This window comes from Methylocaldum szegediense, from assembly GCF_949769195.1.
Classification (GTDB): Bacteria; Pseudomonadota; Gammaproteobacteria; order Methylococcales; family Methylococcaceae; genus Methylocaldum; species Methylocaldum szegediense.
On record NZ_OX458333.1, the window covers coordinates 4543385 to 4599533 of the forward strand.

The following is a 56149-nucleotide window of genomic DNA, read 5'->3' on the forward strand; positions in this document are numbered from 1 at the left end:
GAACACCAACTGCTACTGCTTGACGAGACTGCGCGGATAAACGCCCCGCTCGCCGCGCGCTGGGCGGCGCTGCTGCACAAGGTGGGGAAAGCGGTATCGCCGCGCGAATTCTGGCCCGCCCATTACCGTCACGAGGCGCGCGGCGAACCATTGGTGGCAGCGATTTGCGAACGCTTCAAGGTTCCTGCCGAGTGTCGTGATCTGGCGCTTCTGGTGCTGCGCGAATGCGACCGAGTCCATCGCGCCGTCGACATGCGGGCGGCTGCGATCGCCACCATGTTGGAACGGGTGGAAGCTCTGCGTTACCCCGGACGCTTCGAGCAGTTGTTGGCGGTTTGTACGTGCGACTATCGCGCCTATCCGGGGCGGGCCGGCGCGCAGTATCCCAAGGCCGAGTTGCTGCGGCGGGCGTTCAAAGCCTTCGCCGCTGAGAGGACGCCTGAATCCGAACCGGCCGAGACGTTCGAGAGGCGCGTGCAAGCCGTGGCCGCTGCTTTGTGCAGCGAGCGCTGGGCCAATGCATAGCGCGAATTTCATTACCCAACTTTCTACGAGGAGCAGTCCGATGAAATGGAGCGATACCTTCGACATTGCCATCGCACTGGCCGAAAACCACCCTGACGTCGATCCAAGGTACGTGCGGTTTACCGATTTGCTTGACTGGATCCTGAAACTGGAGGGCTTTGAGGACAGCGCCGAGAACTGCAACGAGAAAGTGCTGGAAGCCGTGCAGATGGCGTGGATAGACGAGGTGAGTTAGCGCGTTTTTCCTCGACTTTAACTTCGAAACGGGAGCCGTCGTCGGCGGCAAGTGGGTTTGAGCAGGGGTGCTTGCTCAGGCAGTAGTCGTTTGCAAGATGCCATCTTTCCCTGGTGCGAACCCTGCGCGTCGAAATGTGTGCCCGCAACATTCGGTTTTGGGCCAGCTAAGACAAACTCACGGGGACCGGAATGAGACGGACAACGTTTGCTGAAAGGGTAGCGTTCAGGAAAGGATGTTGTTACTGGACAGCCAAAGGCTGGCCCGAACGACAAGCGCCATGGAAGGCGTTTGCGTAGGCCGTTCACCGGCAGGCCGAGATTTGCCGCATTCTTTTTCGAGCGTATACCAGCAATGAAAACGCGCTAATCCTCGGCGGATTCGGTGTTGATCACGGCGCCGTTTTCATCGAACTTCATGGCCTTTCGATCACCGTCGGCATCGATGATTTCCACCGACCTCAGGGCGCCGTTGGCATGATAGGTATAGCGGTGTTCCATCTCCACTTCGCCGTAGACCATTTTCTGCAGGCCGATCAGCCGGTCCTGCTCGTCGAAATAGCCGCGGAAATAGGTATTGCGGTTTTCCAACTGCGCCGGTTCCAGTTCGGTCATCAGTTTGAGCGGCAGTTTCACGCCGGTGTAGGTGAGAAAATAACGGCAACGGCCGTGCATGGCATCGGTCATGGTGTGTTCGCTTGGAGATGGAAGGTTAATAAAGGTCGGATGAAAACATGATCATCCGATAGTGATGCTCAAAGGTTTCAGCCCCGCGATGCTTGCATCGAGAACATCGCCTTTGACCACCGGAGCGGGACCGGCTGGTGTGCCGGTAAAGATCAGGTCGCCGGGACGGATTTCCACCAGGTTGGACAGATAGCTCATGGTCTCGGGTATCTTCCAGATCATCTCGGAGACGTCGGCACTTTGCCGCACCCTCCCGTTGACCTTAAGCTCGATCTTGCCCCGATCGATCACGCCGGTATGGGATACGGGCGTAATGGCGGAACAAGGGGCCGAGTGATCGAATCCTTTAGCCATGTCCCAAGGCAGCCCTTTCTCGCGCGCATTCTTTTGCACATCACGCAAGGTCATGTCGAGACCCACGGCATAGCCGAAGATGTGATCGTTGGCGTTCTCGACGGGAATTTGCTTGCCTCCGAGCCCGATAGCGACGACCAATTCCACTTCCGGCTGCAGGTCCTGGGTTCCGGGCGGGTAGGGCAGGACCGAGTTGTTGGGTAGGATGGCGTCGACGGGCTTCATAAAGAAGAACGGCGGCTCGCGCTCCGGGTCGGCGCCCATTTCTCGGGCGTGGTCCGGATAATTGCGTCCGACACAGAAAACGCGCCGCACCGGAAACAGATCGCAGGATATGACGGGAAGAGTAACGATCGGAGCGGGGGCGAAAGCGTAACTCATGTTCAAGCACCTCTACGACGGACAAATAAGCCGACAATACCGTTGATCCGACAAGTCGGCAAACCCGGCGAATGCGGTTTCTTCGGGTCTCGGACGGGTCGGATCGGGTTGCAAAATAACCATATAAATTGTGTTAGAATTCGACTCCGAAGTGCCTCGCGTGCACTTACATAAGCCCTTATTTTCATTCACCAAAAACAGAAATTGAGGAGGTAACATGGTGCGTGAATTCTCGTATCGAGGAGAAACCTTCAGGGCTACGATACACGGCCGCCCCGGCATCGAAGAGCTTTTCCTCATCCACATGGTCGACGATGAAGAAGGCCCGGAGATTTCTCTGGACCGGTTCGAAGATCCCAACAACGATCCCACCCAGAGTTTGGAAGACAAGCTCTCTGAGCTGGCGGATCAGCTCATGCAGGAGCATGGGGTGACGCCGATGGACCCGGATGCGGGATTCGCCTGGGCGAAGCCCAAGACCGGCGTGAAAGTGCACAGCGGGGTTCAACACCACGCCATGGAAGCTTAGGCCGGCCGACAAATCAGCGCGCGGCGGCACGGATTGTTACCGTGTTGCTGCGCGCAGCAAGTTCAGGCAATCCAGATTGGCAGCCATGTCTAGGGCGGTGAAATCGTCCACGTTCCTGATGTTGGGATCGGCACCGGCCGCCAGCAAGCGAGCGACCACCGCCGTTTTGCCGGTAGATGCGGCGTACATGAGGCAGGTGGCGCCGTTTTCGTTTTGATGGTCTATCGCAATGCCGTGCTCGATCAGTCGGTCGATGATGTCGAGGCTCTCGCTATAACAGGCCAGCCAAAGGGCGTTATTGCCGTCGCTGTTGAGCGGCTCTAGCGAGGCGCCGGCTTCAAGCAGCGCATCCACGATCGCTTTGTCTCCTAGCCGGCAGGCGTGCATCAGGGGCGTCATCCGATTGTCACGGGTCGCTTCGATGTCGTCGGGCGGAAATCCGTGTTCGCTCAGCCACTCGCGAAGGGCAGGGCTGAGGTTTCGGGGAACCGGTTCTGTTACGGCGGCGCGCCAGCCCTCGTAGCCGTCGATGAGGCCGTAGACGGTCTTGAATCCGAAGTCGCGGAACATTTGCGCATAGATCTGGCTGGCATTGCCGTGGTAGCAATAGATCAATACCGGCTGCGACTTAGGCGTCCGCAAGAGCACGTGTTCCAGGTTGGCCCCGGATAGATGGCGGGCCCCGCCGATGCGTCCCGCCGCGAATGAATCCGCGTCTCGCACATCGAAGATCAACAGGTCCGGTTGTTGCAGCAAGGCTTGTGTTTCGGAGACGGTTACCCGTCGCCAGGCGGTTTCCTCACTCATAAGAACTCCTTGAATGGGGGTTGATATACCCTTATGGGCGGTCGGCGTAAGGCGGCAAGGTGAGTATCCGCGTATCGATCAAGGGGAAACCCACCGTGAAGTGATACAAGGACTGAAAGGTCCGGCCGGAAAGTCCGAGAAGCTCGTGAAAGACGTCGTCGAAATAGCAACCGATGCCGGTTCCACGGACGCCGATGGCTTCCGCCTCGAGATAGAGCACCTGACCCAAGAGCCCCGCTTCCCAAAACAATTGCCGATAACGCCATGGCGCTTTTTCGACAATCGGCTCGAATTCCGCCAACATTCCCAAGGCGAAGGCACAGTCGGCAGCGATCGCCTGATGGCAATGAATAACTCTCGACAGTCTGCCGCAATCGCCTTCTGCCAGGCGGTAAAAGGGCAGATGGTCCGGGCAGCCGGTCGGCTTGATCCAAGTGAAGTCTGAGCGGAAGGCGGCTCTTAATTCGGATTCGATCGCCGATCGGCGGGGCAGGGCGTAGAGTCCGGGTTCCAGCCCTTCGACGCGGTGTACGAACAACACTGGGTGGATGCGCGGAATGAGCTCCCACACGTCCCAGGGCGGAGCCCGCCGCAGCAGCAGAGCGTCCAGCAGATGGTAAAAGCCTGCAGTGCTCAGGACTTCACGCCGGTCGAAATGTTGCGCGCTGCGTCTTTGCCGGATGAGCGCAGCAGCCGGCTCCGGACAATCGGCCTGCCGTGGCGGGTAGGTTTCGATCACGCCGGGTTCAGGCGTCGTGGCGGGCGGTTGGGTTGCTTCCGCGACTTCATCAATCACCGGCCAGCGGTAAATCGGGTGAGGATCGAGCACGTTGGCCCTGCCGTGCCATTCTGCTGCCGGCGGAAGCGGAACTGTCGCTCCTGATTCCATGGACGCTGGATCGACGATCACTTCTAGCAGCAGCTCCGCGTCCTCCCGTTCGGCTCCTGAAAAGTCCTCGTCCCGATCGAGTCCGAGACCGGCGGCCAGTTCGGCAAAGCCGATACCGCTCACCCAGCGGAGGCGCCAGCCGAGAGCTGCCGCCGCATAGCGCAAGGCACCGATGGCATGGCCGGTATCTAGCTGGCAGTAGCGGAAGGCCCGTTCGCCGTATTTCCATGCTTCCCGCCAGTGAATGGAGCTCAAGGCGATAAACAGTCGCGGGGTCTCGCCGGGTTCGGCGAACCGGCAGCGCTGTTCCAGGATATGGTCCCGGCTGACGTAGTGATAAACACCGTCGGGACTGTCTGGAACCGCACGGCAGATGACATAGCCTTCGGTCGGATGCAGATTGCCGCTCGACGGATTGCAGCGCAGGGCCCAACGGTCCGGGCCGTACTGCTTCCAGGCGGAGAGTCCTAAGGACAATTCCAGCAAAATAGCGATCGGCTCGAGCGAGAGTGGTTGCGGCGGCACGGTTTCCGGAGCGGCCAGCGCGCCGAAGGGCGTCGCCAGTCGGCCCGCAGCCAAAGGCAGCCGGATCGTCGGCGCTCCTTCGAAACGTCGGAAAGGATCGGGTTGGCTGTCCCAATCGAGCGTCTCGGGCCCGGCCGCATAGCGGTTCAGGTGGTGCTTGGTCCGTTCGTGATAGTCCAGTACTCGCGCCAGAGCGTCCGATACGGTGTTCATGCTTGGGCTTCCCGTAGCTTCATGTGTCGGCAAGCGATAGCCGACCGACGCGGCATTCCTAAGGGGTGGCTTGGCAGTTCGGGAACGCTAGTATGTTCATCAGGCCGAATGCTTCCCCGGCGCCGGGCAATGCTCGGTACGCCGGCACTGTTCGAGATTCGCGGTTTCGCCGGTGCCCGCAGCCAAGCCGATCCAGTCGTGGACGCGCTGCATGTCGAAACCCGCTTCCCGGCGATCGCCTACTTGCATCAAGGGGCGCCTTATCAGCAGGGGATCTTCCAGCATGAGAGCTAGCGCCTCCTGTTCACCGAGCGCTTCCGGTACCACTTCGCCGGATTTCACTCTGGGCGCCGCCCGGTTGAACCATTCGGGCACCGGCTTATCGCCAAAAAACGCGCGCAGTTCTTCCGCGGTCCAACGCGTCTCCAGAAGATTGCGTACGATGAGCTCGTGGCCGGCTTCCATCAATAAGCGTTTCTGCCGGGTGTTGTTGGCGCAGCCCGGTTTTTCGTAAAAGAGAATGGTTGCCATAGATTTGGTCCGCTTTACTAGGACAGGTCTGTCGAACGACTTACTCAGAATTTCCTAGCGATGGCGCCATATCTTTGCGGCTGAGATCAGCAATATTCCAGCCAACAAAGGCAGTAACACGGTACTGGTAACGACCCCTAGCAACTGGCCGCCCAAGAAAGCACCCGCCAGCGATCCAAGCGCCATAAACAGTACAAAGCTGCGGTTTTCTCCAAGTACCGCAAAACTCTCGTCACGGCGGTAGCGTGCAAAACCAGCCAGCATGGTGGGCAAACTCACCGCGAGGGCCAAACTGCCCGCTAGCTTGATGTCGGCGCCGAAGAGAAAAACCAATGTAGGAATGAGCAGTTCACCGCCGGCTACTCCTAGTAACGAGGCAACGACGCCGATACCAAAGCCCGCGCCGGCACCCGAAAACACCTGAATTGGGCCGGAAAAAAGCGGCTCGCCCTGCGTGTTTGCCCCATGACCGAATAGGAGTGCCAAGGCAATCGCTACGAGCAGGATGGCCATGATCCGGTATAGCGTTTTGGACTTGAGCCGCGTCGCCCAATCCGCCCCAAGCCAGGCCCCTAAAAGGCTTCCCGCCAAGAGATTCGCGATGACATCCCAATGTTGGGCGATACTGCTAAAAGGCACGGTCGAGGTACGGAAAGGCAAGGCGGAAGCGACAACGATGAGGCTCATCGCCTTATTGAGAATGACCGCTTCCAAGGCAGCGAAGCGGAACGTGCCGATCAACACCGGCAAACGGAATTCCGCTCCACCGAGTCCGATCAGTCCCCCCAGTGTTCCGATGACGGTACCGCTACCGAATGCCGCCAGTCTCTGTTGTTTTACCAATGCCCCATCAGAAATCGATCTCATTGGCTCCTCATCGTTTTGGCCCGTTATGCTCTGTGATCCTAAAAACTGCAGTTGACTACTGAAATGACCGCAATCTCCGTCAGCCGCGGTATTCCCTCACCCCAACCCCTCTCCCAGAGGGCGAGGGGCTTAACTCCCTTCTCCTTTTGGCAGAAGGGTTGGGGATGAGGGCCGGGTGCTTTTTGGTGCGTTATGATCTGTTCTATTGATCCTGAAAGCCGCAGTTGACTACCGACATCACTGCAATCCCCATCAGCCGCTTCATTCCCTCACTCCAACCCTCTATCCCAGAGCGAGGCTAAGCTCCCTTCTCCCTCTGAGAGAAGCGCTGGGGATGAGGTTCTGGCGGTTTTCACGTTGTATCCAACTGCCGGATTTAGGCTGATCTATACCGTAAACGATTTGCTGAGGAAACCGGTTTTGCCCGACAAAATGAGATGGGTCGAATCGAATGGGAAGTCGCCAACAAATCGGCTGTTCTCCGGCGGTTTGTGCTTGAAGATCAGCGCCGCAGCACAGCGCTCCAGGGTTTCGGCGTCCATGGGGGCGAAGCTGAAGCAGAGTTCTTCGCCGGTGTCGATGTGGGACTCCCAGCCGGCCTGTTTGGCGTGATCCTCGAGGCAGTCGCGAACGTTTTCCGAGGCGCCGATGTAAACCAGCTTTTGTAGGGAACAAGTCTGTTTCTTGCCGTTGTAAATGCAGGTGTACACGCAATAGATTCCGGATTTCGCCGGTATCCCGCGCTTTTTCTTCTCTCTCCAATAGCCCTCGAATTCGATCGAAAACGTTTCCATTGATGTCCGTCCTCCGGAAATCAGGTACCAGTCGGGGGCACCCAGCCCACTGGCTGCCCATGCTTGCTTGCGATGCCGAGAAGCGCGTCGGTTTGCCGCTCGATATGCCTTACCACCTCGGCGTCCAGGCTTTTCAGCCAGCGCGTGGGGATGGCGGAGACGCCGTAAGCCGCTCCGGCCAGCATGCCGGCGAGCGCGCCGGTGGTGTCGGCGTCATCGCCCTGATTGACCACGCCCACGACGCAGTCGGCAAAGGAATCGGTAGTCAGGAAAAAATGCAGTACGGTTTGCACGGTGTCGACGATGTAGCCGCTGGCGCGTCCGGGGTAGGGGTCGAAGGAGAACTCCGGATGGGCTTCGACCAGTGCCGCCGCGAGCGGAAGGCAGTCCTCCAGCGAGCCCCCGCAAACCAGGCGCTGCACCATGCGGCCCAAGGTCAGCGTGGCTGCGTCAGAAAGCGGATGGTGGTGGGTGAAATGGCACTGCTCCAGCGTCCATTGCGTGAAGGCTTCCGCATTTCCGAGTGTGGCCAGTGCCACCGGGAGGTTGCGCATGCAGGCACCGTTGCCGGCGTCGCCGGGGTTAGGCGGGCCGGCAAGGCTTCCGTCCAGCAAGTAGCGCCGAATACCGCGGCGGCAGGTATTGCCCACGTCGATCGGTTTTCCTTTCAGCCAAGCCGCGAAAGCGTCCGCTACGGCCTTGAGGTTCCAGCCGCCGCTTTCGATGATCGCCCGGCCCAGCACCAGGGACATCTCGGTATCGTCTGTCACCTGGCCAGCCTTGAGCTTGAGCCAGCCGCCGCCGATGATCTTGTCGTGAACGCCGTACTGATGGCGGATCTCCCGAGGTGTCATGAACTCTACGGTGGCACCCAGCGCGTCGCCGACGGCGAGTCCCAGATAAGCGCCCAGGGCGCGGTTATGGAGTTCTTGCGTGTCCATCAGTAATAGGAGGCTTTGACGCGATACTCGCCGCCGATAACCAGATATTCCCATTCGCCTTTGAGCGGGTGACGCGGCAACAGGTTGTTGAAGAAGAGAATTTTCACTACGGGCACCTGTACCTCCAGGATGAAGTCACCGAACTCGCAGGCGGTCTCACGGTTCGATGTGAACGACACCAGGTTGTTGAGCCGCACGGTGAGCCAGCGACCGTCGCGGGGGCCGATCTGTCGCTGTTCGTCGAAACGATTTTCGCCCCGGTAGAGGGTGACGTGGCGTCTGCCCGGCAAGCCGAACCGGGCGATGGCCCACTGGCAGAATTCGTACAAGAGGTCGAGCTGGAGATTGATGCTGTTGTTGTGGAACCGACTCGACATTTTTTCTTCGATGTAGGTGATCCAGGCCGGAGAATTGAAGCGTGTCAGCGGTTCCTTGTGGAAGGTCGGAAACAAGCCGAAGCGGCTTTCCACCCAGCCCTTGAGAACCGCGCCCTGGGGATTGTTTGAATCGAATCCCCAGCCGCTCAGCAGCTTGAGATAGCTGGAGCGGAAACGACGCGGGCCGGCGTCTTGTTGCCCGGCGCGGGGTTCCCCGTTCAGGCCGAATAGCACGTACATGTACTCCTGAAAAATCTCCGCCGCCGTATGCACGTCCTCGGCTTTTTTCAGTGCATCGAACAAACCGTAGTTCGCTTCCCGCACGCCGCTGATATGCAGCGGCAGCGGGTGCTCGTTGAATGCCGCGCTGGCCAAGAGCCCGGTCGGAATGCCCACCAGATTGGTGCTGTGGCCGATACGGGCGATGTCTTGGGCCATGCGGTAGCGAGATTCCGTTCAGACCGGCCGATTCTCGGGAATTTTGATCGGCCCCATGATCTTCAAGCCCTCTTCGAAACTGATTTCCGGAAACTTCTCGTTGAACTCGGCCGCGGCGTCCGCGACGATCTGCAGTTTGCCCGCGGTATCGAGCTTTTTCAAATCGCCGCGATCGATGTTGAACAAGTCGCGGAGTTCGTTGTACACGGTCGCTTCGTCCAGCGGTAATACCCAGAAGGTGGTGCCGCCGTAGGCAATCTGATAGCGCAGGGAAATATCCAGGTTGCCGGCGAAGAAGAAGTATTTGCCGGTAGGCGAGAGCTTATCCCCCATGACCTCGCACAATAGCTTCAGATGCTCTAGGGACAGCACGACACCCGCGAGGAACGAGATGGTCGGTTCGCCTGCCTTGGCGACGATCATCACCTGATCGAAGCGAATTTCCGGCGGGCGGGCTTCGTCGCTGAGCTGTTGGGCGAACTTCAGAGCGATTTCGCCTCGGAACCCGAAATAGCCCGGCTTGGTCTCGCCCATGAAAACCGGGGATATTAGGCGCTTTTCAGCGTCGAGGCTGGCGAGGGCGGTTTCGTTGATCGTGGTCATGACACTCCTTCAGGTAGGTTGCGGAGAAAATCGGCGGTCTTGAAAAGGGAAGCGGCGAGCCGTGCCCGCAGCTCGGCATCGGATACTTGTTCTTCCAACGCCCGGTTCATGCAGGCCATCCAGGCGTCCCGAGCGGCTGCGTCGATGGGAAAGGGCAGATGTTTCTGCCGAAGCCGCGGTGGCCCGTAGCGCTCCGCGTACAGCGGTGGACCGCCCAGCCAGCCGGATAGAAACTGGAACAGTTTTTCTTTCGACGGGCCGAGATCTTCAGGATGCATCGCGCGGATGGCGCGCGCCTCCGGAAGCTCGTCCATCAGCTGATAGAAACGCTCAACCAGGCGGCGCACGGCGGGTTCGCCGCCGAGCTGGCGGTAATGAGGATTGGCGAGTGTTGCCGGCAGCGCCACCGCGGTGGCGCGTGGTATGGCGGTTTTCTGTTTCACACGACTTGAACCGGGATGCTCAGTTTTACCGGACGCCCGAGCTGCACATCGACCTTCTGGCGGGTCTTTTCTATGGTCAGAGGTTTCGCCAGGATGGAATTGACGCCGTTCTTGAGACAATCCTTGGCCAAAGGGTCGGCCGCTGAATCCGCGACCAGAATGATCTTGAGGTCGGCTATTCGCGAGTGGATCTCCGTTAGCACGTCCATCCCTTTTTCCTTGACGATGCCGATGCCTAGCAGCAGAACGTCCGGTTTCCAGTCCTTCGCCTTGGCGTAAGCCGCTTCCAGGCTGGACAATTCGTGCGTCTCGATTTCGTCGTGAAGCATGAACTGCAGGGCCGCGCTGGTGATTTCGTCATTGTCGACGATGAACACCCGCCGGTTGTCGACGGCCCTTTCTGTATCTACACCGATCTGCATAGGCGACTCCTCGATGTGTAAAACGATTGCGCGAATGCCCGGCATGCGCTCGGGCGGCCACGCGAGTGACGCCTAGGCTGTAGCAATCTTCGTTCCATTCCACCAGCCTCTGAACGGAGACGCCGAAGTCGCTGATTTCGCGTTGCTCGAACGGCTGATATTCGGTTTCGAGCCGTGCGGACGGTTTGTATCGTTCCTTACAAACCGTATGGTTTTGTCCGGTTAATAACATCCGTTCAAGGATCGAAAAGCGACATCGATTCCGGATTTTGGGCAACTTTTCTTCGTAGAAACAGGCCTTTACGCACATCCTCTGGCGTGTGGCACAGAGGTTGCTCGATGGCTGTCGACCAGTACGCGTCCATTCACCGAAAGAAACGGTGACAAAGAAGAAAAAAAAGAAATGTTCGCCGCGTTTGAGCCAGACATTTTTTCTTTCGGCGGAATTGCTGGCCACAGGGGTTTAATCGATCAACACGTATTGACTGGAGATTGACCATGTCAGATTTAAGACAAATCGCTTTTTATGGAAAAGGCGGCATCGGCAAGTCCACCACTTCGCAGAATACCTTGGCCGCCTTGGCGGAAATGGGTCAGCGCATCCTGATCGTCGGCTGCGATCCGAAAGCTGACTCCACCCGTTTGATCCTGCACGCCAAAGCGCAGGACACCATTCTGAGCCTTGCTGCTGCGGCCGGCAGCGTTGAGGATCTGGAAATCGAAGACGTGATGAAGGTCGGCTACCGCGGCATCAAATGTGTGGAGTCGGGCGGTCCGGAGCCGGGCGTCGGCTGCGCCGGCCGCGGCGTCATCACCTCCATCAACTTCCTGGAGGAAGAAGGCGCTTACGATGACATCGACTATGTCTCTTATGACGTACTGGGTGACGTCGTGTGCGGCGGCTTCGCCATGCCCATCCGTGAAAACAAGGCCCAGGAAATCTACATCGTTATGTCCGGCGAGATGATGGCCATGTACGCGGCCAACAACATCTCCAAGGGCATTCTGAAATACGCGAACTCCGGCGGTGTGCGTCTGGGCGGCCTCATCTGCAACGAGCGCAAGACCGACAAGGAGCTGGAACTGGCGGAGTCTTTGGCGAAGAAGCTCAGCACACAACTCATCTACTTCGTGCCGCGCGACAACGTCGTACAGCATGCCGAGCTGCGCCGCATGACGGTGATCGAATACGCCCCGGATAGCCAGCAGGCAGACCACTATCGGGCGCTGGCGCGGAAGATCCATGAGAACGCGGGCAAGGGCGTCATTCCGACCCCGATCACCATGGATGAACTCGAAGATCTGCTGATGGAACACGGCATTATGAAGCAGGTCGACGAGTCTCTGGTCGGCAAGACCGCGGCCGAACTCGCGGCGTAAGAGTCGAATGGGGAGCGGGAGCGTACGGCGCGACTGCGTAGGATGCGGCGAGCGTTGCGAACCGCATCGATCCCGGAACGTTGTCTACCCTGAGCCTCGTCGAAGGACGGTTCCGTCGTCACCTCATCCTACGTAGTGCGCCGCACGCCCACGCCCTTTCAGCGTCATCCATCCAACAACTGAATCTGGAGAGCAAGATGAGCCTCACAGTTGAGCAAACCAAACAGCGAAACAAGGAACTCATCCAGGAGGTCCTGTCGGTTTATCCGGACAAGACCGCCAAACGACGCGCCAAGCACCTCGGTGTCTATGAAGAAGGCAAGCCCGACTGCGGGGTGAAATCCAACGTCAAGTCGATCCCCGGGGTCATGACCATCCGCGGCTGCGCTTATGCCGGTTCCAAAGGCGTGGTTTGGGGTCCCATCAAGGACATGATCCACATCAGCCATGGTCCGGTCGGCTGCGGTCAGTACTCCTGGGCTGCGCGCCGTAACTACTACATCGGCACGACCGGTATCGATACCTTTGTCACCATGCAGTTCACCTCGGACTTCCAGGAAAAGGATATTGTCTTCGGCGGCGACAAGAAGCTGGAAAAGATCATCGACGAGATCCAGGAGCTGTTCCCGCTGAACCACGGCATCACCGTTCAGTCGGAGTGCCCGATCGGTCTCATCGGCGACGACATCGAAGCGGTTTCCAAGAAAAAATCCAAGGAATATGGCGGCAAGACCATCGTTCCGGTGCGTTGCGAAGGCTTCCGCGGCGTTTCACAGTCCTTGGGCCACCACATCGCCAACGACTCGATCCGCGACTGGGTGTTCGATAAAGCCGCCGACAAGCATAAGGACTTCAAGACGACGCCGTATGACGTCGCCATCATCGGCGACTACAACATCGGCGGCGACGCCTGGTCCTCCCGCATTCTGCTCGAGGAAATGGGGCTCCGTGTCATCGCACAGTGGTCCGGTGACGGTACTTTGGCCGAATTGGAGAACACCCCCAAGGCCAAGCTGAACGTGCTGCACTGCTACCGCTCGATGAACTACATCTCGCGGCACATGGAAGAGAAGTACGGGATTCCGTGGGTGGAATACAACTTCTTCGGCCCCACTAAGATCGAGGAGTCGTTACGCAAAATCGCCAGTTTCTTCGACGACAAAATCAAGGAAGGCGCCGAGCGCGTGATCGCGAAGTACCGTCCGCTGATGGATGCCGTCATTGCCAAGTACCGCCCGCGTCTCGAAGGCAAGAAAGTCATGCTGTTCGTAGGCGGCCTGCGTCCGCGTCACGTGATCGGCGCTTATGAGGATCTGGGCATGGAGGTTGTCGGTACGGGCTACGAGTTCGGACACAACGACGACTATCAGCGTACTACTCACTATGTCAAGGACGGGACTCTGATCTACGACGACGTGACCGGTTACGAGTTCGAGAAGTTCGTCGAAGCCATACAGCCGGACCTGGTCGGCTCAGGCATCAAGGAAAAGTACGTCTTCCAGAAGATGGGCGTGCCGTTCCGTCAGATGCACTCCTGGGATTATTCGGGTCCGTATCACGGCTATGACGGTTTCGCGATCTTCGCCCGCGACATGGACATGGCGATCAACAATCCGGTCTGGGGCATGGCTAAGACGCCCTGGAAACGGAACGGGGTGCACGCCTAGTCCGGATAAAGGCGCATTGGGTGCGCCGCGTGCACCACTCTGATCGATCCGGTGCGCACCGCGCACCCTATAACCGCTATTGTGGAGTTAAACCATGAGCCAGAATGCAGAGAAGGTTCTCGACCATTTCAACCTGTTCCGCCAACCGGAGTACGTGGAGCTGTTCGAGAACAAGAAAAAAGAATTCGAATTCGCCGAACCGGCTGACAAGGTCGAGGAGGTGAGGGAGTGGACCAAGACCTGGGAATACCGGGAGAAAAACTTCGCCCGCGAGGCTTTGACGGTCAACCCCGCTAAGGCGTGTCAGCCGCTGGGTGCGGTGTTCGCCGCGGTCGGTTTCGAGGGCACCATTCCCTTCGTGCACGGTTCGCAAGGCTGCGTCGCCTATTATCGCAGTCACTTCAGCCGCCACTTCAAGGAACCCTCGTCTTGCGTATCCTCGTCCATGACCGAGGACGCCGCGGTGTTCGGGGGACTCTCCAACATGGTCGACGGCTTGGCCAACACGTACAACATGTACAAACCGAAGATGATCGCGGTCTCGACCACCTGCATGGCGGAAGTGATCGGCGACGACCTCAACGCCTTTATCAAGACCGCGAAGGATAAGGGCAGCATTCCCCAGGATTTCGACGTACCTTTCGCCCATACGCCAGCCTTCGTCGGCAGCCACATCACCGGCTATGACAACGTGCTCAAGGGTATCCTGACGCACTTCTGGGATGGTAAGGCGGGAACGACCGAACCTCTGACGCGCGTCCCTAACGAGAAGATCAACTTCATCGGCGGCTTCGATGGCTACACCGTCGGCAATCTGCGGGAAATCAAACGCATCTTCGATCTGATGGGCGTGGAGTACACCATCCTCGCGGATAACAGCGACGTTTGGGACACGCCGACCGACGGCACCTTCCGCATGTACGATGGCGGCACCACCCTGGAAGATACCGCCAATGCCCTGCACGCCAAGGCCACCATCTCGATGCAGGAATTCTGCACGGAGAAAACCTTGCCGTTTATCGCGGAGCACGGCCAGGAAACTTACGCGTTCAACCATCCCATCGGCGTGAAGGCGACCGACGAGTTTCTGATGACCATCTCGCGCATCACCGGCAAACCGATTCCGGAAGCCTTGGAGAAGGAACGCGGACGCCTGGTCGATGCCATCGCCGATTCCACGGCCCACATTCACGGCCAGAAGTTCGCCATCTACGGCGATCCCGACCTGTGTTTGGGGCTAACCGGCTTCCTGTTGGAACTCGGTGCGGAACCGGTTCACGTGCTCTCCACCAACGGCAACAAGGCGTGGGCGGACAAGGTGCAGGCGCTGTTCGATTCCTCGCCCTTCGGTAAGGGCTGCCATGTGTATCCGGGTAGAGATCTATGGCACATGCGCTCGTTGCTCTTCACCGAACCAGTCGATTTCCTGATCGGCAATACCTACGGCAAATACCTGGAGCGCGATACCGGAACGCCTCTAATCCGTATCGGCTTCCCGATTTTCGACCGGCATCACCATCACCGCTATCCGGTGTGGGGTTACCAAGGTGGTCTGAACGTTCTCGTCTGGATTCTGGACAAGATCTTCGACGAGATGGACAAGAACACCATCGTCCCGGCGAAGACGGACTACAGCTACGACATCATCCGCTAAGGCCGGAAGGCGTGTTCGGTTGGATAGGCCGCACACGCCATCACTTAAGCGGTGACTCGATGGACCGGTTTCGATTGTAGGGCGGGTCAGCGTAGTTCAGCCTGACCGTCGTGAAAGCAGCGTGTAACCCGCCCTATCAGCGCTTTGAGAGCGGAGTAAGCCATGAGCAGCTTGTCAAGCAAGATTCAAGACGTTTTCAACGAGCCCGGTTGCGGAAAGAACCAGGCCAAGTCGGAAAAGGAACGCAAGAAGGGCTGCACCAAGCAGTTGCAGCCGGGCGGGGCTGCCGGAGGCTGCGCTTTCGACGGCGCCAAGATCGCGCTCCAGCCCATCACCGACGTGGCCCATCTGGTACACGGCCCCATCGCCTGTGAGGGCAACTCCTGGGATAACCGGGGTTCCAAATCCTCCGGCTCCAATCTCTGGCGTACCGGTTTCACGACGGACATCAACGAAACCGATGTGGTGTTTGGCGGCGAGAAGCGCTTGTTCAAGTCGATTAAGGAAATTATCGAGAAATACGATCCGCCCGCGGTTTTCGTCTATCAGACCTGCGTTCCGGCCATGATCGGCGACGACATCGAAGCCGTGTGCAAGGCGGCCTCGAAAAAATTCGGGAAACCCGTGGTGCCCGTCAATTCGCCGGGCTTCGTGGGTCCCAAGAACCTCGGCAACAAGCTGGCCGGGGAAGCGCTCCTCGATTACGTCATCGGCACTGAGGAGCCCGAATACACCACGCCTTACGACATCAACATCATCGGCGAATACAACCTTTCCGGCGAACTGTGGCAGGTCAAGCCACTGCTCGACGAGCTAGGTATCCGCATCCTGGCCTGTATCTCCGGGGATGCGAAATACCGCGACATCGCCTGCGCGCATAGGGCGAGGGCCGCCATGATGGTGTGCTCGAAATCCATGATCAACATCGCCCGCAAGATGGAGGAGCGCTACGGCATTCCTTTCTTCGAGGGCTCGTTCTACGGCATCGGAGACACCAGCGATGCGTTGCGTCAGATTTCGCGCCTCTTGATCGAGCGCGGCGCGCCCGCTGAACTTATGGAGCGTACCGAAGCCCTGATTGCCCGCGAAGAAGCGCGCGCCTGGGCCGCGATCGAGCCCTACAAGAAACGACTGACCGGCAAGAAGGTGTTGCTCATCACCGGCGGCGTGAAGTCCTGGTCGGTCGTGGCCGCGCTGCAGGAAAGCGGCATGGAAGTGGTCGGCACCAGCGTGAAGAAATCGACCAAGGAGGACAAGGAGCGGATCAAGCAACTCATGGGCGAAGACGCCCACATGATCGAGGATATGACGCCGCGCGAGATGTACAAGATGCTCAAGGAAGCCAAGGCCGACATCATGCTGTCCGGCGGCCGCTCCCAGTTCGTGGCCCTCAAAGCCAAGGTGCCGTGGCTCGACATCAATCAGGAACGCCACCATGCCTATATGGGTTATGTCGGTATGGTCGAACTGGTCAAGGAAATCGACAAGGCGCTGTACAACCCGGTCTGGGAACAAGTACGTAAGCGCGCGCCCTGGGAAGAATCCACCTGGGAAGACGTAGCCGATTCAGCCATTGCCGCCGAGGCGGCCGCGTTGGCTGCCAATCCGGAACTCGCCCGCGAAAAACGCCGTTCCACATTGGTTTGCAACTGCAAATCCGTCCTACGGGGAGCTATCGAGGACGCCATCGTCGAATACGGTCTGACTACGGCAGACGCGGTTTCGGAAAAGACGCTGGCGGGCACGGGTTGCGGAAGCTGCAAGGGCAAGCTGGAGAAGATACTCGAAACCATGGACCACTGGCACCCGGACGCCGGGAATGCCGCGGCGCAGGCGCAGCAGGCCGCATGAGGGAACGCTATGGCCACCGTGATCACGCCTAAGAAATCCTGCACGGTCAATCCCCTGAAGATGAGCCAGCCGATCGGCAGCGCGCTCGCCTTCATGGGAATCAAGAACTGCATGCCGCTATTCCACGGCTCGCAAGGCTGTACCTCGTTCGGATTGGTGCTGTTCGTACGGCATTTCAAAGAGGCTATTCCCTTGCAAACCACGGCCATGAGCGAAGTGGCGACCGTGCTTGGGGGATTCGAAAACGTGGAGCAGGCGATCATCACCATCGCCAACCGGCAAAAACCCTCCATTATCGGCATTTCGTCCACCGGCGTGACCGAGACCAAGGGCGACGACGTGGACGCTTTCATCAAGCTTATCCGCGAGAAACATCCCGAGCTGGATCACATCACGCTGGTTTACGTCTCGACGCCCGATTTCAAAGATGCGTTCCAAGACGGTTGGGCTAAAACCGTGACTAAGCTGGTCGAACAACTCGTCGAACCGGTTCCGGCCGGCGCCGCACGCCTGCCCAATCGGGTGAATCTTTTGCCGGGCGCCCACGTGACGCCTGGCGACATCGACGAGCTGCGCGACGTGTTCGAAGCTTTCGGCCTGGAAGTCCTGGTCCTGCCGGATCTTTCGGGCTCGCTGGACGGGCACATCCCTGAAGATTTCACGCCGACCACCCTGGGCGGCATTTCTTTGGAAGAAATCGCCAGCCTCGGCCGATCGGTCCACACCATCGCGGTCGGCGAACAGATGCGCGCGGCGGCAGAGGCTTTGGAAGCCAAGACCGGCGTTCCCTACACCTTGTTCGACCGCCTCACCGGTTTGGAGCCGAACGATCGCCTGATCAGCCTGTGCGCCCGAATCAGCAAGCGGCCGGTGCCGACCAAGATTCGCCGTCAGCGCGGTCAGTTGGTCGACGCCATGCTCGATGCCCATTTCTATTTCGGCGGCAAGAAAATCGCCATAGGCGCGGAGCCCGATCTCTTGTGGACCTTGAGCGAATGGGCCAGGGAACTCGGCGCCGAAACCGCTGCTGCGGTGACGACCACCGCATCGCCGCTCCTCGAGCGTATCGCGACCGAGGAAATCCTGATCGGAGACTTGGAAGACCTGGAAGCTCGGGCGGGCGGTTGCGATCTTCTGATGACGCACTCTCATGGGAGGCAGATGGCGGAAAGGCTGAAGATTCCTTTCTACCGCATCGGCATCCCCATGTTCGACCGGCTCGGCGCCGCGCATCAGACCATCGTCGGCTATCGCGGGACCCGCAACCTCACTTTCGAGATTGCCAATATGTTCATCGCCAACGGCCACGAGCCCACGCCCGAAACCTGGTATCGACCCGAGGAGCCTGCGGAAAAACCTACTGCGCACCCCGATGACGGCGTCGCGCGGTGCTCGGCCTCCTCATGTACCTCCACGTACACTCCGGGGCCTGTGCTCCGGGCTCCTTGTCCTCAGGGTGCTCGCGACGGTTTTTCCGCAACCTCTCAGGAGACCGAACATGCTGGCGCGGCGGCGGTTGCGGCTCATTGAGCGGAATTCTTTATCAAACGAAGCCTTTTATCGCGGAGGAAGCATGAAGGTCGCATTCGCTACCCAGGACCTGCAGAGGGTCGACGCCCACTTCGGTTGGGCTAAGAACATCGCCATCTACGAACTGTCGGCGGAAGGCCATCGCTTTCTAGAAGCGATACAGTTCGAGGGCGATCTGCAGGAAGACGGCAACGAGGACAAGCTGGCCCCGAAGCTCGAAGCTATCAAGGACTGCGCCATTCTTTACGTGGCGGCCATCGGTGGGTCCGGCGCAGCGCGTGTGGTCGCACAGGGCATACACCCCATGAAAGTCCCACAGCCGGAGCCGATCACCGATTTATTGGACAAATTGCAGGAAGTCCTTAAAGGCACTCCGCCGCCCTGGCTGCGTAAGGTGTTGGCGAAGGAAGCCAAGGGCAAGGACCGTGAATTCGATTTCGAAGAAGACGAGGTGGAACATGGCTGAAGCATTGGCGGTGAAAACCGAGGGCACGACATCGCCCATGGAATCGACGTTCATCAAGGAACTGGTCAAACAGTGGCGCGCTCAGGATTCCTACGGCACCTGGGACGGCAAGAGCGACGAAGCGTTGCTTGAGCCCTACATTCTTACCAAGGAAAAGCGGCAAGCGATTCCCATCGTCGGCGATCCTGATCCGGAGACTCTGTGGCGGCTCGAACTGTTCTACAACGCCGTCGGCCTTTCGATCGAGCGTGCTACCGGGGTCATGGTCACGCCCATGATGAAGATGCACCATGAAGGCTTCGGCCGCATGGTTCTGATTGCGGGTCGGCTGATCGTGGTGAACAAGCAGTTGCGGGATGTCCATCGTTTCGGATTTCCGTCCATGGAAAAACTCGCCGAGGAAGGCGAGAAACTGGTGGCCGCAGGCGTGGACATGATCAACAAATACCCCGAAGTCGCCCGTTACAGTTGACGGCATTGTAGCGTGGGTTAGGTCCTACCTGGCGTAACCCACCGGAAATCGCGAGAAGGTAGTGTGCATTCAACGGCGAGGACCCAAACGAACCGGTGTAAACCAGCGAGGCACTCATGACTGACGCAGAAGATACCAAAGCCAAACTGAAAAAACTGAACGCCCAGGCGACGGCGCTGAAGATGGATCTCCACGACCTGGCCGAGGATTTGCCCACCGGTTGGGAGCGAATCCTAGAAGTCGCGGAAAAAACCTATCAAGCCTATCGCGAACTGGACGAATTCCGAAAAACCTGCGGTAGCTAGGAGCCTAGGATGAGCGAATTCACTGTAACCCTCCCTGGAGGAAAGGTTTGGACCCCCAAATTCGTCCAGTTCATCGACCAGGAAAAGTGCATCGGCTGTGGCCGCTGCTACAAGGTGTGCGGACGCGAGGTGCTGGAGATGGTCGGGGTCAACGAGGGCGGAGAGATCGTGAGTCTCGACGACGATGATGCCGAATACGACAAGAAGGTCATGTCCATCGCCAACGTGGCCAACTGCGTGGGTTGCGAGGCTTGCGCCAAGATCTGCCCCAAGCAGTGTTATACGCATCAAGCGGCGGCCGCCTGATGTCGGTTCCTATGCGCCAGTCCGTCCCGAGCGTTTCGATGCCCGTTAACTCGGCAGCTTGTTACGATCCGCTGTTGGCCTATGCCCGGGATCCGCACGACTTGGTCACGCGCGCGTTCGTTTCGGCGATCGAGATGGCGCGGAGTTCGTCCCGGCTCTCCGGAAGAACGGCGTTCGGTCTGGACGCGAATGAGTTCGAAGCGCTGCTGAACAGGTACTTTCCCGGTGCCGCGAGTGTTTATCTCACGCCGGCACTGAGAGCGTCGCTTGCGAGCGGCGCGACCCATCGCGTCGGGACCGACGAATTCGACGACCTCGTGGCGTTACTCTTGGAGCACCGCTCCGACGACAGCCGCGAAAACCGCTGGCTGGCTTACGCCATCGCCGCGTGCTGCATGGGGGAGGACCATCTTTGGCAGGACATGGGGCTGCCCAACCGCCAAGCTCTGTCGGATCTCCTGGCGCGCTATTTTTCCACCTTATTCGCCCGGAATACCGGGGGCATGCGTTGGAAAAAGTTTTTCTACAAACAGCTCTGCGAGAAGGAAGGGGCCTTTGTCTGCCGTTCCCCCAGTTGTGCGGAGTGTGTCGAATATTCCAACTGTTTCGGACCCGAGGAGGAAAGCACATGGCAACCGGCGAAGCGATGACCGCAGAGCGGCAGGAGCTGCCGAGCGTTCCTGCCGGACAGCCGGCAGGAGACGGATGGCCCGACGCTTGGCGAGCGATTTTGGAACGAAGCGGCGCCCGGTTTGATCCGGACGGGGTCACGGACTTCGGACAAATCGACGCGGAACGGCGGCAAGCGCTGAGCACCGACGTGATGGCGGACCTCTCCCATTATGGACTGATCGAGGTCAAAGGCGAGGACGCCCGGAAATTCTTGGCGAGCCTGTTCACCGGCGATGTGCGCCTGGTTTCGTCCGAAAAGGGCTTGTTCACCGCCTGGTGCGACGCCAAGGGGAGGGCGCAGGCAACTTTCTGGCTGTTCCTGCATGACGGTGCGTTTTACCTGCTCTTGCCGAAACCTCTCCTGAAATCGGTTCTGAATGGCTTGAAACTCTACCTGCTCAGAGTCAAAGCGACGCTTACCGACGCCAGCAATCGCTTCGTACGCATCGGGCTTTCAGGGCCCGGAATGGAAGCAAGGCTCACTGCGGTGTTCGGGGCGTTGCCGCCGGTACAAGCCGGGGACGCTCGGAGCTACGAAGGCTGTACCCTCCTGGCTTTGCATGGCGAGCCTTTTCCGCGCTGGCTTGCCGTCGGAACCGACACGGCTGTCGCCAAGCTTTGGCATAGCCTCGAATCCCAGGTTTCGCCTATCGGTCGCGAGGCATGGACCCTGCTCGATATCCTGGCGGGTCTCCCGCTACTGATGCCTGTAACCACCGGGGAGTTCATCCCGCAGATGCTGAACATGGAGGCGTTGGGAGGACTCTGTTTTACCAAGGGCTGCTATCCCGGGCAGGAGGTCATCGCCAGGCTGCACTACCGGGGGCAGCTCAAGCGCTGTCTGTACCGGGCTTACGTCGATTGCGATTCGGTTCCACCACCGGGTACGACGCTTTATATCGAAGCTATTGCGGAAAGCGTCGGAACCGTGGTGTCCGCCGCGCGACACCCGGATGGCGGGGTAGCCCTGCTTGCCGTGGTGAAGATTGAGGAAAAAGCGCAAGGGGAAGTGCGCTTAGCGAATGTTCAAGGACCTGCGCTTCGTTTCGTGGAATAGTCGTAGGGTGGATGAGGTGCAAGCGGTAACCTGCGAATGGCGGTCGGTGTCTGGTTACGCGAGTACGTTAATCAGCATTACAAGTCATAAACAAACCTAAATCCGGCAGTTGGATATGGGCTGAAAAGCGCTAGGGCGTCATCTCCAACCCTTCTCCCAAAGGGAGAAGGGGGTATAGCCCTCGCCCTCTGGGAGATAGGCTGGGGTGAGGGCATGCGGCGGTTGATGGGGCGTTTCGGTAGTCAACTGCGGTTTTTAGGGTGAACAGCCAATCGATCCAAGAACAAAGGGAGGCTTTATGGCCAGCACAATTCGCGAATTGAAAGTCGACGTCAAAACCGTTTATCTCGGACAAGAAGCTTACCGCGACGGTGGGGGCTACGTGTTTGCCTACACGGTGACGATGCAAAACACCGGCAATGTTCCTGCGAGACTGCTCGGCCGGCGTTGGCTGATCACCGACGCCAATGGAAAGACGATCGAAGTCGTCGGCGAGGGTGTGGTAGGGGAGCATCCGTACTTGCGTCCCGGGGAGGCGTTTCAATACACCAGTTCGACCATGATCGAGACCCCCGTGGGCAGCATGCAGGGCAGCTATCAGTTACTGGCCGACGACGGGGTGCCTTTTGAAGCCCCGATCCCCCCGTTCCGGCTGGCGATCCCGCGGACGCTACATTGAAAGCGGCCCCAAGAAGAGTACAAACCCGATGTGCCATTCCAACGATATCGTAGAACCTTCGGCCACGGGTGGCTTAGTTCCCATCGTCATCGAGCAGTCTGCGCGCGGTGAAAGGGCCTTCGACATCTATTCGAGGCTGCTAAAAGAGCGGGTCGTGTTTCTGGTCGGCCCGATCGAAGACTATATGGCCAACCTGGTGATCGCCCAACTGCTGTTTCTCGAAGCAGAAAACCCTGACAAGGACATTCACCTCTACATCAATTCGCCGGGCGGGCTGGTGACGGCGGGCCTCGCTATTTACGACACGATGCAGTTCATCAAACCCGATGTCAGCACCCTTTGCATAGGCCAAGCAGCTAGCATGGGCGCCTTGCTTTTGGCGGGCGGCGCAGCGGGCAAGCGTTACTCGCTTCCCCATTCCAGGATCATGATCCATCAGCCTCTGGGCGGGTTTCGCGGACAAGCCAGCGATATAGCCATCCACGCGCAGGAAATCCTGTCGCTGCGCGATCGCTTAAACGAGATTCTTGCCAGACATACCGGGCAGCCGATCGAAAAAATTCGGGCCGATACCGACCGCGACAATTTCATGAGCGGTGAGGACGCTCAGAGATACGGGTTGATTGATAAGGTACCGAGCCGGCGGAGTCGGCCTGAGGACGAGGTTTGACGCAATCGAGATTCGTGCCGGTCGTCTGCGGACATGACTGAATCAACGTCCTGGAGAGGAGATTAGAGCCATGAGCGATGAAAAAAACGGCAAGGAGCGAGGCGGGAAGCTTTTCTACTGTTCGTTTTGCGGAAAAACCCAGCACGAAGTCAGAAAGCTTATTGCCGGACCGGCGGTATTCGTTTGCGATGAATGTATCGAGCTGTGCAATGACATCCTTCGCGAGGAATTGGAAAGTACTTCCAATGGCGGCGATAAGCTTCCCACGCCTAAGGAAATCAAAGCCATATTGGACGAATACGTCATTGGTCAGGAGAGACCCAAACGCATCCTGGCGGTCGCGGTCTACAACCATTACAAAAGGCTGCGCGCCCGAGCAAGCGCCGGGAAAAACGATGTCGAGCTGGCCAAGAGCAATATCCTCCTGATAGGGCCCACGGGTTCCGGCAAGACCCTGCTGGCGGAAACGCTGGCGCGTATCCTCAACGTGCCCTTCACCATCGCCGACGCCACCACCCTCACAGAAGCCGGCTATGTGGGCGAGGACGTGGAAAACATCATCCAAAAGCTCCTGCAGAAATGCGATTACGACGTCCAAAAGGCGGAATCCGGCATCGTCTACATCGACGAGATCGACAAGATTTCCCGTAAATCCGCCAATCCCTCCATCACCCGCGACGTATCCGGCGAGGGCGTGCAGCAGGCCTTGCTCAAGCTGATCGAAGGCACCGTCGCATCGATCCCTCCGCAGGGAGGGCGGAAGCATCCGCAACAGGAGCTTATCCAGGTCAATACCGCGAACATCCTTTTCATCTGCGGCGGAGCATTCGCGGGGCTAGACAAGACCATCCGGGCGCGCACGGAAAAAAGTGGCATCGGTTTTTCTGCCGAGGTGAAAAGCAGGGACGATCGCCGCGACGTGGGTGAGATCCTCGCCCGTGTCGAAGCTGAAGACCTGATCCGCTACGGCCTCATCCCCGAGTTCGTCGGAAGGCTTCCGGTGGTCGCGACGCTCGAAGAACTGGATGAGAAGGCTTTGGTCAAGATACTGACCGAGCCGAAGAACGCCTTGGTTAAGCAGTACCGGAAGCTGTTCGAGATGGATGGCTGCGAGCTCGATATCCAGCCAGACGCCCTAAGGCTGATCGCCCAGCGCGCGATCGAGCGTAAGACCGGCGCGCGGGGACTCAGAACCATATTGGAAAACGTGCTGCTCGACACGATGTATGAACTGCCGTCAGACGATCTGGTTACCAAGGTGGTGGTGGACGAAAACGTCGTGCGTGGACTCAACCCGCCTTACCGTGTCTACCGCAAGGGCGAAAAGCAGTGTGCGTCGGCGTGAGTCGGCCGGTCGAGTCTGGAGCCGGTTTCAAGAGCTTTTGTCATGAAAAGCGAATTGAACGACAAGAATCCTATGGCGGGTAACTCGTTTCCGATTCGGCCTTTGTGCGATCTGGCGGTCTTTCCGTGGATGGTCGTCAACCTGTTTTGCCGGATAGGAGCTAAGGTAGTCGGCTTTTGATCCACTGATGGATATAGCTATGACAAATCCAACTCGATCATCGACGACAGGTTCGTCGGCTTGGTGATCGACCACAAAAACCAGAGCGACGATACCGTGGATCGTATCAAGGCCTGGTTGGCCGAGATCAAGCCTCTGTTGCTCGGTTAAGGCTAGGGCATTTTTGCAAACGTGGTAGTCAAATGGAAAACACAGTCAGACAAGAAACAATTCCTGAAAGAACCATCACGATAACGGGCGAGCACGCGGAGTTGGCCTCTCCCGAGGAAATCGCCGCCGGAATCAGCGCCGCCGCCGAGGTATTTGCACGGAACGGCGTCGATCCTCTGGCTTGCGCCGCGGCGATCGCAAAACTGGAACGGGACGAACTCCTCAGTCGCGAAGAAGCTTTGCTCTGTGTCATCTGGGATCACGCCGAAGACGCGGCTTTCAGAGCCGTTACCCTGGGCTGGTTGAGCCGCGCCGTGGACATTCGCATCGCGGTTTCCTGAGCACCTTGTTCCTCCTTCGACTGGCTCGGCACCCGGTTTCGAAGTGGCTGGGTTAATGAATTTTCGTAATTAAGCGTTGACTGGACTAAATAACCTATCAAACGATCCCTCCCAAATTTCGTGAAAATTCCGATATAGTCCGCTATGGTACATAAAGCGGACACCCTCGCTTTCGTCGCAACCGCAGAAATCGGAGCGGCTTTTCAACTAAATTGACCCAGTACCGCTTGTCGACAGAACGAACATGTACGAATTAGCAATATTGGCTCATGTCATCGGCGCAACGATTTGGACCGGGGGTCATATAGTCCTCGCGCTTGCGGTATTGCCTGATGTGTTGAAACATGAGGACTTGAGCTACATTCGGCGGTTTGAATCCGGTTACGAAAAGATAGGGATTCCCGCTTTGATCGTTCAAATAGTATCTGGCTTATATTTAGCGAGCTTTCTGGTACCTGAGGTTTCGAAGATCTTTGATTGGGGAAACCCGGCAGTTAAGTTGCTGTGGGTAAAATTATCGTTGTTGCTGATTACGGCCCTACTGGCCGCTGACGCTAGGCTGCGAGTGATACCGAATTTGAGCCCGTCAAATTTGAATTCTCTTGCGCTCCATATCATTCCTGTAACTGCGGTTTCGGTGCTGTTTGTGATATCGGGCGTGTTGTACAGATTGGGTTGGTTTGCTTGATCGGCTTGTCGTGTGTGTTGGCAGCGCGTAGTAGACCGACTTCATGGGTTAAGTGTCAAGTCCCGCAAGATCGTAAACCTTCTTTCGAAAAAGATGAGGATGGGACAGTTGCCAGTTTTTGAGAGCCTGGATCGGGGTGAGATGGCCTAAGGCCTTTTGGGGAATGTGATGATTGTACAGCTCGACATAGCGGTGCAAGGTGGTGTCCAGATCGGCGGTTGAATCGAAGTGATGGGTTTGCAACACCTCCTCGATGCGGCCGTTGAATCGTTCCACCAGGCCATTCGTTTGGGGCCGTCCCGGCGGAATCAGGCGATGTTCGATGCCTTGTTCAGTACAGAGGCGGTCAAACTCATGCGTCCCCGAGGGCTGCCGAGTTCGGGTCAGGAAACGGTCGGTAAACTCCGAGCCGTTGTCGGTCAGGCATTTCTGGATGCGGAAAGGCGCGGCCTGAATCACCGCTTTGAGGAAGTCCTTTGCGCTTAAGGCGGAGCGGTTGGGCTTGAGGGCGACATAGACCCAGCGGGTGGCGCGGTCGATGGCGACGAACAGGTATCGGCGGGGTTCGCCGTCGATGGCGGGCAAGTACTTAACATCCAGGTGAAGGAAGCCGGGCTCATAGGCCTTGAAGGGTTTGACCTTCGCCTTCTCTGTAGGCGGAAGCAGGGTCTTGAGGGACGCCACCCCGTGGCGGCGCAGGCAGCGGTCTAGCCCGGAACGGGACACGGCGGGATTGAGAAATTCCCGGGTCACGGCCAGGAGATCATCCAAGGGGAGGAGCAGAGCTTGGCGGAGGTAGACCACGATGGCTTCCTGGGCGGGCGTGAGCGTGGTTCTGAGGGTGTGGGGCCGGTGTGAGGCATCTTCGACCGAGGAGCGGTGTTTCCACTTGCGGACGGTCGTTCGGCTAATGCCATGCTTTTGGGCCAAGGCGCGCTCGCTCAACGTGGACGCTTGAATGGCCTGCCGAACGGCCGGGGTGGTACGGGCGTTCTTATGAAGACGAATCTGCATGGAGAGAAACCTCACTTGGACGAACCGAATATCTCCTGGAGAAGGCTCCGGGCTTCGAACAGAGCATAACTCCTTCTCGGTAAATAATCACACGAGACGCGACAGTTAAGCCCTGTGAAAACCCGCCTACAAAAACGTCGATTTTTCTATTAAGGCGTGCCTCGCAAAATTTCGGGTGTCCTTACTTGGCAGGGATCCCCCGTCGTTTTCAGCCAGGTAGGTGTCGAAAATGTAAGCCAATCCAAACCGCGCCTGAGTTAGGCGAGACGAGAAACCATCAGGGAGGCGGTGTTTTCGAGGTTTCCCAAAATGGTTGGAGTTTGGGGAGCGTCGAAAATCCCGCTTTTTTGATTCCGGTGGACGGAAATGGGCAGTTTACGGGAAATCACGAGGGAGCATTTTGGGAGGCGATGTACGGTCGAACCCGGTAAGCGGCTACTTGAGGCGCTTAGTTTACGGGCTGCCTTTTCCGTAAAAGGCCGGTCGCTTTTGCAAAGCCTTTCAGTGCGCCTCTTCTGGATAGTGACCGCTTGCCGGCAAGGGCGACGGCAACGGGTGCCGCGATTCCGTTCCGCCGGTTTCATCCAGTACCCTGCCTTAAGGACCGACCGAAGCCGCATTACCAACCTATCTATATGAAACCCTTGGCTTCGACCGCCGACGAGGTTAATCTGCTTGATGCCGATCGCGTTCGGAATCGATCGGTCAGCGTGAAGAATCTTCTGTTCGGGGTGAAAGCACCGCAGGATGCAGACCCTGACAGGAGTACAGAGCATGACGAAATAGGAGTTTGTCGGCGAAGTCGACTGCCGGCGGAGATTGCCCGGTGGATACACGCCGGTTTAACACCGTCGCGCAGCGGCTTACCTGAACGATAGTTTCAAGCCGACGGTTCCCCCAACGGCTGAATTTTGCGTAAGACAGGTATCAACTTATGGGAGGAATATAGATGAATAAACACATCATCAGCATGGCGGCCATCGGAATTCTTAACCTGTGCTTCGCAGGCGCCGCGTGGTCGGAAGAGGCAAAGGTCAAGTATCCTGAAGGTTATCGGGACTGGACTCACGTCAAATCGATGGTGATCGAGCAAGGGCATCCTCTCTATGACTCGTTCGGCGGTATTCATCATATCTATGCCAATGACAAAGCCCTCAAAGCTCTGAAGGAGGGAGGCAGCCATCCCGATGGCTCAGTGCTGATTTTCGATCTCCTCGAAGCCAAGAAGGAGAACAACGCCATTGTGGAGGGTAACCGAAAAGTTCTTGGCGTAATGGAAAAGGATTCCCAGAAGTTCAAGGAAACCGGAGGCTGGGGCTTCGAAGGATTCAAAGGAGACACCCAGGAAAGAGTAGTCACGGACCCGAAGACCGCGTGTTTTTCCTGCCACGAACCGCAGAAGCAATCAGATTACGTATACAGCACCTATCGCAAGTAGGCACCGGCATATCGATGGGACACCCGGCACGTGACCATTAGAGGGCGAAGCTTCGCTGCTTCAGCCTAAACGGGCGCTGTAAGAGCGGAGCATAGTCCGACTAGTCGCCGGGCAATCCCCGTTTCGGACGAGCTATACTCGTCGCGCCTCTCTACGTAAAGCGCCTTCCGCTGGCGCTTGTGTGCACGTAGAGGGGCGCGTTTCTAGCCTACTTCAGACTCGCGAAACTGGTCACGGATTGACTAGGAAGTGCCGCTGATGCCAATAAGGGTAAATCGGTGTTACTTCGCTTGCGGCTTCCAACTTCGCTATTTGTTCCGGTGTCAGGCTCCATCCCACTGCGCCGAGGTTGTCTTTGAGCTGGGCTTCGTCACGGGCGCCGATAACTACGGTACACACCGTCGGGCGCTGCAAGAGCCAATTTATCGCGATCTGTGGGATAGTTTTTCCGGTTTCTGCCGCGATTTCATCAAGAGCATCCACGACACGATAGACGAGTTCATCGTCGACCGGCGGACCTATTTCCGCCGTTTTGTGAAGACGGCTTTGCGGCGGCAGAGGTTGATTACGCCGAATTTTCCCGGTGAGTCTTCCCCATCCGAGGGGACTCCAGACGGCCGTTCCGACTCCTTGATCGAGCGCCAGCGGCATCAGCTCCCACTCGTAATCGCGCCCGATCAGCGAGTAATAGGCTTGGTGAGCCACATAGCGGGACCATCCGTATTTTTCCGAGATAGCCAGCGATTTCATCAAATGCCAGCCGGAAAAGTTTGAACAGGCGAGATAACGGACTTTGCCGCTTCGCACGAGGTCGTCGAGCGTCCGCAGCGTCTCTTCGATCGGGGTGAGCTCGTCGAAGCCATGCATCGTGTAGATATCGATGTAATCCGTATTCAGCCGGCGCAAGCTGGCTTCGCAAGAACGTAAAAGGTGATAGCGCGAAGTGCCCCGGTCATTGGGGTCGTCGCTCATCGGATAAGTCGCTTTCGTCGAAATGAGAACCTTATCCCGGCGCCCCTTAATGGCCTGGCCGAGAATTTCTTCCGACAAACCGTAGGAATACGTGTCGGCCGTGTCGAAAAGATTGACGCCCGCGTCCAGACAGATGTCGACCAAACGGCGGGCTTCTTGGACATCGCTGCTTCCGAACGCGCGGAAATATTCGTTACTTCCACCAAAAGTCGCCGTACCGAAACTGAGAACCGGAACTTTCAGCCCGGATTTGCCGAAGGATCTGAATTCCATGGTTTCGTTTCCTCTCGTCTAAGGTTTTTTACAAAACGATTCGATGGAACGAAGCATTGAAACTCGCCGAGCAGCCCCTTCCTTTCCACCCACTTCCTGCGCGACGGCACGGCTTCCGCCATGCGTAGCGTATTGCTTGCCTGCGCGATGACCAGCGCGGTATCCCATACGACTTCACCGCACTTGGAGGTTTTTCATTCCTATCCGAAAACCGGGTGAGCCCGTCTGAATATTTATGTTGCGTGGCTCAATGATGCTTCAGCTCCATAGTCAAAGGGTCAATCTTACCCCACATTCGGGCGACTGGTTCCTCAGAAGCCGAGGCAAGCGCCGGCTTTCCGGACGCTTCGGATTTTGCACCGACGTAAGAATATTCCGTTCTCTCATCATCTCGGGTTTTCACTGCTTTGTGTCCGGGTTGTGTTCCGACCGGTCGATCAAGCCAGAACGTTCCTAACCATTTAGGGAGCCGGTCTCGGAGCGAAATTGAGAACCCGAGCCGTCGCAGCCTTGGACACACCGGATGCGATACCGGTTTGCGGCGACATCTGTAGAAAGCCGATGACCGGGTCGACTAGGGGTTGGGTCGGAGGTAGTGATCGGCTAAGAAGCTATTCCCGCAGGTGCCTTCCTGCTCGGCTCAGGGCAAACGGCCCACTTCGATAGCTTTTCCTGTATCGTCCCATCCTATCAGGCGGGGAGCTGAGAAGCCTGGCGGCGTTGTTGGCGAGCCAACAAAAAAGGCCTGCCGGAGAAAAACCGTGCAAGCCTTCGTTTTATATGGTGGCCAGGGACGGAATCGAACCGCCGACACGAGGATTTTCAGTCCTCTGCTCTACCAACTGAGCTACCTGGCCGATGGCGAATGGAGTTGCGTATTAAACCTGTTACGCGGATGGCAGTCAAGCACTAATGTTTTATCGTCCCGACCATTTTTTGGGAATTGGCAAAAGTTTCTTCGGATGTTTTGTCCGGGTATTCGCATAGGTCGGCGATGGGGCAGATAGGGCATTTCGGTTTTCGGGCAACGCAGGTATAGCGGCCGTGTAGGATGAGAAGGTGGTGAGCATTCTTGAAGTATTGTCTGGGAACCGTGCGCTCCAGTTTTCGCTCGACCTCCAGTACCGTTTTGCCGGTTGCGAGGCGGGTTCGGTTCGCGACACGGAAGATGTGGGTGTCTACGGCGATCGTATGCTGGTCAAATGCGGTATTGAGGATAACGTTGGCGGTTTTTCGGCCGACGCCGGGCAGCGCCATCAATTCTTCCCGTGTTTGCGGTACTTGCCCGTTGTGTTTCTCCAATAGCACTCGGCACATCGCGATGATGTTCCGGGCCTTGGTAGGGTAGAGATTAATAGTCTTGATGTATTCCTTTAGACCCTCTTCGCCTAAGGCGAGAATGGCTTCAGGAGTGTTCGCGACCGGGAATAATCGAGCGGTGGCCTTGTTGACGCCCTTGTCGGTCGCCTGGGCCGACAGGACCACTGCGATCAGCAGTTCGAACGGTGTCGAGTGCTTGAGTTCGGTAGTGGGTTCCGGAATGGCCGCGGCCAATCGCTCGAAGATCAGTCTGCGCTTTTCAGCGTTCATGCTTCTCGGACGGGAGAGTAACGGACCGCTCGGCTTGAATGGGGGCGGTTTTGCCGAGCGTTTTTCTCTTCGTCCCGGCGTCGATGAGGTTTTTCACGGCAATTAGGAGGCCGAGGCCGATGAAGGCTCCAGGCGGCAGAATCGCCAGAAGAAAACCGTCGTAGTCTTCAAATATGGGCAACGTCCAATTCTTGGCGGTTTCTCCGAACATTAGGTCGGCGCGATTCAGCACTGCACCGGTCCCTATCGCTTCGCGCAGCGCGCCGAGCAGCGCCAGAGCAAAGGTAAAGCCCAATCCGACGAACAGGCCGTCTACCAAGGCGTGGTCGACTGTGTTCTTGGACGCGAAAGCTTCGGCACGACCGATGATGGCGCAATTGGTGACGATCAGCGGAATGAAGATGCCGAGCGTTCTGTGAAGATCGTGGAAGAAAGCGTTCATCAACAAATCGATGATGGTGACGTTCGAGGCGATGATGAGCACGAATACCGGCAGCCGGATTTCGGTCGCGAGCTGAGTCCGAATCAGCGAAACGATGACGTTGGAAAACACCAAGGCCGCTGTAGTGGCGAGGCCGAGCCCGAGGCTGTTGATCACGGTGTTGCTGATCGCGAGCAAAGGGCACAGTCCCAACAGTGCGACAAAGGCCTGATTGTTCTGCCACAGTCCGTCGCGGACGATTTTCTGGTACTTGGCAAAATCGATCATAGATTCATTCTCAGAGCAGTACCCGCTTCCTGCTCGAACAACCGGTCCTTGTGCCGCTCGAAGAAGATCAAGGTCTGGTAAACCGCTTTGACGACGGCGCGAGGTGTGATCGTTGCTCCGGTGAACTGGTCGAAGTCGCCTCCATCTCGCTTGACTTTCCAGCGGGCCTCGGAAGGATTGTCCAACGAGCGGCCGTCGAAGGTGAAGATCCAGTCCGATTTGTCGGTATCGATGGGATCACCCAGTCCCGGAGTTTCGCGGTGGCTCACGACCCTGACACCGGCCAGGGAGCCGTCCACGCGCACCGCCACCAATAGCTTGATCGCTCCGTTGTAGCCGTCCGGAGCGACGGGAGACAGAATTGCCGCCACCGGGTTGCCGTCTTTTCGCGCACGGTAGATGGTGACTGGGTTATCGGTGCCCAGCCTGGGATCGGTAGCCGTTATCGTGTCGGTGAGAATGTCGTTGTCGAACCACTCGGCCGGAATTAGGGATTCCAGGGTACGCAATAGAACGGCCTGTTCGTTGGCGTCGATGCGCTCTTTCGTGCCGTCGTGCACCAGCGCCACCAGTCCTATGCCGATCACTGCGAACAGGCCGAGCGCGGCGGCGGCATTGATGATCGATTTGGGAAAGCTCATTTGGGATGTCCGTAGACCCGCGGGCGGGTGTAGTGATCTATGGTTGGGGCGGCCAGATTCAAGAGCAGGACCGCGAACGCGACGCCGTCCGGATACCCGCCAAAGCTACGGATGACGAACACCAGGAGCCCGATCGATGTGCCGTAAATCAAGCGCCCGCGCGGTGTGGTCGAGGCCGTGACCGGATCGGTGGCGATGAAGAAAGCACCGAGCATGGCGGCTCCGCTGAAGCACTGGAACAGAGGTGTCGGATAAACGGTCGGGTCAATCAGGAAGAAGATCAGCGATACGCCGAAGAGACCTCCCAGGAATCCGGCCGGTATCTGCCAGGCAACGGTGCCGCGCTTCAGTAGCCACAGTCCACCGAGAAGAAAGCCGAAATTGACCCACTGCCAGCCTCGACCGCCGATCCCCGAGAATAGAACTCCCGCTTGGACTTCGTCCAGCGGACGATTAAGGCCGAGTTGGGTCTTGATCGTGTCGAGCGGCGTCGCCATGGTGAGTGCATCGAAGCTCATGCCCGGCGGCAAAGTGCGGTTAAAGATCGCATTCCAAGCATCGGCGAAACCGAGCACGGAACCGGCGAGATCCTTGGGCGGAAGCCAGGCGGTCATGTGCTGAGGAAAAGAGATCAGGAGCACGGCATAGCCGACCATCGCCGGATTGAAGGGATTGTAGCCCAATCCGCCGTAAAGCTGTTTGCCGACCACAATCGCGAACAGCGTTCCGAAAGCCGTGACCCACCACGGCACCAGAGGGGGCAGCGAGATTGCCAACAGCACGGCGGTGAGAGCAGCGCTGCAATCCTTGAGTGTCGCCAGGATAGGTCGCCGACGTAGGGATAGTACCGCGGCCTCGCCCAGTCCAGCCGCGAGCAGGGCGATGACGCACTGCACGAGCACCCCGCTTCCGAATTGCCACACCAGGGCCGCCAAACCCGGTACCAGTGCTACGAGTACCTCCAGCATGATGCGGTTGACACTGCGGATTGGGGGGAGATACGGCCCTTGGGCAGTCGGAAAACGCATGTAGTTGGTTAAATGTAAGACAATGAATGTTTTCAGTCCGCATTTGCGTTGCTGGACCGGGTCTCGTCGTGACCGTCGTTGATCGACGCGACGCGATCCGCCGCTATTATGGTTTCTCGCTGATCGTGAGCGATGGACGTGGCATTTTCCCGCGGGGGTGCGGTTTTTTCTGCGCGACGCCGCTTGGCGCGCTCGATCGCTTCGAGGATCTCCGGCGCTTTTCCAGTTTCGAGACTCTCCTTCTTCCGCTTTATGCTCTCCGCCCACTCGCGTTTTTCCAGCTCCTTGCGTGCCTGGCGCGATTCATATCGGCGGCGGGCGTGCTCTGCCTTTTCACGCTCGCGCCGCTTGGCAATGGCCTTGCTCTTGGCGGCACGGAAATATTGCACGAGTGGGATGTGGCTAGGGCAGACGACGTCGCAACAGCCACATTCGATGCAATCGAAAAGATTGTAGTCCAGCGCGCGTTCGGTTTGATTCGAGCGGCTATACCAGTAAAGTTGTTGGGGCAACAGGCTGACCGGGCAGACGTCGGCGCACGTTCCGCAGCGGATGCAGGGTAGGGAGCGCTTTTCGCCGATCAGTTCGTTTCGTCCGGCGACCAAGAGGCAATTGACCGATTTGGTCAGAGGCAGCTGGTCGGTCGGTACCGCGAAGCCCATCAACGGTCCGCCCAGAACGAGCCGCTCGGCTTCGTCCGTGTAGCCCCCGCATTGCCGGATGAGATCCGCAAGAGGCGTACCGATCCGAGCCAACACATTCTGCGGCCGTCGAACGCCGCGGCCGGTGACGGTGACGATGCGGGAAATCAACGGAATACCGCGAACCACGGCGTTGTAGACTGCAGCCGCCGTTCCCACGTTCTGACAAACGATGCCGATGTCGGCGGGGAGGCCGCGGGTCGGCACCTCGCGGTCGGTGAGCACGCTGATCAATTGCTTCTCGCCACCGATGGGATAGATCGCAGGAACGCGGACGAGCCGAATGGCATTGAAACGGCCTTGTTGTTTCGCTGTTTCCAAAGCGTGAAACGCTTCCGGCATGTCGCTCTCGACGGCCAACAGGCAATGCTCCGCCCGGAGAATATGAAGTAGGATTTTCGCACCTTCCAGCACATCCTCGGGATACTGCCTGAGTAGGCTATCGTCGCACGTGATATAGGGCTCGCATTCGGCGCCGTTCAGAATCAGGGTATCGACCTTGCGATCCTCGCCCGGAGAGACCTTGACCGAGGTCGGGAAAGCCGCGCCGCCTAGACCCACGATGCCGGCTTCGTGAATGCGTCGCCGCAATTCCTCGGGCGAACACCGCTTGTAATCGGCTATCCCGGTAAAGCCGACGGCGGCGTCTTCGCCGTCGGTCTCGATCACGATGCATGAACCGGACAGCCCCGACGGATGAGGTAGCGGCAAGTCTTCGATCGCTTGGACGATGCCGGAACTCGAGGCATGGATCGGCGGATTGAAGGGATGATCGTCACGAGCGATGACTTGGCCTTTGAGGACGCGGTCGCCCGGTGCGACGACGGGTTTGGAATCTTCGCCGCTGCGCTGTTGCAGGGGAAAGACCAGGCGTTTGGGTATCGGGGCGACGAGCGGGGCCGAGGACGATTCCCGCTTATGGCCCTCCAGCTGCAAGCCGCCATGAAACGTCCAGAGCTTGAACAGGCTCACCCGTTCACCGCCTTGGGTTCGGGCCATCGCCAGTCGGCCAAGGTTTCCTTGATGGGCTCCATGCGAATGCAATCCACAGGGCAGGGGGGTACGCAGAGTTCACAACCGGTGCACTCGGTCTCGATAACCGTGTGCATGTGCCTGGCTGCGCCAAGTATTGCATCTACTGGGCAGGCTTGAATGCACAAGGTGCAGCCGATGCACAGGTTCTCGTCGATGACGGCGACGGACTTAGGTTTTTCCACGCCGTGCTCGGCGTTTAGAGGTTTTGGCTCGACGCCCAACAAGGCCGCCAGAGCGGCGACCCCTTCCTCACCGCCGGGCGGGCATTGATTGATGTCCGCATCGCCGCGTGCGATGGCTTCGGCATAGGGCCGACAACCCGGAAAGCCGCACTGTCCGCATTGCGTTTGTGGCAGTAAAGCATCGATTTCGTCCGCCAAGGGATTACCCTCAACCCGGAAATGCTGAGCGGAATAGCCGAGAATCAAGCCGAACAGGGCAAATAGTGCGCAAACGACGAATACGGCTGACATGGGCGAGACCGGATCAGCCTTTGACGAGGCCGGAAAATCCCATGAACGCCATGGAAATCAAACCGGCAGTAATCAAGGCGATAGCGTTGCCGCGAAACGGTAAGGGAACGTCGGATGCGTCTATCCGTTCGCGTACCGCGGCGAACAGAACCAGAACCAAAGTGAAGCCGAGAGCAGCACCGAAACCGTACAAAAACGATTCGATAAATCCGTGCTGGGACTGAACGTTCAGGAGAGCGACGCCGAGTACCGCGCAGTTGGTCGTGATGAGCGGAAGAAAAATACCCAGCACTTGATAGAGCAAAGGGCTCGTCTTGTGTATCACCATCTCGGTGAACTGCACCACCACGGCGATGACGACGATGAAAACGATCGTGCGGAGATAGTCCAATCCCAGGGGCACCAGCAGATATTCGTTGGCGAGATAGCTGGTCACCGAGGACAGGGTCAATACGAACGTGGTCGCCAATCCCATGCCCATCGCGGTCTCGAGTTTTCTCGACACGCCCATGAACGGGCAAAGCCCGAGAAACTTGACCAGGACGAAGTTATTGACCAGGGTCGTACTGACCAGGATGAGGAGGTAATCCTTCATTAAGGATAACGAGAGCGCAGGCCGTGGATTGGAGGGCGGAATTTTAAGGAAAAGCAAGAGCTTGTCAATTTGATCGGTGTCCGAATCGAATTGTTTCCTTAGACCGTCGATTTCCCGGAATCGGTAGCCGGCTGCGATGCAAATTGGCTGTTGGTATTGCTCATCCTTGCGGCGGACAACCCTACGTCGGCGTAGGCTCTTTCGTCAGAACTCGGGATAACCCTTCGATGAAATTCAGCCTAGGAGCCGCGCCCGTCGTACAAATTGAGTGCTTCCAATGACCATTGCTTAGGCGCATGCCTGTCAGAGACCAAGGCCAATTCATCGGTAATCAGGGATCGTCATAAATTCAAGGGGATGGTGCGAACGGCCGACAAGCGAGACAGATCCCAGTTGTGGATTGCCCAGTCGAGAATTTCACTTGTGTGGGCGGATCGCAAATCCGCAGGCGGATCTTGGTTCATCAGCGTTAACAAATCGACCAGGGTGGACGATGCGTTTTTCACGTCCACGGGGTCGGCGTAGGTTTGTTTGCTCAGTTTGAGACCCGATCGGTTCACAAGAATCGGAACATGCGCGTACGCCGGCGTGGGCAAGTCGAGCAGCTGCTGCAAATAGACTTGCCTTGGCGTCGAATCAAGCAGATCGACCCCACGGACGACTTCGGTGATGCCTTGGGCGCTGTCGTCGAGTACGGTGGCCAAGTGGTAGGCGTATACTCGATCGCGCCGGAACACGACAAAGTCTCCGACGTCTTTCGCAAGATTCTGTGTCTGCACGCCCTGGAGCGCGTCCTCGAACGTGATAGGCGTGTCTTTCACCAGAATCCGAAGAGCGTGATGATCGGGCCGGGGCTGGTTTTTCTTACTCCGGCAGAAACCCGGATAAATCGACGTGTGCGCGTTTGCGTCGGATAACGCGGCGAGATCTTTGCGGGAGCATGTGCAGGCATAAAGGAGACCTTGAGCATCGAGCCGTTCGAGTGCCGCACGGTAGACTTCGAATTGCTCGCTCTGGTAGAGGATAGGTCCGTCCCAATGCAGACCGAAGGCTTCGAGGGTGCGGAGAATCCGGTCGCTCGAGTCGGTCGCGGTACGAAAGGGATCGACATCGTCGATCCGCAACAACCACTCGCCCTGTTGCGACTTGGCTTGAAGAAAACTGGCCAGGGCCGTGTAGAGGGAGCCTAGGTGCAGGGGGCCGGTCGGTGAAGGTGCGAATCGGCCCCGGTATTTTGGCTTAGAAGACAGTGTGGAAAACGGGTCGTCGTTCAAGTCGGGAAGCGAAAGGATCGAAAATCAACCGACCTGCCTTTCCCGGATTTCGTCCAGCGTCTTGCAATCAATGCATTGTGTAGCGGTCGGTCGTGCTTCGAGGCGTCGGAGGCCGATTTCGACCCCGCAAGTTTCGCAATAACCATATTCCCCGCGCTCGAGATTCTCCAAAGCCTCTTCGATCTTCTTGATAAGCTTCCGTTCCCGGTCGCGGGTGCGCAGTTCGAGACTGAATTCGGATTCCTGCGTTGCGCGGTCATTCGGGTCTGGGAAATTGGCCGCTTCATCCTGCATGTGATGTACAGTACGGTCGACTTCCTTCATGAGTTCGGCCTTCCAAGTCTGTAGAATGCGACGGAAGTGCTCGACTTGAGCCTCACTCATGTATTCTTCGCCTTCCTGGGCCTGGTAAGGCGTGAAGCGGAAAGGTGTCACATGAGTATCGGCATTCTGGGCACTGGACATCCGTAAACTCCTAAACCAAGTTCAAAAACCGGATATTACTAGCAAACAAATTGAAGTTCTGCAAGATTCCCTGACCCAAGCCTGGAGGCGTCAGCATTGCAGTTTGGTCGAATCGGTAAAAGCGCGGACGGAGCATGGTGATTTCGAATCGTTTGGCTAGCATACAACCCTTTTATGTGATGGACATCTTGTCTCGTGCCAAGGCTTTGGAACGGCAAGGGCGGGATGTCATTCACCTGGAAATTGGCGAACCCGATTTTCCGACTCCGCCTTTAGTCGCTCAGTACGCGGCCGATTTCGCACGGCGCGGCGACATTAAATATACGCCAGCCGCGGGGTTGCCCGACCTTCGCCAAGCTATCGCGAAATATTATCGGGATCGTTATGGCGTGCAGGTTGAGAGCGAGCGAATCTTCATTACACCAGGCGCCTCGGGCGGCTTTTTGCTAGCGATGGCGCTGGTGCTCAATGAAGGCGACAAGGTTCTGCTGGAGGATCCGGGCTATCCGTGCTATTCGAATTTCGTTCGCCTGTTTGGGGGCATTCCTTCCCTGGTGCCAGTAGACGCGTCAACACGCTTCCATTTCAATCCTGAGATTCTTTCAGCCGTGTGGGATCGGCGAACTAAGGGGGTTGTAATCGCATCGCCTTCAAACCCGACTGGAGCCGTGCTGCGCCCTGACGAGTTGCGAGCGCTGGTAGACGATCTGGAGCGAAGGTCGGCATTCTTGATTTCGGATGAGATCTACCATGGGCTTGAGTACGACGAACCGTCGTCGACGGCTCTCGCGTTTTCGGACCGGGTTTTGGTTATCAACAGCTTTTCGAAGTATTTCGGAATGACAGGGTGGAGGGTCGGATGGCTTGTGGTTCCCGCCGACTGCATTGATAATGCGGAAAAACTCGCACAGAATTTGTTCATTTCTGCGCCGACCCCCTCGCAATATGCGGCTCTGGCTTCATTTACGGAAGCGAACCTGCACGGATTGGAACTGCGACGACAGGTTTTTCAGGAGAGACGAGACTTTCTTTGCGAGCAGTTACAGAAAATCGGATTTTCGATCAAGACCATGCCGAGCGGAGCGTTCTACGTCTACGCCGACTGCAGTCGTTTTACATCGAATAGCTTCGATTTCGCGTTGAGCTTGTTGGAGGAAACCGGTGTCGCGGTGACTCCAGGCAAGGATTTCGGCAACAACGCGCCGGAGCGCTATCTCAGGTTTTCCTATGCGGTAACGCTTGATCGATTAGCGGCGGCGGTAGAACGGATAAAATTTTTCTCGGAACGGGGGCGACACAAGCGTGCGTAATCAATCCTCTGGTATTCAAAAGCGAATCAATCAGTTAGCTCACTATCTCGGTGACGTGATTTTTGCACTGTTACCTTAGGAACGGAAAAGGTAAAGTACACTTCAAATTGCGCTCAGGGATGCATGCACAGCTATGCTAGACTTGCTAACGGCTGCTTCGTGCGGCGAAGTGCACGCCGCGCTGTACAGCCCGACGTTCCACCTAACTGCGCCACGTTAAGCCCAACAACTGTGGCTTGTTCTCATGTCATGGGTTCGGCCTAGAGGAGTGCGGTTCGCCCGTCATGCCGGAATGACCGAAACTGTCCTGCGCCGATCGGGTTCGGCTGGTCTTACCTCGGTTTCCTAAGCGAGTGGTCCAAGAGAAAGCAATTTGAGTTAGATACTATGCGTCGTATCAATAATTGGACTTTATGGGGGATTCTGTTCTGCAACTCTTTTCTGGTGGGATGTGCTCCGTTGGCACCGAACGTAGACCCGCCCTCGGACTATACCTACATCATCGGACCTGGTGACAGTCTCGAAATGTTCGTCTGGGGTAATCCGGAAATATCCCGCACAATTCCCGTCAGACCAGACGGGAAAATTAACGCGCCTTTGGTCGAAGAGCTTCCCGCATCGGGTAAGACTCCGTTTCAGCTTGCGCGGGATATCGAAAAGGAGTTGTCAAAGTATATTCGTAATCCCCTTGTAACCGTAATCGTGAATGATTTCGTCGGTCCTTATAGCGAACAGGTTAGAGTTGTAGGACAAGCCGCCAAGCCGCAGGCGGTTCCTTATAAGGAAAATATGTCTTTACTAGATTTGATGATTCTCGTTGGCGGACTTACCGATTATGCAGCAGGAAACCGCGCAGTGATTGTCAGGAACATGAACGGCGTACAACAGCAGCTTAGGGTGCGCATCGACGATTTGCTCGAGGATGGCGACATAACAGCTAATGTGAACATATTGCCCGGGGATATTTTAATTATTCCGGAAGCTTACTTCTGAGCCTGCTTCGGTTGGGGGCCGATTTTCATGCATGAACTGATCGCCGAGGTCCTCGGTTACCTCCAAAGCGCCACACGCTATAAATGGGTTTCCATCGCATTGGCGTGGATAATTAGTCTTGCGGGCTGGATTTTTGTCGCGCAAATGCCAGACAAATATCAAGCCAGCGCACGGGTGCATGTGGATACTCGTTCCGTCTTGCGTCCTTTGCTCTCAGGTCTTGCTATTCAGCCGGATGTTTCCGGCCAAGTTCGCTTGATGTCGAAACTGATGTTCAGCCGTCCGAACCTGGAAAAGGTAGCTCGGATGACGGACTTGGATTTAGGCGCGACGGACGAAGCGGCCATGGAAAAGATAGTCAATCGACTGCAGTCTTCGGTAACTATCGCGGGTGGAGAAAATAACTTGTTCACGATCAATGCGGAAGACCAAAATCCGACGACAGCGAAAAAGATTGTTCAAGCGCTGCTGACGATTTTCGTCGAGCAGACTCTGGGCGAGTCGCGCGAAGATTCGAGTTCCGCTCAAAAATTTCTCGATCAACAAATTAAGGAGTATGAAGCACGCTTACAGGCCGCTGAGAAAGCGCTCGAGGATTTCAAACGTGTGAATTACGGAATGCTTCCTGACCAGGGTGGTGACCTTTATGCACAATTGAATGGGTTGGCCAAGCAGTTGGATGACGCAAAGATAGGACTGCAGGAAGCTATCAATCGACGTGACGAGCTGCAAAGACAGTTGCAAGGGGAAGAACCGACATTTTTGGGTTTTAATGGCCTGGAAGACATAGCAAGTCCTCTTGATACCCGGATCCAAGCTTTACAGGCTCGCTTGGATGAGTTGTTGCTCAAGTATACGAAGGGCCATCCGGAAGTAATAGCTCTGAAAAAAAGCATCGCGGATTTACAAAAGCAGAAGGAAAAGGAAATAGCGGAAGCAAAGGAATTAGGGCAAGGTATGGTACGAAACCCGGGGGTCGAGGCCAATCCAGTTTTTCAACAAATGAGAATTTCTCTTAGCGACGCGGAAGTGGATGTTGCATTGCTAAGCTCGCGAGTGAAGATGTTTGAGGAGAAAATTGAACTTCTGAAGAAGCAAATGGACGAGCGATTGAAAGTGGAAACGCAGCTGCAGGGACTGAATAGGGATTACGCAGCGATCAAGGAAAATTACGACGCACTCTTGAAGAGGCGGGAAACGGCGAGAATGTCGGAAAGCGTGGAGCAAAGCACGGACAGCGTGAAATTCAAAATTGTCGATCCGCCTCAAGTACCTACAAAACCTTCCGCGCCCAACCGTATTTTGCTTTCGGTGGCGGTGTTAGTGGCTAGTATCGTGGTAAGCGTCGGGATGGCCATATTTCTGGCGCTTCTGCGCCCGGCGTTCAACACGACAAACAAGCTCAGGGAAATTACCGGGCGGCCGGTACTTGGGAGTGTTTCCATGAACTGGATTCCGGAACTTAGAGAACGTAAGTGGCGTGAGTTTCTGGCCTTCACGGCCGCTTTCGCGACATTGCTTGTTGTCTTCATCGGGGTAATTGTGCTGGAGATCAAAGGGTATCATCTTCCGTCGTTTGTCAGTCGGAGTTAACGGCATGAGCATCATCGAGAAGGCACTGAATAAGGCTTTGGAGCTCGAACAAAGTTCGACTCAGAAAGGGGGCGAGCGAGCTCAGTTTGCTCAAAGGGCGGCCGATATCGAACCTTCCTCGCCGGCTCCGGGGACAGCCTCAAAAAGTGAAGCGGCGCCAAAAATACACCCGATCGATTGGGACCTTGTCAAATCTAAGGGCATGTTGGCATTGGACGCCCCACATGGTCAGCTTGCGGAAGAATATCGTTTAATCAAACGGCCTCTTTTGATGAATGCCTTCCCGGAAGGTGATAACGGCATTGAGCGTGCGAATCTGATTCTGGTAACTAGCAGCGTTCCCGGGGAGGGAAAGACTTTTACGGCCGTAAATTTGGCTCTCAGTATTGCGATGGAGCGAGACAAGACAGTTCTGTTGATAGATGCTGATGTAGCGAAACCATCGATAGCGGGATTACTCGGAATTCCTGCCCAAAAAGGGCTAATCGATCTGTTACAGGACAAATCGCTCGGCTTTTCCGATGTTTTAATTAAAACAGATATTCCGAATCTAACGTTGTTGCCGGCGGGCAGCTTGGATCGCCATTCCACCGAGCTTTTGGCCAGTGACGCAATGAAGGGACTGGCCAAGGAATTGTCGTCGCGTTATCCGGATCGTGCCGTCATTTTCGATTCACCGCCTTTGCTCGCGGCGAGCCAAGGTGCCGTATTAGCCACGCTGGTAGGCCAAGTTGTCTTGGTCGTCGAGTCCGATGTCACGCCTCAGTATATCGTTCAGGAATCCCTTTCGAAGTTGGAATCCTGCGAGGTGGTTGGCTGCGTCTTGAATAAAACGAAGAAAGGGTTCGGATTCAAGTATTACGGGTACGGGTACGGGTACGGGGTTTATGGTCAACAAAGAACCGAAAGTTGACGGAGCCTACAGGTCTCCCAATCCGAGCTTTGGAGTAATTGGCTATTATCTAGGGGTGCTTTGTTTTTTTTTGCCTCCTACATATGCGGAGGATTGGCATGTGGAGCCAAATTTGGTGGTGAGGCAGCTATATTCAGATAATATCGGTTTGACCAGCAGAGGGGCCTCCGGTAGTTCGTCGGCGCAGAAGGCCGACGATGCGTTTGTGACTGAATTAAGCCCTGGCATATCAATTCGACGGGAAGGCAAGAGCAAATTTGATTTATATTATAGGATGCAAAATCTATTTTATGCCGGAACCGATGTAGATCCGCGAATCAATAACCAACTTCAGATGAGATCGAAAACCGAGATTATTGACGACTCTGTATTTGTCGATTCCACAAGCACGATAGGACAATATAACAGTACGACAACCGGCCGCTTTGCCGTCGATAATATATCTCGTACCGGTAATACTAGCGAATACAGAACGTTTCGAATTAACCCATATTGGAGACCTCATCTAGGCGGTTATGCGGAAGGTTATGTCGGTGTTACATACAGTAACATCGGTGGCGGAAACTTCGATTCCAATATTTTCGAACAACGGGCTGATTTGATGAGTGGTAACCGGTTCGACACGGTTACCTGGCGAGCTAATTTTTACAACCAAGATAATGAACGCAACCGTGGCATCCAGGGAGTTCGAGGAAGCGGCAACGTAAAATATCAAAACTATAATGGTGAGATCAGGTATCGATTAACGAAGCAATTCAGCCCTTTTATCCAGGCTGGTCACTTCGAAAACGATTTTGCTGGCCTGACGAGGATTGCGGGGGCGCGAAACGGTGGTTACTGGACTGCAGGATTGGCTTGGACTCCGAGTGCTAAATTGGCCTTGCAGGGCGGGATAGGCGGCAATAACCATTTCTTGTCGTTAGCATGGGAGCCGAGCAGAAGAACAAGCTTGTGGTTTATTTATCGCGACAGTGAAGTGGGAGGTGCGTACGGTGGAGCGGGTTTCGGCGGATTAGGAATGGGTGGAGCGGGTTTCGGCGGATTAGGAATGGGCGGAGCAGGTCTCGGTGGACTGGGGACGGGTTTTGGCGGATTAGGAATGGGTGGAGCGGGGCTCGGCGGACTGGGGACGGGTTTTGGCGGATTAGGAATGGGCGGAGCAGGTCTCGGTGGACTGGGGACGGGCTTTGGCGGATTAGGAATGGGCGGAGCAGGTCTCGGTGGACTGGGGACGGGTTTTGGCGGATTAGGAATGGGCGGAGCAGGTCTCGGTGGACTGGGAACGGGTTTCGGCGGATTAGGAATGGGTGGAGCGGGTTTCGGCGGATTAGGAATGGGCGGTACCGGACCGGGGAGAAGAGGATTTGGCGGAATAGGTTTAGGTGGATTCAACGCCGGAACCACTTGGAATGCGCTGCTAAGCCATAGAACTCGCCGAACGAATTGGATGGCTGCCTACATCATGAATACCACGACGATTCAGCAGGTCCTGCTCGATCAACCTGTGTTCGATCCGCTGACGAGTGAGCCGTTCCTCCTGCCTATCGATCAGCCTATCTTGACCAATGAGGTCATCACTCGAAAGCGGGGACAAGCATCCGTTTCCGGGTTTAGTGCCAAGAGCGTCTTGAACTTGATGGGCTATCAGGAGAATCGGCGGTATCAGTTTTCCGGTGATCAGGACGTGCTCGGAGTTACCGCATCATGGCAATGGCAATTCGCCCCCCGAACCCAATCAGCTCTGTTCTTCATTTGGCAATCCATCGACAATCACAGCAATCAAAGCAGCACTATCCTGACGGATTCCAAGAATAAGTTCATGCTTGTGTCCTTGGCCGTGTACCGGAGGATCTGGGCAGATCTGGTCGGATCTTTGGAACTGCGGCATATGCAGTTGGATTCGAATCGATCGGAATTCGAGTACGACGAGAACCGGGTAACAGCCAGTATATTTATGAGGTTCTGATCCTCCATGTACGATAGTTTTTACAACCTTAAGAAAAAGCCTTTTCAGCTCAATCCGGATCCGGAATTTTTTTATAACAGTGCCGTCCACAAGCGGGCATTGGCATATTTACGCTATGGTTTAGCTCAGGGTGAAGGATTCGTTGTAGTTACCGGAGAACCTGGCACCGGCAAAACGATGCTGGTAAAGGAACTGTTCAGCACGCTTCGGAATGAAAATACCGTTGCCGGTCTCATGGTGACATCCCAGGTCGGAGCCGAAGATACTCTACGGATCATCGCCGCGACCTTCGGCCTTTCCTACGATGGCGATGCGAAAGCAGTTCTACTCAAGAATTTAGAAGAATTTTTCAAACTCAAGGCCAGAGAGGGGAAACGAGTTTTATTGGTTGTCGACGAGGCGCAGAATCTCCCGGTTCAATCTTTGGAAGAGCTGCGCATGCTGCTTAATTTCGAGTCTGAAGGGCGTTCGATCTTTCAGGTTTTTTTATTGGGTCAAGACGAGCTGCGAGCGACCTTGCAAGGCGCCAAAATGGAGCAGGTGCGGCAGCGAATAACGGCCATGTATCATTTGCGACCGTTAGAGAGCGAGGAGACCAAGGAGTATATCCTTCATCGCCTCACAACGGCGGGGTGGGCGCATGATCCCGAATTTACAAACGAGGCATTCGAGGAAATCTACAGGCATACCCAAGGCGTTCCCCGAATCATCAACACCTTGTGCGATCGGCTTTTATTGTATGGATACTTAGAGGAGCTTCACATGTTAGACCTGGATTCCGTTCGTTTGGTGATCAACGAGATGGAGCAGGACGCAGTGCACGTTCAACCCTCGTCCAGCCGAGGAGCGCCTAACCTCGAGACGCCGGTGTATCCGATCGAATCCGGGCGCGCCACTCCTGTCGACGGAAGTCTGGAGGAAAGGGTCCTGCAACTCGAGAAACTGGTGTCTACCTTGCGGAAAACAGTACAAAAAGAACGAGCTTTGTTGCGAAAGGCTATCCTTTTACATCTGGATATGGATGAAATCTATAACGAACCTCTTGATGAGTCTTGAGCGGAAACAAAGGATGATGTCAGTAGTTTCGGCTCTAAGAGCCTATCCCGATTGTGCCCAATACCCTTCGACTTGACTTAAGACAGTTCCTCGACAGACTCGGGGCGACCAGCCCTACGACTGAATAAGCTCTAAAAATTTAGAAGCAAACAACGACCAAAGCGCCGTTAGCGTGATTTAAGGGGGCCAATCTTAGCTATGCAACCAGCTGCCGACAGTTCCGTTGTCAATGCGATGACGGTGGATGTTGAAGACTATTTCCATGTGTCGGCGTTCGAACCCTATATCGGACGGGATAAATGGAATGAATTACCCTGTCGCGTCGAGCGAAATACCGACCGCATACTGCAGATTTTTGCCGACTTCGAAGTACGGGCGACGTTTTTTACCCTGGGCTGGGTGGCGGAGCGTTACCCGGCGCTTATCAAGCGGATTGTGAAGGCCGGGCATGAGCTGGCCTGTCATGGCTATAGCCACGTGCGAGTGACCCAACAAACGCCCGAAGAGTTTCGGGACGACGTCTCGCGCGCAAAGGGCTTATTGGAAGATATCGGCGGTGTTCCCGTTCTGGGATACCGTGCAGCCAGCTATTCGATCGGTTCCAAAAATCTCTGGGCTTTGGAAATCCTGGAAGCATCAGGATTCCGCTACAGTTCGAGCATTTATCCGGTAAAGCATGATTTGTATGGAATGCCGGAAGCGCCGCGCTTTTCGTTTCGCCCATGCCGTTCTGATGGATTGCTAGAAATTCCCGTAACGACAGTCGAATTAGTCGGCAAGAAGTTGCCATGCGGCGGTGGCGGTTATTTTCGGTTGCTGCCTTATCGGATTTCCCGCTGGGCAATCGAACGGGTGAATCGGAAGGATCGCCAATCATGCGTGTTTTATTTTCATCCTTGGGAAATCGACCCAGACCAGCCGAGACAGCGAGGTATTGACCTTAAGACACGAGTCCGCCATTACCTGAATCTTTCTCGGACCGAGGGGCGCTTGCGTCGTCTTTTGCAGGATTTCCGCTGGAATACGATGGCTCACGTGTTTCTGTCGCCACATCACACAAATACGAGTCAATAATCGGTATGGAAATCAAGCAATTAGATGAAAGCCGCAAGTCGGATTGGGACACTTTCGTCAATAACTGTGCGGAAGCGACCTTTTTTCATCTCACCGGTTGGCGGGATGTCGTCGAACGGGCTTTTGGCCATAAGACGCATTATCTCTTCGCAGAAGACGAAGGCCGGATCGTTGGCGTCCTTCCGCTCGGCCATATCCGAAGTTTACTGTTCGGCAATGCGCTGATATCGAGCCCATTTTGCGTGTATGGCGGCGCCGTTGCCGAATCCGATTCTGTGCGCGTAGCCTTGGAGGAAGAAGCTTGCCGGCTCGCAAGAGAACTCGGAGTCGATTATTTGGAGCTTCGCAATATGAAATCACGTGGCTCCGGACGGCCGAGCAAGTCGCTCTATGTGACGTTCCGTAAAGCGCTGGACCCCGATCCTGAGAAAAATCTTGCTGCTGTCCCACGCAAGCAGCGGGCGATGATCCGCAAAGGTATTGCGGCGGGTTTGCACAGTGTCATCGATTCCGGGATCGATCGGTTTTTCGCTGCCTATTCAGAAAGCGTCCGCAATCTCGGAACTCCGGTGTTTTCGAAGCGGTATTTCGCAATCCTGAAAGAGGTATTCGGCGACGCCTGTGAAATTCTCAGTGTTGAACATCATGGGCGCGTCATTGCCAGCGTGATGAGTTTCTATTTCCGCGACGAAGTCCTTCCGTACTACGGCGGAGGAACCGAACAAGCCAGGGATCTCAAGGGTAACGATTTCATGTATTGGGAGGTCATGCGCCGGGCGACGGAAAAGGGTGTGCGCGTGTTCGACTACGGCAGGAGCAAAGTCGGCACCGGTTCCTACCGCTTCAAGACGCACTGGGGATTCGAGCCCCAACCGCTGCCTTACGAATACGAATTGGTTAAGGCGAAGACGGTACCCGAGGTCAATCCGCTCAATCCGAAATACCGTTATTTCATCGCGGCGTGGCAGCGTCTTCCTCTGCCGGTTAGCAATCTGGTGGGGCCGTGGATTTCGCGAAGCCTCGGCTAATCGGTGCAACGCCCGTATGAAGGAAATTCTGTTCCTCGCTCACAGGATTCCGTATCCGCCGAATAAAGGCGACAAGATACGGTCTTTTCACCTGCTCAAATATTTGTCGGCGTCGTATCGCGTTCATCTCGGCGCTTTCGTCGACGATCCGAACGACTGGCGTTACGTGTCTGAGGTCGCTAAGCTCTGCGGCGAAACCTGTCTTCTTCCGCTCCACTCGACACGCGCTCAGCTGAGAAGCCTCAAGGGATTGGTGGCCGGACTGCCTCTGACCGTGCCTTATTACGCCGATGCCCGCATGCGAGCTTGGGTCGGCCGGGTTTTGGGCGAGCGTCCGATTCACGCCATTTTGGTGTTTTCCTCGGCCATGGCCCAATACGTAACCGAGTATGAGTCGTTACTGCGGATCATCGATTTCGTCGACGTCGATTCCGACAAATGGCGGCAGTACGCGGCGCATAAGCCTTGGCCGATGAACTGGGTTTATCGGCGGGAGGCCGATTATTTGCTGCGTTACGAGCGCGACATCGCGAGCGCCTTCGATCGTTCGGTCTTCGTGTCGGAAAACGAGGCGAACTTGTTCAAAGCCCTCGCTCCGGAAGCGAAAGACCGAATTCTAAGTATCGAAAACGGAGTCGATACGGCTTATTTCTCGGACGTGAAAGACCATGCCAATCCTTACTCACCTGGAGAAGCGGCCGTGGTATTCACCGGGGTAATGGATTATTGGGCGAATGTAGACGCAGTGACTTGGTTCGCGCGGGACATATTTCCAGCAATTCGGCGCCGGACCGATACAGCGCGCTTTTACATCGTCGGCGCGCGTCCTGCTAATACCGTAAGGGATCTTGCCCGTATCGAGGGTGTTACGGTAACCGGTGCGGTCGACGACGTTCGCCCTTTCCTGAAGCATGCTCACTGTGTCGTTACACCTTTGAGAATCGCTCGCGGAATTCAGAACAAAGTGTTGGAAGCCATGGCCATGGGTAAATCCATCGTTTCCACGAGGGCCGCGGTTGGAGGTATCGAAGTCCAAAAGCCATTGGATCTTCTGGTTGCCGAGTCTTCCGGAGAGTGGGTCGAGCTCGTGTCGCGGATTCTTCTCGATGGTTTGCTGCCGTTCAAGTCCGAAAGAAATCGGGAGTTCGTTGTGCAACGATATGGCTGGGAGAACAGTTTTCGCCGCTTGGGCGCTCTATTGAACCGTATATGAAAATGAAAGCCGAGATTTTGACTGATTCGAAACAAATCAATCGATCGGGTGCGGTTTCGGAATGGTTCTTGGCGTCATGGATGACGGCCGTCACTGTTCTGGCTTTGCTTGGAATCTATCATTCGACGTTTATGTCGATGGTGGTGATCTGGTGGCGTTCTCAAACGTTCGCACACGGTTTTATCATCTTCCCGATCAGCCTATGGCTCATCTGGCGGGAGCGCAGCGAGATCGTGCGGCTTACTCCGCGACCGGACTACCGCGCCCTGGCTTTGCTGGTCTTGCTCGGATTCGCATGGCTTGCGGCGAGGCTCGTCGACGTGCTCGTGATCGAGCAGTTCATGCTGGTCGTGATGATTCCAACGCTCGTTTGGCTGCTGCTGGGGTGGACAGTACTGTCGAGGTTGGCGTTTCCCCTTGGATTTCTTCTGTTTGCCGTACCAGTTGGCGAAGCGCTCGTTCCGACTTTGATGGACTTGACCGCCGACATCACCGTCAAGTTGCTTAAGATTACCGGTATTCCGGTTTATCGGGAAGGAAGGTTTTTCAGCATACCTAGCGGCGATTGGTCGGTCGTCGAGGCTTGCAGCGGTATACGCTACCTAATCGCCTCGCTCACACTCGGTTTGCTTTATGCCTATCTGAGCTATCGGTCGATGATTCGCCGGTTGGCTTTCATCGCGTTGGCAGTGGGTTTTCCCATAATCGCCAATGGATTACGCGCCTATATGATCGTGATGATAGGCCATCTGAGCGATATGAAGTTAGCGGTGGGCGTGGACCATTTCATTTATGGCTGGATATTTTTCGGCGTCATCATGCTGATCATGTTTTGGATCGGCTCGTTTTGGAGAGAGCCCGGACGGATGGATGCCGAAATGCCATCCCATTCGAGCAAAATTTCCAGCGATCGCGTCGACGGCGGGAGATTCGCGAGAACTGCGGTCATTGCTGCACTCGTTGCGGCGTTTTGGCCGGCTAGGGCGGCCTATATTGAATCGCTGGTGAGCAAGACGGCCACCTCCGTGGATATCGAGCTGCCGAAAGCGATTGGCTCTTGGCAAACCGTCGAGGCTTTCACGGACTGGAAGCCCGGCTATGTAGGCCCGGACGTCACGATCGCCTCGCATTATCGCAGCGGTGCCGACACGGTCGGTTTGTACGTGATGTATTACCGCTATCAAGAGCAGGGCGGCGAACTCATCAATTCTCAAAATGTTCTTATCGCGCCAAGCAACCGTCGTGAATGGAAGATGCTCGAGGAAAAACTGCGGGACGTGCGTCTGTTCGGCGCTCCCGTTAAGGTCCTTCAAGGAAAGATTCATTCCGCGCACCAAAGGCTGCTGACTTGGCGTTGGAATTGGATAGCCGGACAGTACACAGCAAACGATTATGTCGGGAAATTGCTCGAAGCCAAGGATAAGCTTCTCGGCGTCATGAGAGACGGAGCGGCGCTGATTGTGTTCACGCCGTACGATGAGGATATCCAGTCGGCGTCCGATGTGCTGCAACGCTTCGTCGATGACGCTTTGCCGTCGCTCGAGTTGAGCCTGAACAAGGCGGCCGAGTCTTAATTCCGTGAAATCACCGCCGCTTGTCGCTCACATCATCTACCGCTTAGGTATAGGCGGTTTGGAAAATGGTCTGGTGAATCTGATCAATCGGACGCCGCATGACCGTTACCGGCACGCCATTATCTGTCTCAAGGATGCGACTGCCTTCAGGGAGCGGGTGGCAGGCGATGTCCCCGTATACGAATTGCATCGCAGCGAAGGCCAGGACTTTGGGGTTTATGGGCGGATTTACCGGCTGCTGCGTCAGCTCGAGCCCAGCATCGTACACACCCGCAATCTGGCTGCATTGGAGTGTCAGATACCGGCTTGGTTGGCGCGAGTTCCCGGTAGGGTGCACGGTGAGCACGGATGGGATGTGTTCGATCCGGACGGCACGAACCGTAAATATCAATGGCTTCGGCGATGTGTGCGGCCTTTTGTGCACCGCTATATTCCACTGTCTCGCCATTTGGAAACTTACCTCCGGGAAAAGATCTTCGTTCCCGAAGAGAAAGTGACCCGTATCTGTAACGGTGTCGACACGTCGGTGTTTTACCCGGCGCCTGGCGGCAAGTCCATGATTTCGGGTTGCCCTTTTGACAGCCGTGAGAATCAAGTGCTGATCGGAACGGTGGGTCGCATGCACGGTGTCAAAGATCAGCTCACGCTGGTCAGGGCTTTTATGAGGCTGCTCGAACGACGGCCCGAATTCCGTGCGACAGCGCGTCTTGTGCTCGTCGGGGAGGGCCCGTTACGCGAGGAAGCACGGCAGGTATTGGGGGAGGCTGCTCTGGAACGTTTCGCCTGGTTGCCGGGAGAACGTTCCGATGTCGCTGATATACTGCGCGGTTTGGATATTTTCGTGCTGCCTTCACGAGCGGAAGGCATATCGAATACGATCCTCGAGGCCATGGCATCCGGTTTGCCGGTGATTGCTACCGAGGTCGGCGGCAATCCGGAACTCGTGGTACACGGCGTTACCGGGCTCTTGGTGCCCAAGGAAGATTCCGACGCTATGGCGACGGCGATGGAAGCTTACCTGGATAACACGTCGATGATAGCGGCTCACGGTGCTGCGGGGCAAAAACGCGTGGCCGAGTCGTTCAGTTTGGACGGAATGGTCAGCCGTTATCTCGCGCTTTATGACGAATTATTGAATAGAAGGCACTGAGGAACAGACAGCATGTGTGGAATCGTTGGCATCTTCGACAGGTTCGGGCGGGAAGAGATCGACCGCGAGCTGCTCGGGCGCATGAACGAGAGCCAATTCCATCGAGGACCCGACGGAGGAGGACTGTATACCGAGCCCGGTCTCGGATTCGGCCATAGGCGGTTGTCCATCATCGATCTTTCGAACGGGCAGCAACCGTTCTTCAATAAGGACAAAACCGTCGTCGTCACGTATAACGGCGAAATCTATAACTTCCAGGATATACGGGCCGAACTGGAAACGCTCGGTTACCGTTTCGAAACCCATTGCGATACCGAAGTCATCGTTTACGCCTGGGAAGCATGGGGCGAATCCTGCGTGGACCGGTTTCGCGGCATGTTCGCCTTCGCGATTTGGGATCGCCCGCGCGAGACGCTATTTCTCGCTCGAGACCGATTAGGCGTAAAACCTTTGTACTATGCCGATCTTCCCAATGGCAAATTCGTCTTCGGCTCGGAACTGAAAGCCCTGCTGGCCCATCCGGATGTGCCGCGAAAAATCGATCCCACCGCCGTGGAAGATTACTTCGCTTACGGCTATGTGCCCGACCCGAAAAGTATCTTCAGCGGTGTCCGCAAGCTGGCTCCGGGCTTCCGCCTGACACTCAGGCGCGGCGAGCCGAACTGCTGGCCAGAGTGCTATTGGGACGTGCCGTTCGTGGCGAACGGCCGCTTGACCGAAGAACAGGCCATGGCAGAGTTGCTCGAACGGTTAAAAGAGGCTGTCCGCATTCGGCTCGTCGCGGATGTACCCTTGGGGGCTTTCTTGTCCGGTGGGGTTGATTCCAGCGCCGTCGTAGCCATGATGGCGGGCTTGTCCGCCGACCCGGTTAATACTTGCTCGATTTCTTTCGGCGATCCTGCTTTCAATGAGGCGCGCTATGCGCAGATGGTGGCGGACCGCTACCGCACGCGCCATCGCGTAAAACAGGTCGATCCGGACGATTTTTCCCTGATCGACCGCCTTGCGGGATTGTACGACGAACCCTACGCCGACAGTTCTGCGCTGCCGACGTATCGTGTTTGCGAGCTAGCGCGTCAGGAGGTTACGGTGGCGCTGTCGGGGGACGGGGGCGACGAAAATCTGGCTGGTTACCGCCGCTATCGGTGGCATACGTACGAGGAGCGGATTCGTTCGCTGCTGCCTTTAGGTGTTCGCCGCCCGCTGTTCGGACTGCTCGGCCGGGTTTACCCTAAGGCGGATTGGGCACCGAAAATTTTTCGTGCTAAGTCCACCTTCGAGTCTCTCGCTCGCGACACGGTAGAAGGTTACTTTCATTCGGTTTCATTGCTCCCGGATAGCCTGCGTCGGGATCGGATGTTCAGCGCCGAGTTCAAACGCTGCTTGCAAGGCTATCAAGCGGTCGAGGTGCTGCGCCAGCATGCCGAATCGGCACCTACCCGGCATCCGTTGTCGCTGGTTCAGTATTTGGATATGAAAACCTATTTGCCCGGAGACATTCTCACGAAAGTTGACCGGGCGAGCATGGCACACGCCCTGGAAGTTCGGGTCCCGTTGCTCGATCACAAGCTCGTCGAATGGATTTCGGGGCTCGCGCCCGACTTGAAACTCAAGGCCCGGGAAGGAAAATATGTGTTCAAAAAGTCGATGGAACGGTACTTGCCGGGCGACATTCTTTACCGTCCAAAAATGGGGTTTGCAGTGCCCTTGGCCGCGTGGTTCAGAGGGCCGCTCAAACAACGGGTCCGGGACGCTGTACTTGGGCCGGTTATGGCAGGATCGGGCGTGTTCGACATGGATTTTCTCAAAACGATGCTGGACCAGCATCAAGCAGGCCTGCGCGACTACAGCGCAGGGTTGTGGTCGTTGCTGATGTATGAATCCTTTTTACGCCGATACGCCTGACCACCTCCGATAAAAATAATAAAAGGGTAGCCATGCGCATTCTTCATGTACTCGACCATTCGATCCCGCTGCATAGCGGTTACACGTTCCGAACCCGCGCCATATTGGAGCAGCAGAGGGCGCTAGGTTTGGAAACTTTTCATATTACTTCGGCTAAGCACAAAGGCGCCGATGTCCTGGTCGAGGAGGTGGAAGGCTTTCGCTTTTACCGAACGGCTCAAGCGAAAGGCTTTTTCTCGTCACTGCCCGTACTGAACCAGTTTTCGATCGTCAACAGCCTGGCGGAACGGATCGGGGAAACTGTAGAGGAAGTAAAGCCGGATATCATCCACGCTCACTCGCCCGTGTTGAACGGGTTGGCGGCGCTGCGCGTAGCCCAATGGTCGGCTTTGCCGGTGGTCTATGAATGCCGGGCCTTCTGGGAGGATGCAGCGGTTGACCATGGTACCGCTCGGGCGGGAGGTTTGCGCTATCGTGTGACCCGCGCGCTCGAGACATACGTTTTCCAGAGGGTCAATGCTGTTACGACGATCTGCGAGGGACTCAAGAGGGACATCGTCGGGCGCGGAATTCCCGAGCAGAAGGTGACTATCATACCGAATGCCGTCGATATCAACCGTTTTTCTCTGAGCGGTCCGGCAGACGTGGAACTGAAGCAGCGCCTGGGGCTCGAGGAAAGCATTGTGCTTGGGTTCATAGGGTCCTTCTACGCATACGAAGGGCTCATGCTGTTGTTGGAAGGGCTCCGCAAGATTCTTGAAGTCAAGCCTGAGGTTCGGCTGTTGTTGGTGGGTGGCGGGCCGCAGGAAAACTTGCTCAAACAGCACGCGCAAGAGCTCGGATTATCCGGAAAAGTGATTTTTTTGGGGCGCGTACCTCACGACCAGATTCAAAAATATTACGACCAGGTGGATTTGTTCGTATATCCCAGGCTGTCCATGCGCTTGACTGAACTGGTTACACCCTTGAAACCGCTGGAAGCGCTGGCTCAGGGGAAGCTCGTAATCGCTTCCGATGTAGGGGGGCATCGGGAGCTGATCCGTCATGGCGAAACGGGGTGGTTATTCAAAGCCGGCGATCCGAGCGCTTTGGCGGACGCAGTTGTCAACGCGCTGGATCATCGGGACGAATGGTCACGATTCAGAGTGGCGGGTAGGGAGTTTGTCGAGAGAGAACGCACTTGGGCACACAGCGTTGCGCGTTACAAACCCATCTATGACAGACTGTTGAGTCGAAATCTATGATCATGCGAGATGTTGTGGGTTGGTATCAGTCGTCCTCCGATCCCGGAACGACTGCGGAGTTTCTCGATCGCTTCCGGAATCGCAGCGCTCGACCCGACTCGGTCCGTGCCGTCACTGGCGAAAAGATCAGCTGCGTGGGGCCGGAAGGCGCACTCTATCAGTCGGATGATGGTTCGATCGTTGCGGTCGTCGTCGGCCGACCATACTGGAAGAATCCACGTTACGCGGAGATAGCGTCAAGCAGCAGCGTGACACAATCGGTTGCAGAAGCGTACCGCGCCGATCCCGACGGGTTTCTCAATGACCTGTATGGGGGGTTTGTGCTCGCCGTCATCGACGCTGGACAGCGAAAGATTACTCTGGCGCTTGATCGCATCGGGCAACGCCATCTTTATTACGCAGCTACATCCGAAGGGTTGGTGTTCGCGACTAGCGCGGACGACGTGGTGCATCACCCAGACGTGAAGCGCGATCTTTCGCTGCAAGCGTTGTTCGATTACGTTTATTTTCACCATTGCCCGAGCCCCGGCTCCATCTATGCGAACGTCAACAAACTCGAGGGAGGCGAGTGCCTAGTCTGGTGCAATGGATCGGTAAATCGCCGCTACTACTGGCTGCCTCAATTTACCGAGAACGGCGGTGCTACGGTCGAGCGCGAAGGAGCGAAACTTCTCGAGATCCTTGCACAAGCGGTGCGGCGGGAAACGCGCGGTGTTTCCAAAGTGGGGGCGTTCCTGAGCGGTGGTCTCGACAGTTCCACGGTTTCGGGGCTATTGGCCCGGGAAAACGGAGGCGCCGATACATTTTCCATTGGTTTTTCGGTGGAGGGCTACGACGAAATCGCCTACGCGCGCACCGCCGCCGAGCATTTCAATACCCGACAGCATGAATATTATGTGACGCCGGACGATGCGGTGAACGCCATTCCGTTGGTGGCGGCTGGCTGTGA

Annotated in this window: 58 protein-coding genes and 1 tRNA gene (2 of these 59 cut by a window edge); 35 read left to right on the forward strand and 24 right to left on the reverse strand. The window is 56.5% G+C overall.

The genetic code is table 11. The features are described 5' to 3' along the window. Both QEN43_RS19985 and iscX read left to right on the forward strand, forming a co-directional pair. Positions 1–525 carry the 3' portion of a tRNA nucleotidyltransferase gene (locus tag QEN43_RS19985; protein WP_026609998.1) on the forward strand. It extends 327 nt beyond the left edge of the window, so only the last 525 of its 852 coding nucleotides appear in the window; its start codon lies off the left edge, out of view; the stop codon is at positions 523–525. A gap of 40 nt (positions 526–565) precedes the next feature. Next, positions 566–760, forward strand: coding sequence for a Fe-S cluster assembly protein IscX (iscX, locus tag QEN43_RS19990; protein ID WP_026609999.1), 195 nt, complete (start codon positions 566–568; stop codon positions 758–760). A gap of 365 nt (positions 761–1125) precedes the next feature. Here iscX and QEN43_RS19995 read toward each other — a convergent pair whose 3' ends face one another. Together QEN43_RS19995 and QEN43_RS20000 are read right to left on the reverse strand one after the other, a co-directional pair. After that, complete coding sequence (locus tag QEN43_RS19995) at positions 1126–1446, reverse strand: DUF6156 family protein (protein ID WP_026610000.1); 321 nt, start codon at positions 1444–1446, stop codon at positions 1126–1128. A gap of 51 nt (positions 1447–1497) precedes the next feature. After that, complete coding sequence (locus QEN43_RS20000; RefSeq protein WP_026610001.1) at positions 1498–2181, reverse strand: fumarylacetoacetate hydrolase family protein; 684 nt, start codon at positions 2179–2181, stop codon at positions 1498–1500. 217 nt (positions 2182–2398) lie between these two features. On the opposite strand from QEN43_RS20000, the gene QEN43_RS20005 reads away from it, so the two are divergent. Continuing rightward, positions 2399–2710 carry a hypothetical protein gene (locus tag QEN43_RS20005; protein ID WP_026610002.1) on the forward strand — a complete coding sequence of 104 codons (312 nt, stop codon included), beginning with the start codon at positions 2399–2401 and terminating at the stop codon, positions 2708–2710. A gap of 36 nt (positions 2711–2746) precedes the next feature. Here QEN43_RS20005 and QEN43_RS20010 read toward each other — a convergent pair whose 3' ends face one another. The 10 genes from QEN43_RS20010 to QEN43_RS20055 all read right to left on the reverse strand — a co-directional run bounded on the left by QEN43_RS20010 (position 2747) and on the right by QEN43_RS20055 (position 10560). Next, the gene (locus QEN43_RS20010) at positions 2747–3517 is read right to left on the reverse strand and encodes an ankyrin repeat domain-containing protein (RefSeq protein WP_036268123.1); all 771 of its coding nucleotides are present in this window, start codon (positions 3515–3517) and stop codon (positions 2747–2749) included. A gap of 31 nt (positions 3518–3548) precedes the next feature. Further along, positions 3549–5144 carry a SagB/ThcOx family dehydrogenase gene (locus QEN43_RS20015; protein WP_026610004.1) on the reverse strand — a complete coding sequence of 532 codons (1596 nt, stop codon included), beginning with the start codon at positions 5142–5144 and terminating at the stop codon, positions 3549–3551. Positions 5145–5243: 99 nt separating this feature from the next. After that, positions 5244–5675, reverse strand: coding sequence for an ArsC/Spx/MgsR family protein (locus tag QEN43_RS20020; protein WP_026610005.1), 432 nt, complete (start codon positions 5673–5675; stop codon positions 5244–5246). Positions 5676–5729: 54 nt separating this feature from the next. Next, the gene (locus tag QEN43_RS20025) at positions 5730–6542 is read right to left on the reverse strand and encodes a sulfite exporter TauE/SafE family protein (RefSeq protein ID WP_036268126.1); all 813 of its coding nucleotides are present in this window, start codon (positions 6540–6542) and stop codon (positions 5730–5732) included. 386 nt (positions 6543–6928) lie between these two features. Next, entirely contained in the window at positions 6929–7336 is a 408-nt protein-coding gene (locus QEN43_RS20030) for a GIY-YIG nuclease family protein (protein WP_036268129.1), read from the reverse strand. A 20-nt stretch (positions 7337–7356) separates the two neighbouring features. Then, positions 7357–8277: an ADP-ribosyl-[dinitrogen reductase] hydrolase gene (gene draG / locus QEN43_RS20035; RefSeq protein ID WP_026610008.1), complete on the reverse strand. Its 921-nt coding sequence runs from the start codon at positions 8275–8277 to the stop codon at positions 7357–7359. Continuing rightward, complete coding sequence (locus tag QEN43_RS20040) at positions 8277–9092, reverse strand: NAD(+)--dinitrogen-reductase ADP-D-ribosyltransferase (RefSeq protein ID WP_026610009.1); 816 nt, start codon at positions 9090–9092, stop codon at positions 8277–8279. Before QEN43_RS20040 ends, draG begins: the two co-directional genes overlap by 1 nt. Before the next feature lie 18 nt (positions 9093–9110). Continuing rightward, a complete protein-coding gene (locus tag QEN43_RS20045) occupies positions 9111–9695 on the reverse strand; it encodes a hypothetical protein (RefSeq protein WP_026610010.1) in 585 nt (194 codons plus the stop codon). After that, a complete protein-coding gene (locus tag QEN43_RS20050; RefSeq protein ID WP_235726559.1) occupies positions 9692–10138 on the reverse strand; it encodes a group II truncated hemoglobin in 447 nt (148 codons plus the stop codon). Before QEN43_RS20050 ends, QEN43_RS20045 begins: the two co-directional genes overlap by 4 nt. Beyond that, complete coding sequence (locus QEN43_RS20055; protein WP_026610012.1) at positions 10135–10560, reverse strand: response regulator; 426 nt, start codon at positions 10558–10560, stop codon at positions 10135–10137. The genes QEN43_RS20050 and QEN43_RS20055 overlap by 4 nt, the downstream gene beginning before the upstream one ends. 498 nt (positions 10561–11058) lie before the next feature. On the opposite strand from QEN43_RS20055, the gene nifH reads away from it, so the two are divergent. The 17 genes from nifH (at position 11059) to QEN43_RS20140 (ending at position 25973) form a co-directional block, all read left to right on the forward strand. After that, complete coding sequence (gene nifH, locus QEN43_RS20060) at positions 11059–11940, forward strand: nitrogenase iron protein (RefSeq protein WP_026610013.1); 882 nt, start codon at positions 11059–11061, stop codon at positions 11938–11940. A gap of 197 nt (positions 11941–12137) precedes the next feature. Beyond that, on the forward strand, positions 12138–13607 hold the full coding sequence (nifD, locus tag QEN43_RS20065; protein ID WP_026610014.1) for a nitrogenase molybdenum-iron protein alpha chain: 1470 nt from the start codon (positions 12138–12140) through the stop codon (positions 13605–13607). 94 nt (positions 13608–13701) lie between these two features. Then, entirely contained in the window at positions 13702–15261 is a 1560-nt protein-coding gene (gene nifK / locus QEN43_RS20070) for a nitrogenase molybdenum-iron protein subunit beta (protein ID WP_026610015.1), read from the forward strand. 162 nt (positions 15262–15423) lie between these two features. Next, positions 15424–17112 (forward strand): nitrogenase iron-molybdenum cofactor biosynthesis protein NifE, encoded by a 1689-nt coding sequence (gene nifE, locus QEN43_RS20075; RefSeq protein ID WP_026610016.1) that lies wholly within the window; start codon positions 15424–15426, stop codon positions 17110–17112. Positions 17113–17121: 9 nt separating this feature from the next. Further along, positions 17122–18642 carry a nitrogenase iron-molybdenum cofactor biosynthesis protein NifN gene (nifN, locus tag QEN43_RS20080; protein ID WP_084161828.1) on the forward strand — a complete coding sequence of 507 codons (1521 nt, stop codon included), beginning with the start codon at positions 17122–17124 and terminating at the stop codon, positions 18640–18642. Between the two features lie 43 nt (positions 18643–18685). Beyond that, positions 18686–19108 (forward strand): nitrogen fixation protein NifX, encoded by a 423-nt coding sequence (gene nifX / locus QEN43_RS20085; protein WP_026610017.1) that lies wholly within the window; start codon positions 18686–18688, stop codon positions 19106–19108. Then, entirely contained in the window at positions 19101–19580 is a 480-nt protein-coding gene (locus QEN43_RS20090; protein WP_026610018.1) for a NifX-associated nitrogen fixation protein, read from the forward strand. Before nifX ends, QEN43_RS20090 begins: the two co-directional genes overlap by 8 nt. Positions 19581–19696: 116 nt before the next feature. Continuing rightward, positions 19697–19885 (forward strand): CCE_0567 family metalloprotein, encoded by a 189-nt coding sequence (locus QEN43_RS20095; protein ID WP_026610019.1) that lies wholly within the window; start codon positions 19697–19699, stop codon positions 19883–19885. A gap of 9 nt (positions 19886–19894) precedes the next feature. Next, on the forward strand, positions 19895–20191 hold the full coding sequence (fdxB, locus tag QEN43_RS20100) for a ferredoxin III, nif-specific (protein ID WP_026610020.1): 297 nt from the start codon (positions 19895–19897) through the stop codon (positions 20189–20191). Between the two features lie 38 nt (positions 20192–20229). Beyond that, positions 20230–20841 (forward strand): nitrogen fixation protein NifQ, encoded by a 612-nt coding sequence (locus tag QEN43_RS20105; protein WP_026610021.1) that lies wholly within the window; start codon positions 20230–20232, stop codon positions 20839–20841. Continuing rightward, the gene (ygfZ, locus tag QEN43_RS20110; protein ID WP_051331567.1) at positions 20820–21920 is read left to right on the forward strand and encodes a CAF17-like 4Fe-4S cluster assembly/insertion protein YgfZ; all 1101 of its coding nucleotides are present in this window, start codon (positions 20820–20822) and stop codon (positions 21918–21920) included. Before QEN43_RS20105 ends, ygfZ begins: the two co-directional genes overlap by 22 nt. A gap of 298 nt (positions 21921–22218) precedes the next feature. Beyond that, positions 22219–22599, forward strand: coding sequence for a Co2+/Mg2+ efflux protein ApaG (apaG, locus tag QEN43_RS20115; protein ID WP_026610023.1), 381 nt, complete (start codon positions 22219–22221; stop codon positions 22597–22599). A gap of 28 nt (positions 22600–22627) precedes the next feature. Then, positions 22628–23269: an ATP-dependent Clp endopeptidase proteolytic subunit ClpP gene (gene clpP / locus QEN43_RS20120; protein ID WP_026610024.1), complete on the forward strand. Its 642-nt coding sequence runs from the start codon at positions 22628–22630 to the stop codon at positions 23267–23269. A 70-nt stretch (positions 23270–23339) separates the two neighbouring features. After that, positions 23340–24614, forward strand: coding sequence for an ATP-dependent Clp protease ATP-binding subunit ClpX (gene clpX, locus QEN43_RS20125; protein ID WP_026610025.1), 1275 nt, complete (start codon positions 23340–23342; stop codon positions 24612–24614). Between the two features lie 42 nt (positions 24615–24656). Beyond that, complete coding sequence (locus tag QEN43_RS20130; protein ID WP_156912696.1) at positions 24657–24794, forward strand: hypothetical protein; 138 nt, start codon at positions 24657–24659, stop codon at positions 24792–24794. A gap of 182 nt (positions 24795–24976) precedes the next feature. Continuing rightward, positions 24977–25285 (forward strand): hypothetical protein, encoded by a 309-nt coding sequence (locus QEN43_RS20135; protein WP_051331568.1) that lies wholly within the window; start codon positions 24977–24979, stop codon positions 25283–25285. A gap of 244 nt (positions 25286–25529) precedes the next feature. Beyond that, complete coding sequence (locus tag QEN43_RS20140; RefSeq protein WP_026610026.1) at positions 25530–25973, forward strand: CopD family protein; 444 nt, start codon at positions 25530–25532, stop codon at positions 25971–25973. 48 nt (positions 25974–26021) lie between these two features. On the opposite strand, the gene QEN43_RS20145 is transcribed toward QEN43_RS20140, so the two are convergent. Beyond that, a complete protein-coding gene (locus QEN43_RS20145; RefSeq protein ID WP_317963439.1) occupies positions 26022–26987 on the reverse strand; it encodes an IS481 family transposase in 966 nt (321 codons plus the stop codon). A gap of 949 nt (positions 26988–27936) precedes the next feature. Between QEN43_RS20145 and QEN43_RS20150 the strand changes: the two genes are divergently transcribed. Then, on the forward strand, positions 27937–28425 hold the full coding sequence (locus tag QEN43_RS20150; RefSeq protein WP_026610031.1) for a cytochrome P460 family protein: 489 nt from the start codon (positions 27937–27939) through the stop codon (positions 28423–28425). A 231-nt stretch (positions 28426–28656) separates the two neighbouring features. Here the strand turns inward: QEN43_RS20150 and QEN43_RS20155 are convergent, their stop codons facing one another. From QEN43_RS20155 to dksA, 11 genes are all read right to left on the reverse strand, one after another. Next, positions 28657–29670 carry an aldo/keto reductase gene (locus QEN43_RS20155; protein ID WP_026610032.1) on the reverse strand — a complete coding sequence of 338 codons (1014 nt, stop codon included), beginning with the start codon at positions 29668–29670 and terminating at the stop codon, positions 28657–28659. A 781-nt stretch (positions 29671–30451) separates the two neighbouring features. Then, positions 30452–30527 (reverse strand) — tRNA-Phe (locus QEN43_RS20160). Between the two features lie 52 nt (positions 30528–30579). After that, on the reverse strand, positions 30580–31260 hold the full coding sequence (gene nth, locus QEN43_RS20165; RefSeq protein ID WP_051331570.1) for an endonuclease III: 681 nt from the start codon (positions 31258–31260) through the stop codon (positions 30580–30582). Continuing rightward, positions 31250–31969, reverse strand: a complete 720-nt coding sequence (locus tag QEN43_RS20170) for an electron transport complex subunit E (protein WP_051331571.1) — start codon at positions 31967–31969, stop codon at positions 31250–31252. The genes nth and QEN43_RS20170 overlap by 11 nt, the downstream gene beginning before the upstream one ends. Continuing rightward, complete coding sequence (gene rsxG, locus QEN43_RS20175) at positions 31966–32610, reverse strand: electron transport complex subunit RsxG (protein WP_036268136.1); 645 nt, start codon at positions 32608–32610, stop codon at positions 31966–31968. The genes QEN43_RS20170 and rsxG overlap by 4 nt, the downstream gene beginning before the upstream one ends. After that, on the reverse strand, positions 32607–33638 hold the full coding sequence (rsxD, locus tag QEN43_RS20180) for an electron transport complex subunit RsxD (protein WP_026610034.1): 1032 nt from the start codon (positions 33636–33638) through the stop codon (positions 32607–32609). The genes rsxG and rsxD overlap by 4 nt, the downstream gene beginning before the upstream one ends. Before the next feature lie 32 nt (positions 33639–33670). After that, positions 33671–35338, reverse strand: coding sequence for an electron transport complex subunit RsxC (rsxC, locus tag QEN43_RS20185; protein WP_317963545.1), 1668 nt, complete (start codon positions 35336–35338; stop codon positions 33671–33673). Continuing rightward, on the reverse strand, positions 35308–35847 hold the full coding sequence (gene rsxB, locus QEN43_RS20190) for an electron transport complex subunit RsxB (protein ID WP_026610035.1): 540 nt from the start codon (positions 35845–35847) through the stop codon (positions 35308–35310). Before rsxB ends, rsxC begins: the two co-directional genes overlap by 31 nt. Positions 35848–35860: 13 nt before the next feature. Beyond that, on the reverse strand, positions 35861–36442 hold the full coding sequence (gene rsxA, locus QEN43_RS20195; RefSeq protein WP_026610036.1) for an electron transport complex subunit RsxA: 582 nt from the start codon (positions 36440–36442) through the stop codon (positions 35861–35863). Between the two features lie 341 nt (positions 36443–36783). Beyond that, the gene (gluQRS, locus tag QEN43_RS20200) at positions 36784–37716 is read right to left on the reverse strand and encodes a tRNA glutamyl-Q(34) synthetase GluQRS (RefSeq protein WP_235726562.1); all 933 of its coding nucleotides are present in this window, start codon (positions 37714–37716) and stop codon (positions 36784–36786) included. A 24-nt stretch (positions 37717–37740) separates the two neighbouring features. Beyond that, positions 37741–38181, reverse strand: a complete 441-nt coding sequence (dksA, locus tag QEN43_RS20205) for an RNA polymerase-binding protein DksA (protein WP_026610037.1) — start codon at positions 38179–38181, stop codon at positions 37741–37743. 134 nt (positions 38182–38315) lie between these two features. Here dksA and QEN43_RS20210 point away from each other — a divergent pair, with 134 nt between their 5' ends. The 14 genes from QEN43_RS20210 to QEN43_RS20275 all read left to right on the forward strand — a co-directional run. Beyond that, positions 38316–39491, forward strand: coding sequence for an aminotransferase class I/II-fold pyridoxal phosphate-dependent enzyme (locus QEN43_RS20210; RefSeq protein ID WP_026610038.1), 1176 nt, complete (start codon positions 38316–38318; stop codon positions 39489–39491). 387 nt (positions 39492–39878) lie between these two features. Next, positions 39879–40484, forward strand: a complete 606-nt coding sequence (locus tag QEN43_RS20215; protein WP_317963546.1) for an XrtA/PEP-CTERM system exopolysaccharide export protein — start codon at positions 39879–39881, stop codon at positions 40482–40484. Positions 40485–40511: 27 nt separating this feature from the next. Beyond that, the gene (locus QEN43_RS20220; protein ID WP_026610040.1) at positions 40512–42077 is read left to right on the forward strand and encodes an XrtA system polysaccharide chain length determinant; all 1566 of its coding nucleotides are present in this window, start codon (positions 40512–40514) and stop codon (positions 42075–42077) included. 4 nt (positions 42078–42081) lie between these two features. Next, on the forward strand, positions 42082–42990 hold the full coding sequence (locus QEN43_RS20225; RefSeq protein WP_026610041.1) for an XrtA-associated tyrosine autokinase: 909 nt from the start codon (positions 42082–42084) through the stop codon (positions 42988–42990). Then, on the forward strand, positions 42965–44956 hold the full coding sequence (locus QEN43_RS20230) for a TIGR03016 family PEP-CTERM system-associated outer membrane protein (RefSeq protein WP_051331572.1): 1992 nt from the start codon (positions 42965–42967) through the stop codon (positions 44954–44956). The genes QEN43_RS20225 and QEN43_RS20230 overlap by 26 nt, the downstream gene beginning before the upstream one ends. Positions 44957–44962: 6 nt before the next feature. Beyond that, positions 44963–46012, forward strand: a complete 1050-nt coding sequence (locus QEN43_RS20235) for an XrtA/PEP-CTERM system-associated ATPase (protein ID WP_026610043.1) — start codon at positions 44963–44965, stop codon at positions 46010–46012. 198 nt (positions 46013–46210) lie between these two features. Next, positions 46211–47086 carry an XrtA system polysaccharide deacetylase gene (locus QEN43_RS20240; protein ID WP_036268139.1) on the forward strand — a complete coding sequence of 292 codons (876 nt, stop codon included), beginning with the start codon at positions 46211–46213 and terminating at the stop codon, positions 47084–47086. A gap of 5 nt (positions 47087–47091) precedes the next feature. Continuing rightward, on the forward strand, positions 47092–48114 hold the full coding sequence (locus tag QEN43_RS20245; RefSeq protein ID WP_317963547.1) for a FemAB family XrtA/PEP-CTERM system-associated protein: 1023 nt from the start codon (positions 47092–47094) through the stop codon (positions 48112–48114). Positions 48115–48130: 16 nt separating this feature from the next. Continuing rightward, the gene (locus QEN43_RS20250) at positions 48131–49327 is read left to right on the forward strand and encodes a TIGR03087 family PEP-CTERM/XrtA system glycosyltransferase (RefSeq protein ID WP_026610046.1); all 1197 of its coding nucleotides are present in this window, start codon (positions 48131–48133) and stop codon (positions 49325–49327) included. Next, positions 49324–50901, forward strand: a complete 1578-nt coding sequence (gene xrtA, locus QEN43_RS20255) for an exosortase A (RefSeq protein ID WP_317963548.1) — start codon at positions 49324–49326, stop codon at positions 50899–50901. Before QEN43_RS20250 ends, xrtA begins: the two co-directional genes overlap by 4 nt. Positions 50902–50905: 4 nt before the next feature. Continuing rightward, positions 50906–52051 carry a TIGR03088 family PEP-CTERM/XrtA system glycosyltransferase gene (locus QEN43_RS20260; RefSeq protein WP_026610048.1) on the forward strand — a complete coding sequence of 382 codons (1146 nt, stop codon included), beginning with the start codon at positions 50906–50908 and terminating at the stop codon, positions 52049–52051. 12 nt (positions 52052–52063) lie between these two features. Next, on the forward strand, positions 52064–53956 hold the full coding sequence (locus QEN43_RS20265) for an XrtA/PEP-CTERM system amidotransferase (protein WP_026610049.1): 1893 nt from the start codon (positions 52064–52066) through the stop codon (positions 53954–53956). Positions 53957–53988: 32 nt separating this feature from the next. Next, positions 53989–55200 carry a TIGR04063 family PEP-CTERM/XrtA system glycosyltransferase gene (locus tag QEN43_RS20270; protein WP_317963549.1) on the forward strand — a complete coding sequence of 404 codons (1212 nt, stop codon included), beginning with the start codon at positions 53989–53991 and terminating at the stop codon, positions 55198–55200. Continuing rightward, positions 55197–56149 carry the 5' portion of an asparagine synthetase B family protein gene (locus QEN43_RS20275; protein WP_235726563.1) on the forward strand. 886 nt of this gene lie beyond the right edge of the window, so the window shows 953 of its 1839 coding nt (coding positions 1–953); it begins with the start codon at positions 55197–55199; the stop codon falls past the right edge of the window. The genes QEN43_RS20270 and QEN43_RS20275 overlap by 4 nt, the downstream gene beginning before the upstream one ends.

Excerpts from the sequence above, each read along its gene's own strand:
- iscX (WP_026609999.1), top strand. The coding sequence starts at position 566 with ATGAAATGGAGCGATACCTTCGACATTGCCATCGCACTGGCCGAAAAC.
- QEN43_RS19995 (WP_026610000.1), bottom strand. The coding sequence starts at position 1,446 with ATGACCGATGCCATGCACGGCCGTTGCCGTTATTTTCTCACCTACACC.
- QEN43_RS20000 (WP_026610001.1), bottom strand. The coding sequence starts at position 2,181 with ATGAGTTACGCTTTCGCCCCCGCTCCGATCGTTACTCTTCCCGTCATA.
- QEN43_RS20005 (WP_026610002.1), top strand. The coding sequence starts at position 2,399 with ATGGTGCGTGAATTCTCGTATCGAGGAGAAACCTTCAGGGCTACGATA.
- QEN43_RS20010 (WP_036268123.1), bottom strand. The coding sequence starts at position 3,517 with ATGAGTGAGGAAACCGCCTGGCGACGGGTAACCGTCTCCGAAACACAA.
- QEN43_RS20015 (WP_026610004.1), bottom strand. The coding sequence starts at position 5,144 with ATGAACACCGTATCGGACGCTCTGGCGCGAGTACTGGACTATCACGAA.
- QEN43_RS20020 (WP_026610005.1), bottom strand. The coding sequence starts at position 5,675 with ATGGCAACCATTCTCTTTTACGAAAAACCGGGCTGCGCCAACAACACC.
- QEN43_RS20025 (WP_036268126.1), bottom strand. The coding sequence starts at position 6,542 with ATGAGATCGATTTCTGATGGGGCATTGGTAAAACAACAGAGACTGGCG.
- QEN43_RS20030 (WP_036268129.1), bottom strand. The coding sequence starts at position 7,336 with ATGGAAACGTTTTCGATCGAATTCGAGGGCTATTGGAGAGAGAAGAAA.
- draG (WP_026610008.1), bottom strand. The coding sequence starts at position 8,277 with ATGGACACGCAAGAACTCCATAACCGCGCCCTGGGCGCTTATCTGGGA.
- QEN43_RS20040 (WP_026610009.1), bottom strand. The coding sequence starts at position 9,092 with ATGGCCCAAGACATCGCCCGTATCGGCCACAGCACCAATCTGGTGGGC.
- QEN43_RS20045 (WP_026610010.1), bottom strand. The coding sequence starts at position 9,695 with ATGACCACGATCAACGAAACCGCCCTCGCCAGCCTCGACGCTGAAAAG.
- QEN43_RS20055 (WP_026610012.1), bottom strand. The coding sequence starts at position 10,560 with ATGCAGATCGGTGTAGATACAGAAAGGGCCGTCGACAACCGGCGGGTG.
- nifH (WP_026610013.1), top strand. The coding sequence starts at position 11,059 with ATGTCAGATTTAAGACAAATCGCTTTTTATGGAAAAGGCGGCATCGGC.
- nifD (WP_026610014.1), top strand. The coding sequence starts at position 12,138 with ATGAGCCTCACAGTTGAGCAAACCAAACAGCGAAACAAGGAACTCATC.
- nifK (WP_026610015.1), top strand. The coding sequence starts at position 13,702 with ATGAGCCAGAATGCAGAGAAGGTTCTCGACCATTTCAACCTGTTCCGC.
- nifE (WP_026610016.1), top strand. The coding sequence starts at position 15,424 with ATGAGCAGCTTGTCAAGCAAGATTCAAGACGTTTTCAACGAGCCCGGT.
- nifN (WP_084161828.1), top strand. The coding sequence starts at position 17,122 with ATGGCCACCGTGATCACGCCTAAGAAATCCTGCACGGTCAATCCCCTG.
- nifX (WP_026610017.1), top strand. The coding sequence starts at position 18,686 with ATGAAGGTCGCATTCGCTACCCAGGACCTGCAGAGGGTCGACGCCCAC.
- QEN43_RS20090 (WP_026610018.1), top strand. The coding sequence starts at position 19,101 with ATGGCTGAAGCATTGGCGGTGAAAACCGAGGGCACGACATCGCCCATG.
- QEN43_RS20095 (WP_026610019.1), top strand. The coding sequence starts at position 19,697 with ATGACTGACGCAGAAGATACCAAAGCCAAACTGAAAAAACTGAACGCC.
- fdxB (WP_026610020.1), top strand. The coding sequence starts at position 19,895 with ATGAGCGAATTCACTGTAACCCTCCCTGGAGGAAAGGTTTGGACCCCC.
- QEN43_RS20105 (WP_026610021.1), top strand. The coding sequence starts at position 20,230 with ATGCCCGTTAACTCGGCAGCTTGTTACGATCCGCTGTTGGCCTATGCC.
- ygfZ (WP_051331567.1), top strand. The coding sequence starts at position 20,820 with ATGGCAACCGGCGAAGCGATGACCGCAGAGCGGCAGGAGCTGCCGAGC.
- apaG (WP_026610023.1), top strand. The coding sequence starts at position 22,219 with ATGGCCAGCACAATTCGCGAATTGAAAGTCGACGTCAAAACCGTTTAT.
- clpP (WP_026610024.1), top strand. The coding sequence starts at position 22,628 with ATGTGCCATTCCAACGATATCGTAGAACCTTCGGCCACGGGTGGCTTA.
- clpX (WP_026610025.1), top strand. The coding sequence starts at position 23,340 with ATGAGCGATGAAAAAAACGGCAAGGAGCGAGGCGGGAAGCTTTTCTAC.
- QEN43_RS20130 (WP_156912696.1), top strand. The coding sequence starts at position 24,657 with ATGAAAAGCGAATTGAACGACAAGAATCCTATGGCGGGTAACTCGTTT.
- QEN43_RS20135 (WP_051331568.1), top strand. The coding sequence starts at position 24,977 with ATGGAAAACACAGTCAGACAAGAAACAATTCCTGAAAGAACCATCACG.
- QEN43_RS20140 (WP_026610026.1), top strand. The coding sequence starts at position 25,530 with ATGTACGAATTAGCAATATTGGCTCATGTCATCGGCGCAACGATTTGG.
- QEN43_RS20145 (WP_317963439.1), bottom strand. The coding sequence starts at position 26,987 with ATGCAGATTCGTCTTCATAAGAACGCCCGTACCACCCCGGCCGTTCGG.
- QEN43_RS20150 (WP_026610031.1), top strand. The coding sequence starts at position 27,937 with ATGAATAAACACATCATCAGCATGGCGGCCATCGGAATTCTTAACCTG.
- QEN43_RS20155 (WP_026610032.1), bottom strand. The coding sequence starts at position 29,670 with ATGGAATTCAGATCCTTCGGCAAATCCGGGCTGAAAGTTCCGGTTCTC.
- nth (WP_051331570.1), bottom strand. The coding sequence starts at position 31,260 with ATGAACGCTGAAAAGCGCAGACTGATCTTCGAGCGATTGGCCGCGGCC.
- QEN43_RS20170 (WP_051331571.1), bottom strand. The coding sequence starts at position 31,969 with ATGATCGATTTTGCCAAGTACCAGAAAATCGTCCGCGACGGACTGTGG.
- rsxG (WP_036268136.1), bottom strand. The coding sequence starts at position 32,610 with ATGAGCTTTCCCAAATCGATCATCAATGCCGCCGCCGCGCTCGGCCTG.
- rsxD (WP_026610034.1), bottom strand. The coding sequence starts at position 33,638 with ATGCGTTTTCCGACTGCCCAAGGGCCGTATCTCCCCCCAATCCGCAGT.
- rsxC (WP_317963545.1), bottom strand. The coding sequence starts at position 35,338 with ATGGCCCGAACCCAAGGCGGTGAACGGGTGAGCCTGTTCAAGCTCTGG.
- rsxB (WP_026610035.1), bottom strand. The coding sequence starts at position 35,847 with ATGTCAGCCGTATTCGTCGTTTGCGCACTATTTGCCCTGTTCGGCTTG.
- rsxA (WP_026610036.1), bottom strand. The coding sequence starts at position 36,442 with ATGAAGGATTACCTCCTCATCCTGGTCAGTACGACCCTGGTCAATAAC.
- dksA (WP_026610037.1), bottom strand. The coding sequence starts at position 38,181 with ATGTCCAGTGCCCAGAATGCCGATACTCATGTGACACCTTTCCGCTTC.
- QEN43_RS20210 (WP_026610038.1), top strand. The coding sequence starts at position 38,316 with ATGGTGATTTCGAATCGTTTGGCTAGCATACAACCCTTTTATGTGATG.
- QEN43_RS20215 (WP_317963546.1), top strand. The coding sequence starts at position 39,879 with ATGCGTCGTATCAATAATTGGACTTTATGGGGGATTCTGTTCTGCAAC.
- QEN43_RS20220 (WP_026610040.1), top strand. The coding sequence starts at position 40,512 with ATGCATGAACTGATCGCCGAGGTCCTCGGTTACCTCCAAAGCGCCACA.
- QEN43_RS20225 (WP_026610041.1), top strand. The coding sequence starts at position 42,082 with ATGAGCATCATCGAGAAGGCACTGAATAAGGCTTTGGAGCTCGAACAA.
- QEN43_RS20230 (WP_051331572.1), top strand. The coding sequence starts at position 42,965 with ATGGTCAACAAAGAACCGAAAGTTGACGGAGCCTACAGGTCTCCCAAT.
- QEN43_RS20235 (WP_026610043.1), top strand. The coding sequence starts at position 44,963 with ATGTACGATAGTTTTTACAACCTTAAGAAAAAGCCTTTTCAGCTCAAT.
- QEN43_RS20240 (WP_036268139.1), top strand. The coding sequence starts at position 46,211 with ATGCAACCAGCTGCCGACAGTTCCGTTGTCAATGCGATGACGGTGGAT.
- QEN43_RS20245 (WP_317963547.1), top strand. The coding sequence starts at position 47,092 with ATGGAAATCAAGCAATTAGATGAAAGCCGCAAGTCGGATTGGGACACT.
- QEN43_RS20250 (WP_026610046.1), top strand. The coding sequence starts at position 48,131 with ATGAAGGAAATTCTGTTCCTCGCTCACAGGATTCCGTATCCGCCGAAT.
- xrtA (WP_317963548.1), top strand. The coding sequence starts at position 49,324 with ATGAAAATGAAAGCCGAGATTTTGACTGATTCGAAACAAATCAATCGA.
- QEN43_RS20265 (WP_026610049.1), top strand. The coding sequence starts at position 52,064 with ATGTGTGGAATCGTTGGCATCTTCGACAGGTTCGGGCGGGAAGAGATC.
- QEN43_RS20270 (WP_317963549.1), top strand. The coding sequence starts at position 53,989 with ATGCGCATTCTTCATGTACTCGACCATTCGATCCCGCTGCATAGCGGT.